A 50,001-nucleotide genomic window follows, 5' to 3' on the forward strand; every position below is an offset into this window, starting at 1 on the left:
GTCGTGTTCGGCTGCTGGACCTCGGTGTCGCGCAAGTCCGTGCTGCCGGTGTTCGAGGAACTCAACGGCCTGCTCTTCTACCCCGTGCAGTACGAAGGCGAAGAGATGTCCCGCAACGTGTTCTATACGGGCGCCGCGCCGAATCAGCAGGCGATTCCCGCCGTCGAATATCTGATGGGACCGGAAGGCGGCAGCGCCAAGCGCTTCTTCCTGCTCGGCACCGACTACGTGTACCCGCGCACGACCAACAAGATCCTGCGCGCGTTCCTTCACTCCAAGGGCGTGAAAGATGCAGACATTCAGGAGGTCTACACACCGTTCGGACATAGCGACTATCAAACCATCGTCGCGAACATCAAGACCTTTGCCCAAGGGGGAAAGACGACTGTCATCTCTACGATCAACGGCGATTCGAACGTACCGTTCTACAAGGAACTCGGCAACCAGGGCCTGAAAGCGACGGACGTGCCTGTCGTCGCGTTCTCGGTCGGCGAAGAGGAACTGCGCGGCATTGACACGAAACCGCTCGTCGGCCATCTTGCCGCATGGAACTACTTCATGTCGGTGAAGAACCCGAACAACTCGAAGTTCGAGAAGGAATTCTTCGCGTACGCAAAGGCGCAGAACCTTCCGGGCGGCGACAAGCGCGTCACCAACGATCCGATGGAAGCGACCTTCGTCGGCATCCACATGTGGAAGCAGGCCGTCGAAAAGGCGAAGAGCGCCGATGTCGACAAGGTCCGCACCGCGATGGTCGGTCAGACCTTCGCCGCGCCTTCCGGCTTCACACTGACGATGGACGGCAACCATCATCTGCATAAGCCCGTGATGATCGGCGAAATTCGCGGCGACGGTCAGTTCAACGTCGTCTGGAAGACGAAGACCGCCATACGCGCGCAGCCGTGGAGCCCGTATATCGCGGGCAACGAGGGCAAGCCGGATGTCGTCAGCTCGATTCCCGCGTTCCTGCGCCGTCAGCGCGTGCGTGTCGCGTAACGCGTGACGTCGATGCAGCGAGGCCGCGCGTTTCATGCGATGCGCGCGGCCTTTCGAGTTCTAACGGAAAGGCCCACATGACCGGCTCCCTCAAGCGCGCGCTCTTTGCGCTCATCCTCGCGATGACGTCGCTCGCGGCCCACGCGCTCACCAACGACGATCTCGCCCCGCTCGCCGGCGACGACTTCGAAGCCAAGACCGCCGCCATCGACAAGCTCATTGCCAATGCCGATGCGCCTTCCATCGCCGTGCTCGGCGCGCTGTCCGATGGCTCGCTCGTCGCGACCGATAACGGTCACGTCTACATTCAGACCGATGACGGCACGAAGGACGCGATCACCGGCAAGACCGCCGAAGCGCCCGATGCGCAGCCGATCACGCTGAACAATCTGCTGCGCACGAAGGTCGCGGGCGCGTTGTCGGGGCTGCAGCTCGCATCGCCCGATACGGCCAAACGCCGCGACGCCATCGCTGCGTTGCTGAAGAACCCGGACGCATCGATGAAGCCGATGATCGACCGAGCCCGCGCCATCGAAAAGGATTCCGAACTAAAGAAGCGCCTCGACACGCTCTGGGCGATGACCGCGCTGCACGATCCCGACGTGAACAGGCGTCTCGAAGCCGCGCAACTCGTCGCGGCGCGCCATGACCTCGACATGTACGAACTGCTGCGCCCGATCGTCGCGAAGAAGGCCGACGGCACGTTCAACGAACCCGACGAACGCGTACGCAACGCGGCTCAGGAAGGCATCTACGCACTCGATTCGATTCAGCGCCGCAGCGAAATCTTCGGCACGATCTTCGCGGGCCTCTCGCTCGGCAGCGTGCTGCTGCTCGCGGCGCTCGGGCTTGCGATCACATATGGGCTGATCGGCGTCATCAACATGGCGCACGGCGAGTTCCTGATGATCGGCGCCTATGCGACCTATGTCGTGCAGAACCTCGTGCAGCATTACGCGCCCGCCGCGTTCAACTGGTATCCGCTCTTCGCGGTGCCTGCGTCGTTCATCGCCGCGGGGCTCGTCGGCATCGTGCTCGAAAGGCTCGTGCTGAAGCATCTCTACGGACGTCCGCTCGAAACGCTGCTGACGACCTTCGGCATCAGCCTGATCCTGATTCAGGCGACGCGCACGCTCTTCGGCGCGCAGAACGTGCAGGTGACGAATCCCTCGTGGATGAGCGGCGGCGTCACCGTGATGCAGAACCTCATCCTCCCGTACAACCGTCTGACGATCCTCGCGTTCTCGCTCGCCGTCGTCGCGATCGCGTGGGGCGTGCTCACGAAGACGCGCCTCGGCCTCTTCGTGCGCGCGGTGACGCAGAACCGCCGCATGGCCGCGTGCGTCGGCGTCAAGACAGCGCGTGTCGATTCGTACGCGTTCGCGTTCGGTGCGGGCATCGCGGGACTCGGCGGCTGCGCGCTCTCGCAGATCGGCAACGTCGGGCCCGATCTCGGCCAGAGCTACATCATCGATTCGTTCATGGCGGTGGTGCTCGGCGGCGTCGGCCAGCTCGCGGGCACCGTGATCGGCGGCTTCGGGCTCGGGCTCGTCAGCAAGGCGGTCGAGCCGTTCTGGGGCGCGGTGCTGGCGAAGATCGCGGTGCTCGTGCTCATCGTGTTGTTCATCCAGAAGCGTCCGCAGGGCATGTTCGCCCTCAAGGGCCGCAGCGCGGAGGCTTGAGACATGACCGCCTCGACCAATGTCGGCACGAACCTCGACGTCACGCCGCAACCCGATCCGGGCGCGGCGCGCGCGGGTTTCGCGCTCGGCCTGCCGCCGCGCGCCGCGCTCTTGCCGAAGAATGGCTGGCTCGCGTTGATCGCGCTCGTCATCGCGATGAGCATCTTCGTGCCCGTCAGCGCGCTCGTGCTGCCGGAAACGAGCACGTTCCATCTCTCGGCTTATGCGATGACGCTCGTCGGCAAGCTCATGTGCTACGCAATCGGCGCGCTCGCGCTCGACCTCGTATGGGGCTATTGCGGCATTCTGAGCTTGGGCCATGCGCTTTTCTTCGCGCTCGGCGGCTACGCGATGGGCATGTACCTGATGCGCTCGATCGGCCGCGAGGGGACGTATCAAAGCGATCTTCCCGACTTCATGGTGTTTCTCGACTGGCACAAGCTGCCGTGGTACTGGGAGGGCACGGAACATCTCTGGTATGCGCTGTTGCTCGTCGTCCTCGTGCCTGGCGTGCTTGCGTGGGTGTTCGGCTTCTTCACGTTCCGCTCGCGCGTGAAGGGCGTGTATCTGTCGATCATCACGCAGGCGATGACCTTCGCCGCGATGCTGCTTTTCTATCGCAACGAAACGGGCTTCGGCGGCAACAACGGCTTCACCGACTTCAAGCGTATCGCGGGCTTTCCAATCACGCATCCGGGCACGCGCACTGCCCTCTTTCTCATCACGTTCGCGGTGCTCGTGCTCGCGTTTCTCGCGGCGAGATGGATCGTCACGTCGAAGCTCGGGCGAGTCGTCACCGGCGTGCGCGACGGCGAAGCGCGCCTGATGTTCCTCGGCTATAGCCCGCTCGCGTACAAGCTCTTCATCTGGACGGTGTCGGCGGTGTTGTGCGGCATCGCGGGCGCGTTGTATGTGCCGCAGGTCGGCATCATCAATCCAAGCGAGATGTCGCCCGCGAACTCGATCGAAATGGCGATCTGGGTCGCGGTCGGCGGACGCGGCACGCTGATCGGACCGATCGTCGGCGCGTTCGCCGTCAACGGCGCGAAGAGCTTTTTCACCGCCCATTTCGCGGAGTATTGGCTGTTTTTCCTCGGCCTCATCTTCACGCTCGTGCCCTTGCTTCTGCCGAACGGCATCATGGGACTGATCGATCTCGCGCGCCGCAAGAAGGCGCATGGAGACGCTGCCGAATGACTGCACATAACGCATTGATCGTGGATTTGCCGCCGATTCCGGAGACGAGCCACAAGAACATCAACGTGTCGTCGGGCCTGGGGCATGTGCTCGCGCCCGGCGAGATCGATGTATCGCACGGCACGATCCTCTATCTCGAGGACGTCACCGTGAGCTTCGACGGCTTTCGCGCGCTGAACAAGCTGACGTTGTCGATCGATGTGGGCGAGTTGCGCTGCGTGATCGGCCCGAACGGCGCGGGCAAGACGACGATGATGGATGTCATCACCGGCAAGACGCGTCCCGACGACGGCAAGGTTTTTCTCGGGCAGACGTTCGATCTCACGCGCATGTCGGAGCCGGTGATTGCGCGCACGGGCATCGGGCGCAAGTTTCAGAAGCCGACTGTGTTCGAGAATCATCCGGTGTGGGAGAACCTCGAACTCGCGATGAAGACGGACAAGCGCTGGTTCGCATCGTTGAGGGCGCGGCTGGATGGTGCCGCGCAGGCTCGCATCGAAGAGACGCTGGAGCTGATTCGCCTTCAGCATCAGGCGACGCGGCTTGCGGGCGAGTTGTCGCATGGGCAGAAGCAGCGGCTCGAAATCGGCATGTTGTTGATGCAGCAGCCTGCTCTCTTGCTGCTCGATGAGCCTGCGGCCGGCATGACCGATCATGAAACGATGGAACTCGCGGAGTTGCTCAACAAGCTGCGTGGGTCGTGTTCGATGATGGTCGTCGAGCATGATATGGAGTTTGTTGCTGCGCTTTCGGGGGATAGCGGGAAGGTAACTGTTATGGCTGAGGGGAGTGTTCTTGCCGAAGGCACGCTCGATGACGTCAAACGGGACGAGGCCGTTATTGAGTCTTATCTTGGGCGTTAGTGTTTTATGTCGGCGTGGGTCGTCGTGGAAGCCTGTTTTCTTAGTGGTCTATTAGCACTGCCCCTGTGCGGGGCAGTGCTAATAGACCGACGCGATCACAGGATTCCACGCAAGCGTAAGCAAACAAGCGCAGACCAAGAGACAAAGCAAATGCTAGAAGTCGAAAACCTGAACCAATACTATGGCGGCAGCCACATCCTCCGCGATGTGAAACTCACCGTCCCCGATGGAAAACTCACCGTCCTGCTAGGCCGCAACGGCGTGGGCAAAACGACGCTCCTTCGCTGCCTGATGGGTGTCGTCCCGACAAAAAGCGGCACCATCGCCTGGCGCGGCAACAAGCTCTCCTCGATGCCCACCCACGCGCGCGTCGCAAACGGCCTCGCCTACGTGCCGCAAGGCCGCGACATCTTCGGCCGTCTCACCGTCGAAGAAAACCTGCTCGTCGGCGCAGCGAGCCGCAAAGCGCCATCGAAGATTCCCGATCACATCTACGCGCTGTTCCCCGTCCTCAAAGACATGAAGAACCGCCGAGGCGGCGATCTCTCCGGCGGTCAACAACAGCAACTCGCAATCGGCCGCGCGCTGATGAGCGAGCCGCAACTGCTCATCCTCGACGAGCCGACCGAAGGCATTCAGCCATCGATCATCCGCGATATCGGCCGAACGCTTCGGCAACTCGTCGACGAAATGGGCATGACGGTCCTGCTCGTCGAGCAGTATTACGACTTCGCGCGCGAGCTCGCCGATCGATACTGGGTCATGAGCCGCGGCGAAATCGTCGCGGGCGGCGCGGGCTCGGAAATGGACGCGCATGGAGTGCGCGAGCTGATCGCCGTATGATCGAGGCTCCGCTCTAGAAGAACGCATCGCTCATGCACCACGAATCGCACGCAACACTCGCCGATCCGAACATCTGGCGCGGCTCGCTCGAACTCGGCTACGCGCGTCAGCACGGCCGCACTGTCTGCGTTCATCGCAAGCACGAAGGCCCATTGCGGCTGCAACGGCCGCTCTATCCCGAAGGCGATATCTGTCATTCGGTGATCGTGCACCCGCCCGGCGGCGTCGCGGGCGGCGATCGTCTTTCCATCGACGTTCGTCTGCACCAAGACACGCACGCCGTCATCACGACGCCCGGCGCGACCAAGTGGTACAAGGCCAACGGCAAGCTCGCGACGCAGCGCATCGATATCGATCTCGCCGCGCATACGAAGCTCGACTGGCTGCCGCAAAACAACATCGTGTTCGAATCGTCGAACGTCGAACTCGAATTCAACCTGACACTCGATGAAGGCGCGAGCGCGATCGGCTGGGACGCAATGCTGCTCGGGCGCGCCGCCGCCGGCGAAAAGTGGACGCAAGGGCAAATCAAGGCGACATCGCGTATCGCGCATCGCAATGGTTCGACGCTCTGGTTCGAACGCACGCTGCTCGATGCGCGCGATCCGCTGCGCGACTCCGCTCAAGGTCTCGCGGGCTTCCCCGCTTACGGCACGCTCTGGGCGATCGGCCCCGCATGCGACGATGCCCTCGCCGAGACCCTCGCCGCACATCTTCCCTTCGACGATGAGCTCCGCGCAGGCGCATCGTGCGTCGCGCCGGGCGTGCTGATCGTGCGCGCGATCAGCCGCTCCATGGAACCGCTGCAAAACGCACTCACCGATTGCTGGTCGCGTCTTCGTCCGCTCGTGCATGGCGTCGATGCGCGACCTCTGCGTTTGTGGACTACCTAGTACGCACCAACGAAGCGCACGCGTCTGCACATCCGTTGTGCGCGGCGATATATGCGTAACCGGCAAACGCTGACAGCATAAGAAATAAGCATCGATGGCACGACTCTCGCTTTAAGCCTTCGCTCGAGAGCCGCGCATTCCAACGCGGCCGTTTAAGACCGAAGGATCATCGATGCTCACGACTTTTTCCCGCACGCGGCGCACCGCACTCGTCGCGCTGCTGCTTTCCCTCGCGCCTCTCGCCGCGCATGCCGACGCGCTCGACACCATCGCGAAGAACGGCACGCTGCGCGTCGCCGTGCCCGAAGACTATCCGCCCTTCGGCTCGGTCGGCGCCGACATGAAACCGCAAGGCTACGACGTCGACATGGCCGCGCTGCTCGCCAAGTCGATGAACGTGAAGCTCGAACTCGTGCCCGTCAACAGCGCGAACCGCATCCCGTATCTGACGACCAACAAGGTCGATCTCGTGATCTCGTCGCTCGGCAAGACGCCGGAACGCGAGAAGGTGCTCGACTTCTCGACGGCTTACGCGCCCTACTTTCAAGGCGTGTTCGGCCCCGCCGACATCAAGGTGACGAGCCCCGCCGATCTCACCGGCAAGACCGTCGGCGCCACGCGCGGCGCGCTCGAAGAGATCGCGCTCTCGCAGATGGCGCCCAACGCGACCATCAAGCGCTTCGAGGACAACAACGCGACCATCTCGGCCTTTCTCTCGGGACAGGTGCAACTGATCGCGGCGGGCAACATCGTCGCGGCGGCGATCCTGTCGAAGAATCCGCCGCGCCGGCCGGAAGCGAAGTTCATCATCAAGGATTCGCCGTGCTTCGTCGGCATGAACAAGAACGAGCCGCGCCTGATGTCGAAAGTGGACGACACCATCGCGCAGGCGAAGAAGGACGGCACGCTCAACACGATGTCGAAGAAGTGGTTCAACCAGCCGCTGCCCGCGACCCTTTGATCGGGAGCGCGGCATCGTATGGCCTATGAACTTCAATTCGCCGATCTAGCGCAGTACGCGGGCATGTTCGCGAGCGGCGCGGCGACCACGCTCGCGCTGACCGCCGTCTCGACCGCGCTCGGCGTGTCGGTCGGCGTGCTCGGCGCCGCCGCGCGCAACAGCCGGCATGCGTGGCTCGCGGCGATCGTCGGCGCCTATGTCGAAGCGGTCCGCAACACGCCGTTCATCGTGCAACTGTTCTTCGTGTTCTTCGGCCTGCCCGCGCTCGGCATTCATCTCAGCGAATACGTCGCGGCCATTCTCGCGATGACGCTCAATCTCGGCGCGTACTCGATCGAGATCGTGCGCGCGGGCGTCGCCGCCGTGCCGAAGGGTCATCTCGAAGCGGCGGCATCGCTCGCGATGTCGCGTGGCGAGACGTTCCGTCATGTCGTGTTGCCGCAAGCGCTCGCCAAAGTGTTCCCCGCATTGACGAGCCAGATCGTCATCACGATGCTCGGCTCGGCGGTCGTCTCGCAGATATCGGTGCCCGATCTTACGTATGCCGCGAGCTATATCCAGTCGCGCAACTTCCGCGCGTTCGAGACGTGCTTCTTCATCACGGCCGCGTATCTCGTGATGGCGCTCGCTCTGCGCGCCGCATTGAACGCCATGGGCAAGCGCTTTCTGATGAATCACCGGAGCGCCGCGCGATGATCGAATTCACGCTCGCGCAGATCTTCGAGAACCTGCTGCTCGCGGCGCGCTGGACCGTCGTGCTGTCGATCGTGTCGTTCGTGTTGGGCGGCATCGTCGGCTTCGTGCTGCTCGTCATGCGCGTGTCGAAATCGCAAGTGCTGCGCATGCTCGTCAAAGGCTATATCCAGCTCTTTCAGGGCACGCCGCTTCTCATGCAGTTGTTCCTCGTGTTCTTCGGCCTGCCCTTGCTCGGCATCGACGTGTCGCCGTGGCTCGCGGCGAGCGTCGGTCTCACGCTCTTCACGAGCGCGTATCTCGCGGAGATCTGGCGCGGCGCGGTCGAAGCGGTGCCGAAGGGCCAGTGGGAAGCATCGTCGTCGCTCGCGATGAGTTACATGGAGCAGCTTCGTCACGTGATCCTGCCGCAAGCGACGCGCATCGCGGTCGGCCCGACGGTCGGCTTCGCGGTGCAGGCGGTGAAGGATACGGCGCTCGTATCGATCATCGGCTTCACGGAACTGACGAAGGCTGGCACGATGATTTCGAACGCAACTTTCCGGCCGTTTCTCGTGTATGGGCTCGTCGCCGTTATCTACTTCTTGCTTTGCTATCCGCTGACGCGCTATGCGCGCACGCTCGAAAGGAAATGGAATGCCGCTCGTTGAAACCCGCAATCTTCAGAAGCAGTTCGGCGCGAATCAGGTGCTGAAGGGCATCGACTTCGCCGTCGAGCGCGGACAAGTCGTGTCGATCATCGGGCGCAGCGGCTCGGGCAAGAGCACGTTGCTGCGCACGCTCAACGGTCTGGAGAGCATCGACGAAGGCTCGATCGAAATCGACGGCGAGCATATCGATGCGCGTCATGCCGACCTGCGCGCGCTGCGGCTGAAAGTCGGCATGGTGTTTCAGCAGTACAACCTCTTTCCGCATCTCACCGCGGGCGAAAACGTGATGCTCGCGCAGACCGTCGTCAGGAAGATCCACAGGGCGAAGGCGCGCGCGACGGCGCATACCGTGCTCGAACGCGTCGGTCTCGGCGACAAGTTCGATGCTTTTCCCGATCAGCTTTCGGGCGGTCAGCAGCAACGCGTCGCGATCGCGCGCGCACTTGCGATGAAGCCGACCGTGCTGCTCTGCGATGAGATCACATCGGCGCTCGATCCCGAACTCGTCGGCGAAGTGCTAGCGGTCGTCGAAGACCTCGCGCGCGACGGCATGACGCTCATCATGGTCACGCACGAAATGCGCTTCGCGCGCAAGGTGAGCGACAAGGTCGTGTTCATGCATCAGGGGCGCGTGTGGGAATCGGGCGCGCCGGACGCCATCTTCGAGCGGCCGTCGACCGTGGAGTTGCAGCGCTTCATCCAGTAAGCCGAAAGCCGACCGAAAGCCCCTTAAAAGCGCATGAGACGCGGCATTCCGGTGCTAGCATTGCAAAGCCCGAAACACTTTTCTCCATAGAAGAAGCCCATGAAACTCACGCCCAGAGAAAAGGACAAGCTGCTGATCTTCACAGCGGCCCTGCTCGCCGAGCGTCGCCGCGCGCGCGGCCTCAAGCTCAATCATCCGGAAGCGGTCGCGTTCATATCGGCGGCATTGATGGAAGCGGCGCGCGACGGCAAGACCGTCGCCGAAGTCATGCACTACGGCACCACGCTGCTCACGCGCGACGACGTGATGGAAGGCGTGCCCGAGATGATTCCCGACATCCAGATCGAAGCGACCTTCCCCGACGGCACCAAGCTCGTCACCGTTCATCATCCGATTCCCTGACACCATGATCCCCGGCGAATATTTCATCGACGATGGCGAGCACGAGCTCAATGCGGGCCGCGAGACGGTTACGGTCGTCGTCGCGAATCATGGCGACCGGCCGGTGCAGGTCGGCTCGCACTTCCACTTCTACGAAGTCAACGCGGCGCTCAAATTCGAGCGCGAGAAGGCGCGCGGCTTCCGATTGAACATCGCGGCGGGCACGGCAGTCCGCTTCGAACCCGGTCAGGAACGCACCGTCGAACTCGTCGCGCTGGCCGGCGATCGCCATGTGTACGGCTTCAACGCGCTCGTCATGGGCCCGCTCTAAAAAAGGACAGATATGACGCTACGCATCGGCCGCCGCGCTTATGCGGAAATGTTCGGCCCGACCACCGGCGACCGCGTGCGCCTCGCCGACACCGATCTCATCATCGAAGTGGAACGCGACTTCACGACCTACGGCGAAGAAGTGAAGTTCGGCGGCGGCAAGGTGATTCGCGACGGCATGGGCCAGTCGCAGCGCCCGGCCGCCGACGTCGTCGATACCGTCGTGACCAATGCGCTGATCCTCGATCACTGGGGCATCGTGAAGGCCGATATCGGCATCAAGGGTGGACGCATCTTCGCCATCGGCAAGGCGGGCAATCCGGACATTCAGCCGAACGTGAACATCGCGATCGGCGCGGCGACGGAAGTGATCGCGGGCGAAGGCATGATCGTGACGGCAGGCGGCGTCGATACGCACATTCACTTCATCAGCCCGCAACAGATCGACGAAGCGCTCGCGAGCGGCGTCACGACGATGCTCGGCGGCGGCACCGGCCCCGCGACCGGCACCAACGCGACAACCTGCACGCCGGGCCCGTGGCACATGGAGCGCATGCTGCAGGCCGCCGACGGCTGGCCCGTCAATCTCGGCTTTCTCGGCAAGGGGAACGCGAGCCTGCCGGAGCCGCTGATCGAGCAGGTGAAAGCGGGCGCGATCGGCCTGAAGCTGCACGAGGATTGGGGCACGACGCCCGCCGCGATCGACAATTGCTTGAGCGTCGCCGACGACACCGACACGCAAGTCGCCATCCACACCGACACGCTGAACGAAGCGGGCTTCGTCGAAACGACCATCGCCGCGTTCAAGGGCCGCACGATCCACACGTATCACACAGAAGGCGCGGGCGGCGGCCATGCGCCGGACATCATCAAGGTCGCGGGCGAATCGAACGTGCTGCCCTCTTCCACGAATCCGACGCGCCCCTACACCGTCAACACGCTCGATGAGCATCTCGACATGCTGATGGTGTGCCATCACCTCGATCCGTCCATCGCGGAAGACATCGCGTTCGCGGAATCGCGGATTCGTCGCGAGACCATCGCGGCCGAAGACATCCTTCACGATCTCGGCGCGCTGTCGATGCTTTCTTCGGATTCCCAAGCAATGGGCCGCGTCGGTGAAGTCATCATTCGCACATGGCAGACCGCGCACAAGATGAAGGTGCAGCGCGGCGCGTTGCCCGAAGACAGCACGCGTAACGATAATTTCCGCGCGAAGCGCTATGTCGCGAAGTACACGATCAATCCGGCAATCACGCACGGCATCGCGCATGAAGTCGGCTCGATCGAGCCGGGCAAGTGGGCCGATCTGGTGTTCTGGGAACCCGCGTTCTTCGGCGTGAAGCCCGCGATGATCGTCAAGGGCGGCATGATCGCGGTCGCGCAAATGGGCGACCCGAACGCGTCCATTCCGACGCCGCAGCCAGTGCATTATCGCGAGATGTTCGCGACACGCGGCGGCGCGCTCGGCAAGACGTCGCTGACATTCGTATCGCAGATGGCGATGGAGGCGCGCATCGCGGATCGTTATGGCTTGCAAAAGCAGATCGTCGCGGTCAGGAACTGCCGCAATGTGACGAAGGCCGACATGATTCACAATGCATGGCAGCCGTCCATCAGCGTCGATCCGCAGACCTATCAGGTGATCGCCGACGGACAATTGCTCACATGCGATCCCGCCACCGTTCTGCCGATGGCGCAGCGTTACTTCTTGTTCTGATATGCGTACCATCGACAAACGTCTGACCGCGAAGCTTGCCGACGTCCTCAAAAAACGCGCGCCCACGCTGACTCTTCCCTTCGATGCGCGCTGCAAGAGCCGCCTCGCCGCCACGCTCGACAACGGCGAGGAAGTCGCCCTCGTCATGCCGCGCGGCACCGTGCTCGCGGATGGCGACATGCTCGTCGCCGACGACGGCGGCTTCGTGCGCGTCGTCGCGGCGGCGGAGGACGTGCTCATCGTGCGCGCGCCGAGCGTGCGTCTCTTGACGCGTGCGGCTTATCACCTCGGCAACCGGCATACGCCAGTCGAAGTCGGCGCGGAGTATCTGAAGCTCGAAGCCGATCCCGTGCTCGAAGACATGCTGAAGCGCCTAGGCGTGCTCGTCGCGCACGAATCGCAGCCGTTCCAGCCCGAAACGGGCGCGTACGGCGGCGGACACAAGCACGGCCACGACGAGACGTTCAGCGAAGACTACGCGCTCGCGCAGAAGGTATTCGACGAGCATCACGGGCACGATCACGATCATTCGTCGTGCGGCCACGATCATAGTCAAGATCATGGTCACGGTCACGGTCATCATCACCACGGCCATGCGCATCGCTGAGCTCACCGCGCTGTTGCATCTCGCGTCGCCGGCATTGCCGATCGGCGCGTTCAGCTATTCGCAAGGGCTCGAAGCGGCGATCGAGCACGGCCTGATCCACGACGGCGACAGCGCGCGCGACTGGATCGCGAGCGGCCTTTCCAGCGTGCTCGCGCGCGGCGAATTGCCGATGCTCGCGCATCAGATCGAACACTGGCGTTCGCACGACGTAGCCGCGCTGAACGCCGCGAACGATGAATACATCGGGAGCCGCGAGTCGGCGGAACTGCGACGCGAAACGGAGCAGATGGGCTGGTCGCTCGCGCAGTTGTGCGTGTCGCTCGAATGGGGCGACAAAGCACGCCGCGCGACGCTCGCCGCGATCAAGCCGATCGCGCAGCCGACCGCCTTCGCCTTCGCTGCGTTCGCGCACGATGCGGCACCCGACGCCGCGCTCGCGGCCTACGCATTCAGCTGGGTCGAGAATCAGGCGGCCGCCGCGCTCAAGGCCGTGCCGCTCGGCCAGCTCGCGGGACAGCGCATCATCGTCGCGTTGCGCGAGCCGATCGATGCCGCCGTGCGCCGCGCGCTCGATACAGCGCCTGAACAGATCAACACCTTCGCGCCGCAGCTCGGCGTTTTGTCCGCGCGGCACGAATCGCAATATTCGCGGCTTTTCCGCTCCTGAACCGACACTCCATGAACGCTCCCGCTTACTCTTCCGCCGCTCGCCGAACCAAGAAACTGCCGCCGTTGCGTGTCGGTGTCGGCGGGCCGGTCGGCTCCGGCAAGACCACGCTGCTCGAAATGCTCTGCAAGGCGATGCGCGAGAGATACGATCTCGTCGCCATCACCAACGATATCTACACGAAGGAAGATCAGCGCCTGCTGACCGTCGCGGGCGCGCTGCCGGCCGAGCGCATCATGGGCGTCGAGACGGGCGGCTGCCCGCATACGGCAATCCGCGAAGATGCGTCGATCAATCTCGAAGCCGTCGATCGCATGGTGTCGAAGTTTCCGGATGCGGATATCGTGTTCATCGAATCGGGCGGCGATAACCTCGCGGCGACTTTCAGCCCCGAACTCTCCGATCTGACTATCTACGTGATCGATGTCGCGGGCGGCGAGAAGATTCCGCGCAAGGGCGGGCCTGGCATCACGAAGTCGGATCTGCTCGTCATCAACAAGACCGATCTAGCGCCTCACGTCGGCGCGAATCTCGACATCATGGCGAGCGACGCGAAGAAGATGCGCGGCGAGCGGCCCTTCGTGATGTGCAATCTGAAGGCGCTCGATGGGCTCGACGAAGTCATCCGCTTCATCGAGAAGAAGGGTTTGCTGCTGGCTTGACGCGGAAAATCGCGTGACGACAACGCGTTACGGCAGCGCGATCGAATTCGATATCGAGACCGCGTTCTCGCCGACCTGCACGAAGTCGCGCTTCATCGCGACTTGCCATTGCAGGAAGTTGCGGCTGTTCGATTCGCCGGGAAGCATCCAGTCGTGCAGCTCGATGATGATGACCGGAAACATGTTCAACGCATCGCAATGGCGCGAGAACAGGTCGGCCTCCGCGCCTTCGATATCGATCTTCAGGATGAACGGCGTCGTGCCGGACGGCATCACGTCTTCGAGCGTGAGCGCATCGACGGCATAGCCTTTCTCGGTGGGCTGCTCCGCGGTGCGAAACGCCCACTCGCCGCCGCCCGGATCGTTCAGATAAAGCGTGCCGCGCTTGGCCGCGATCGCGGCGTTGAGCGGTTTGATCGACGGAAACGCCTGTGCATTCTTGTTGAGCAGCGCGAAATTCGATATGTCCGGCTCGATGGCGACGATCTTCGCTTTCGGATAAGTGAGCGCGTGCCACACTGCGGCGGCGCCGATATTGGCGCCCGCATCGACGATCAGCGGATTTTCGCAAGTCTCATAGAACGCGGCGATTTCCTTCGCGCGCATGAGATGATCCGTCGCGTATTCGCGAAGAAAGAAGATCTGCCGACAAACCGAGCGGTCCGCCGGACAAGGCCGGTATTCGAAGCGCCGATTGCCGGGAAGAATCAGGCCATGCGCGCCGTAACGGACGGTGCCCCATGCATCGGTCGGTCCTGGGGATGGCCGCAGCAGGCGCAACAGTCTTGGCGGCAACATGTCCTTGACGACGGACTTGATGAGATCTTGCATGCGCGTCCTCGAAGAAAATTGGAAGCACGTTCGCAGGCACCCGGCCGCTTGTTATGCGTTCGAAAGGATCGGCTCGAGGAAGTTCATTATCCTCCGAACTTACTTCGCAAGATTCATCTGAGGAAAAGCGCAGTTGGCGGCAGGAAACAGCGAGATCGCGTGGGATCACTTCGCCGCTTCGCTGTCCTCTTCAAGCAGCGCGCTCAGCACGCTCACGGTACGCTCCGTCGCGCCGCGATGCCGCGCCGCGAACGCCGAAGCCGCCGCGCTCATCGCGAGACGCCGCGCCTTGTCGCCGAAGATTTCGCGCAGACCGCGCGCGAGTTCCTGCGGATCCTGCACGCGCAACGCCGCGCCCGCCGCGATCGCATCGTTGGTCGCCTGCGTGAAGTTGAACGTGTGCGGGCCGATCAGCACCGGCACACCTGCCGCGCACGCTTCGATCAGATTCTGCCCGCCGAGCGGCAACAGACTTCCGCCGATGAACGCCAGATCCGCGGCCGCATAATACGCGCCGAGCTCGCCCATCGAATCGCCGAGCAAGACCTGCGCGCTCGCCGGCAACGGCTCGGGCACGTCCGCGCCCGAGCCCGCCGCGACGGGCTTCGGCGCCCACACCGACCGGCGCGCGCTCGTCAGCCCGAGACTCGCGATCAGCGCGGACACTTCGTCGAAACGCTGCGGATGACGCGGCACGAGAATCAGCAACGCATCGGGCACGTTGAGGGCCGAGAATGCGCGCAGCACGAGCGTTTCCTCGCCCTCGCGCGTGCTCGCCGCGACCCACACGGGCCGCTCGCCGATCGCCGCGCGCCACGCGTGACCGCGCGCGATCAGTTCGGGCGGCGCGGTCATGTCGAACTTCAGATTGCCGAGCACGGCGACATTGCGCGCGCCGAGCGCGGTGAGCCGCTCGGCATCGGACGGCGTCTGCGCGAGCACACGCGAAAAGCCGCCGAACACCTCGCGCACCGCGCGCCCGAACTTCGCCGCGCGCCGGTACGAACGTTCCGACATGCGCGCGTTCGTCAAGACGAGCGGCACGTCGGCGCGTTTGCATTCGTCGATGAGCGTCGGCCAGACTTCCGTTTCCATCACGATGCCGAGCGACGGCCGCCACGCGCGCAGAAAGCGCCGCACGAGAATGGGCAGATCGTAGGGAAGATAGCTGCGCAACACGCGGTCGCCGAAAAGCTCGACGCCGGTCGCGCGGCCGCTCGGCGTCATGTGCGTGAGCAGCACGCGCGCTTCGGGATGCGCTTTCATCAGCGCGTCGATGAGCGGCTGCGCCGCGCGCGTCTCGCCCACGGACACCGCGTGCACCCAGATGAGCGGCGCGAGATCGTCGGCGCGGCGCGGCGCGATGTGGCCGAAACGCTCGCCGATATGCTCGCGATAACCGCGCTCCTTTCGCGAACGGATGTAGAGCCGCAGCACCGCGAGCGGCGCGACGATCCACCAGAGCGCACGATAGACGAGCCGGAGCACGGAAGCCGATGCGCCCGGCGTAGCGGCGGACGAGGCGGCGCCGCTCAAACGAGCGCCCGGCCCTTCAGGCGTTCGAGAATGCCGAGCGGCGCGTGATCGGGGCGCGCCATCGCCTTGACGGGCAGGAAGAAGGTCTGCTCCATCATGAACTGGCCGGACATCACCGCATGCGAGGTGTGATCGGAAAAGCAGACCCACACCGAGCCGGGCGGAAACGGCATCGTCTCCTGCGGCGAATTTTTCTGATAGTCGAGATCGGCTTTCATCGCATCATGCAGATGCAGCATCAGATGGTCGTACTCGCTGCGCGGCGACTTCGTGATGTGCAGCAGATTCATCAGCCACGCCGAGCCGGGCGTCTGCGCCTTGATGCCGGGCAGGAAACGCTTCGCCATGTCCTCGAACGGCTCGCCGACGCGCCACACGCGCGGCGCGCCTTTCGGATTGATGTTCGTGAACACGCGCAAGATGCGCTCGCCGTGCGTTGGCCGCGACGGGAAGGCATCGACGTGAAGACGGGCATCGTCCTTTCGCCAGGATGTTTCGCGCGTCTCGACCTGACGCAGCCTGAGGCTCGTGGGCGCGACGCGCAGCTTGCCGTCGTATTCGGGAAAGAGCCCGTCGACGAGCGAACGCGCATGATCCTGAAAGCGCTTGATGAGCGAGCGCACCGCCGACTGCATCACGCTGTCGCCGAGCACGCCGTTTAACGCGCCGCCGTTGGGCGCGAGGCTGATGTTCTTGCGCTTCGGATCCGCGATGCCCGGATCGAGCAGCGAAAGCTCGCCGCCTTCGATCGGAAAGCGCAGGTTGGGGAAATACAGCACTTTGCCGTTCTCGACGCCGGCGAGCAGCGTCTCGCGCGGCACGGACAGGTTCTTGCCTTGCCAATCGCCCGAGGCGACTTCGATGATTTGAGATTCCGTCATGTGTCTACGACCTTGAGTTGCCCGCACACAGCGCAGCGCGGTGAAAACTACAGCAGGCCGAAGCCCGCGAGCGCGGTCTTCACTTCGGAAAGCGTCGGATGCCGGCTCGCGTCGCCGAGATTGACGACGTTCGGCGACCAATAGCCGCCGGTGCGCCATGCGGTCGAGAAATTGTACAACTCGACGGTCGGGCGCTTCAGCGCCGCGGCAATATGCACCAAACCGGTATCGACGCCGACGGTCGCCGCGGCACCGTCGATCAGCCCGACGACCGCGGGCAGCGACATCTTCGGCGGCACGATCGCGGCCGCGCCGAATTCCTTCGCGAGCTTTTCGCTCGTTGCGCGTTCGGCCTCGCTGCCCCACGGCAGCACGATCGACGCGCCGCGCGTCACGAGCGCTTGGCCCAGTTCGATCCACGCGGCTTCGGGCCATTGCTTGTCGGCGCGCGAGGTGGCGTGCACGAACACGACGTAAGGCACGGGAAGATTCAGCCCGAGCGCGGAGACGGCGAGCGTCGCGCGTCGCGTGTCGAGGCCGAAGTCGATGTCGTCGGTCGTTTGCGGCTTCGGCAGGTCGAGCGCCGCCGCCACGAGTTGCCGCGTGCGCTCGACGACGTGCGTGCGCGGTTCGATCGGCACGCGCCGGTCGTAGAAAAAGCGCACCGGCCATTCGTAGCCCGCGCCGTCGGTGCGATTGCCGAGGCCGACGAGCGGCCCGCGCGCCCAGCTCGCGACCCACGCGGTCTTGATGAGACCCTGGCAGTCGATGACGAGATCGTATTTTTCGGCGGCGAGCTCGCGCTTGAACTTGCCGATCTCGCGCCAGTTCGCCGGCGACGTGAACGCCTTGCGCCAGCGCCTGAGCGAAAACGGAATCGCGCGGCGCACGCCGTGTACGAGTTCGACAAGACTCGCGAAACTTTCCTCGACGAGCCAGTCGATTTGCACATCGGGATAGCGGCGGCGGATGTCGGCGATGGCCGGCATGTTGTGGACGACGTCGCCAAGCGACGACACGCGGACGATCAGGATCTTTTGCACGCTGAGATGGAGAAGCGCGGACGGCGCGGCGCGGTGAGCAGGAAAACGGGGATTTTAGCGCGGCGCGTTCATCGGATAAGCAAAAAAAGCGGCGCAATCGATTCGATTGCGCCGCTTTTCACCGGGCATCGAGTGACGCCCGCAATACTTAAAACGGCAACTGCGCGTCCGGCTTCTCCGCCAGAATCACCCGACGAAAATCTTCCTGAATGCGCTTAAGCGCCGCGTCGTTGTCCGCTTCGAAGCGCATCACGACGACCGGCGTCGTATTCGACGAACGCGCCAGCCCGAACCCATCCGGGTACTCGACACGCAGACCGTCGATCGTCAGCACGTCGTCTGCGCCAGTGAACTTCGCCGATTTCTGCAGACGCGCGATCAGCTCGAAATTCTCGCCCTCCTGCAACTTCAATTGCAGTTCAGGCGTGGAAAGCGAATTCGGCAGATCGTTGAGCAGCTTGCTCGGATCGGCCACGCGCGACAGGATTTCGAGCATACGCGCGCCGGTGTACAAACCGTCGTCGAAGCCGTACCAGCGATCCTTGAAGAACACGTGGCCGCTCATTTCGCCCGCGAGCGGCGCGCCCGTTTCACGCAGCTTCGCCTTCACAAGCGAATGGCCGGTCTTCCACATGACCGGCTCGCCGCCCTGCTCGCGCACCCACTTCGCGAGATTGCGCGTGCACTTCACGTCGTAAATGATCTGGCCGCCCTTGTTGCGCGACAGCACTTCCTGCGCGAACAGCATCAACTGGCGATCCGGATAGATGACCTGCCCGTCCTTCGTGACGACGCCGAGACGGTCGCCATCGCCATCGAACGCAAAGCCGACTTCCGCGTCCGTTTCCTTGAGCGCCTTGATGACGTCCTGCAGATTCTCCGGATGCGCCGGATCCGGATGATGATTCGGGAAGTTGCCGTCGATCTCCGTGAAGAGTTCGATCAGCTCGCAGCCGAGCGCCTTGAAAAGACGCGGCGCGAGACCGCCCGCGACGCCGTTGCCCGTATCGACGACGATCTTCATCGCGCGCACCGGCTTCACGTCCGACACGATGCGGTCGAGATACATCTGCGACACGTCGAATTCTGTGTACGTGCCTTCGCCCGTCGTGAAGTCGTTATCGACGATGCGCTTGTACAAGCCTTGGATCTGATCGCCGTAGATGGCCGCGCCGCGCAGCACCATCTTGAAGCCGTTGTAGTCGGGCGGATTGTGGCTGCCCGTCACGACGATGCACGAATCGACGCGACGCTCGCCCGAAGGCAACGGCAGCGGCACGCTCGCCGCGAAGTAGCCGACCGGAGTCGGCACCATGCCGATATCGACGACATCAACGCCCGCCGCGCGCAGGCCATCCGAGAGTGCGCCGACGAGTTCGGGACCGGAGAGACGACCGTCGCGCGCGACCACGACCGAATCGCCGCCCTGCTTTTTGATCTCGCTGCCGAACGACTGGCCGATGCTCTTAGCGACGTCCTTGTCGACCGTCTTGCCGACGATCCCGCGAATGTCGTAGGCCTTGAAGATGGATTGGGAAACTTGGCTCATGAGATGGCTACCTCCTCTCTATTAATTGATGGTTTCTCGGCGATGCAGCCATGAGGGCATGCAGGTCGTGACGGTTGGCGCGCCGCTGCAATGCACAGCGCGCGCGAACGACTGCCAGATGACGTATCGAATTCTGCCTATGCGTCTGGTAAACCAATACGAAAGAAACAATTCGAAGCAAATGGATGCAAAACCGGCGCAGCGGGCGGCCCACGGATCGCACTTATAATCGCTGTCTTTCGGCGCTCTGGTGGTTGCGCTCGCTCTGACGAAGCCGGTTGGAGCGTGCGCGTTCATTCTAATCCAATGCTCAAACGCTCTTTCGCCTCGATGCCTTCGAATGAGGCGCGTCTGCGTGCAAACACACAAAACTTGACCGATCGCTCGTTTGCGCGAGGCGGTAAGGCTTGGGTAGCACGCGCCGTGCCCGATTACGCCGAGCGCTTCACCGCATGAAGGCGCTCACGCGCTCCGGCAATCCGGACGTCGCCCGCGCGCTCGCCAACATCGTCTGGCTCGGGCTGGAGCGGCTCACGCAGATCGCGGTCGCCATCGTCATCTCCGGTTTGCTCGCGCGCTACCTCGGCCCGGACGACTTCGGCAAATGGCAATACGCGAACACGCTGCTGCTCGTCATCGCGCCGATCACGTGGGTGTGCGGCGCGGAGATTCTCGTGCCGACGATCGTCAACCGCAAGCCCGCCGATACCGGCGCCGTACTCGGCAGCGCGTTCGTGCTGCGCATGGGCGTGTCGGTCGTCGCACTCTGCGTAACGTGGATCTGGATCGCCGCCGGCGGCACCGACCCGATGGTCGGGCTGATGCTCGCCGGACTCGCCGTCACGATGCTCTTTCGCGAGCCGTTCATCGGCGTCGTCAATTCGTGGCTGCAAAGCCTCACCTACAGCAAGCCGCAGCTCATCGCGAGCATGGCGGCGGCCATCGTCAAGGCGGCGCTCGTCTTCGCGCTCGTGCGCTTCGCGGCCGCGCCGTCGAGCTTCGGCTGGCTCTGGGCGCTCGAAGCCGCGGCGATCAGCGCCGCGCTCGTCGCGTACTACGTGCGCCGTCACGGCGGCACGCTCGGCTGGCGTTTCGACCGCGCACTGTTCAGACATTTCGCGAGCGCGGGCACGGTGTTCTGGCTCGGCCTCATCTGCATGTATCTGTTCCTGAAGCTCGACCGGCTGATGCTCGCGCATCGCGTGTCGTTCGCGGAACTCGGGCTTTACTCCGCCGCGCAGCAGTTGAACGAGAACTGGATCGCGCTCGCGCTGATGCTCTCGCAGACCATCGCGCCGGCGTTCGTGTATCGCGTGCAGGAAACCGCGCGCCTGAAGCGCAATCTCGTGCGCCTCTTCGCGATGACCGCCGCGCTGATGATCGCAGGCGCGGCCGTCCTCGATGCGCTCGCGGGCTTCATCATCGCGCGCGTGTTCGGACCGAATTACGCGGGCGCGGCGGACATCTTCCGCTGGGCCGTGTGGCTTTCGGTGCCCGCGGGCATCGAAGCGATCGGCAATCTCGTCGTGCTGAAATATCAGGCGAAGTATGTGCTGCTGTCGAAATGGCTTTTCGCGCTCGCGGTCGCGTTCGCGGTGAACTGGTTCGCGATACCGCGCATGGAAGGCTACGGCGCGCTGATCGGACTCGCGGCGGGTTATGTCGCGGCGGCATCGGTGAATTTCTACTACATCCGTTTTCGGCTGCGCGCATGAACGAACTCCACGATGTCGCCGTGCTGATGCCCGCGTTCAACGGCCAGGCCGATGTCGAACGCACGCTCGCGTCGTTTCGCGAAACGTCGATGGTGAACGTGCTCATCGTCGACGATGGCAGCACGCCGCCTATCGTCGCGCCCGTCATCGACGGCATGAACATCGACATTCTGCGCATGCCGAAAAACGGCGGCATCGAGCGCGCGCTCGAAGAGGGCATCGCGGCGCTGCACGCGCGAGGCGTCCGTTACGCGGCGCGCATCGACGCAGGCGATCTCGCGACGCCCGCTCGCCTCGCGAAGCAGCGCGCGTATATGGAGGCGCATCCGCGCGTCGCGGTGCTCGGCATGTGGACGCACGTCGTATCGACCGATGGCGCGCCGCTCTTCGATCTCACGCCGCCCGCCGATCCCGCCGCGATCCGCCGCATGATGCTCGCGCGCACATGCTTCACGCATCCGTCGCTGATGCTGCGCATCGACGCCGTGATCGAAGCGGGCAACTATCGCGCGCAGTATCGCGCCGCCGAGGATCTCGATCTGATCCTGCGTCTGCTACAACGGCACGACGGCGCGAATCTGCCCGAGTTCGGTCTCTTCTACGAACTGAACGAAAGCGGCATCAGCGCGACCAAACGGCGTGCGCAAATCATGTCGACGCTGCGTCTGCAACTGCGCCATTTGCGCGTGACCAATCCGCTCGACTGGGCGGGCGTCGCGAAGAGCATCGCGCATCTCGTTTTGCCGTATCGCGCGTTGCGTGGATTGAAGGCGCGCTTGCTGAAGCGCGCATCCGCCGCGTGAACCTATTCCTGACTTCCGGATGACCAAAGAAAAGTCGAAGCTTCGTATCGCCCTCGTGTGCAACACGGCGTGGGCGATCTATACCTACCGGCAAGGCGTGCTGCGCATGCTGACCGCGCGCGGCGCGCAAGTCACGATCATCGCGCCGCGCGACCGCACCTTCGAGCCGCTCACCGAAATGGGCTGCCGCTGCGTCGAGTTGCCGGTCGCATCGAAAAGCACCGATCCGCGCGATGACCTCAGGACGCTCGCCGCGCTCTTTCGCGAATATCGTGCGACGCGTCCGCATATCGTCTTTCACTATACGATCAAGCCGAACATCTACGGCTCGCTTGCCGCGATGCTCGCGCGCGTGCCGTCGATCGCGGTGACGACGGGTCTCGGCTACGTCTTCATCCAGAAGAGCCGCACGGCGCAGGTCGCGAAGCGGCTGTACCGTTTCGCGTTCCGCTTTCCGCGCGAAGTGTGGTTCCTCAATCGCGACGATCACGAAGCCTTCCTGCACGAGAATCTGCTCGCGCATCCGGATCGCGCGCGGCGTCTGCATGGCGAAGGCGTCGATCTCGACGAATTCGCGTTCGAGCCGCTGCCCGCGCGCGAGGATTTCGTGTTCATCCTGATCGGCCGTCTGTTGTGGGATAAAGGCGTGGCGGAATATGTCGAAGCCGCACGCAGGATTCGCGCGAAGTTTCCGCACGCGCGTTTTCAGTTGCTCGGGCCGGTCGGCGTCGACAATCCGAGCGCGATCAGCCGCACCGACGTAGAAAAGTGGGAAGCGGAGCATATCGTCGAATATCTCGGCGAAGCGAACGACGTGCGGCCGCTCGTCGCCGCGGCGGATTGCGTCGTGCTGCCTTCGTATCGCGAAGGCGTGCCGCGCACGCTGATGGAAGCATCGGCGATGGGCCGCCCGATCGTCGCCACCGACGTTCCCGGCTGCCGCGAAGTGGTCGAGGACGGCGTGAACGGCCTGCTCTGCGAGGTCAAAAGCGCCGACAGCCTGACCGAAGCGCTCGAGCGCATGCTGACGCTCTCCGCCGACGAGCGCGCCGCCATGGCGCGGCGCGGCCGCGAAAAGGTCGCGAGCGAATTCGACGAAAAAAATGTCGTCGAACGCTACAAGGGCACAATACATGCCATTACCGGCATTTCACTTTGATTTCATGCAATCGGGAGAGCACAAGATGAATGGTAATCAGCCGACGAAGGGCACGATTCTCGTCACCGGCGGCGCGGGCTTCATCGGTTCGCATACGTGCGTCGAACTACTCGACGCGGACTATGGCGTCGTGGTCATCGACAATCTCGTCAACAGCCGCGCGGAGTCGTTGAAGCGCGTCGAGCGCATCACGGGCAAGAGCGTCACGTTTTATGAAGCCGATGCCCGCGAGGAAGCCGCGCTCAACCGCATCTTCGACGCGCACGCGATCACCGGCGCGATCCACTTCGCGGCGTTGAAGGCCGTGGGCGAATCGGTCGCGAAGCCCATCGAGTACTACGAGAACAACATCGGCAGCCTGCTCGCGGTGCTCAAGGTCATGAAAGCGCGCGGCGTGCGCAACTTCGTGTTCAGCTCGTCCGCGACGGTGTATGGCGTGCCGAAGAGCGTGCCGATCAACGAATCGTTTCCGCTTTCCGCGACGAACCCCTACGGCCAGAGCAAGCTCATCGCCGAGCAGATCCTGCGGGATCTCGAAGTGTCCGATCCGTCGTGGCGCATCGCGACGCTGCGCTATTTCAATCCGGTCGGCGCGCACGAGAGCGGTTTGATCGGCGAAGATCCGGCGGGCATTCCGAACAACCTGATGCCGTATGTGGCGCAAGTGGCCGTCGGCAAGCTCGCGCAACTGCGCGTGTTCGGCAGCGATTACGATACGCACGACGGCACCGGCGTGCGCGATTACATCCACGTCGTGGATCTGGCGCGCGGGCATATCGCGGCGATCGATGCGCTCAAGAAGCTCGACCGCAGCTTCGTCGTGAATCTCGGCACCGGGCAAGGCTATAGCGTGCTCGATGTCGTGAAGGCGTTCGAGGCGGCGTCGGGCAAGCCGGTTCCGTATGAGCTCGTGCCGCGCCGTCCGGGCGATATCGCCGCCTGCTACGCCGATCCGGCCGCCGCGGCGGAACTGATCGGCTGGCGCGCGGAGCATGGCATCGAACGCATGTGCGCGGATCACTGGCGCTGGCAGTCGCAGAATCCGCAAGGGTTCGCTTAAAAGCGTCGAGGCGCTGCGCTTTGCGCGCGGCGCCGCTTTTTTCCATCGGTTCTATTTCATGCTTAGTTTCGCGCTTGCTTTTCTGGTCTCGCTCTTCGTGACCTTGTTGATCGTGCGCTTCGCACACCTGCAGGAAGGCGTGCTCGGCGACACCGATCTCGCCGGCGTGCAGAAGTTTCACGCGCGGCCCGTTCCGCGCATCGGCGGCGTGGGCATCATCTGCGGGCTCACGGCATCGGCCGTGCAGTTGCGATGGGGCTATCCGGCCGTATCGGGCGGCATTCTCGGCATCGTCGCGTGCGGCTTGCCGGCGTTTCTCTCCGGGCTGATCGAAGACCTGACCAAGCGCGTCTCGCCGCTCGCGCGCCTCGTCTGCACGATGGCCGCCGCGGGCCTCGCCTATGCGTTCCTGAACATCGCGGTCACGCGCATCAGCGTGCCGCCGCTCGATTTCCTGTTGTCCTACGCGGTCATTTCATGCGCGGTGACGGTGCTCGCCGTCGCGGCGCTCGCCAACGCGGTGAACATCATCGACGGCTTCAACGGCCTCGCATCGATGGTCAGCTTCATGATGTTCGCCTCGCTCGCCTATGTGGCGTTCCAGGTGCACGATCCGATCGTGCTCTCCGGCTCGCTCATCATGATGGGCGCGGTGATGGGCTTCTTCATCTGGAACTTCCCCGCCGGGCTGATCTTTCTCGGCGACGGCGGCGCGTACTTCGTCGGCTTCATGCTGGGCGAACTCTCGATCATGCTCGTGATGCGCAACCGCGATGTCTCCGCGTGGTATCCGGTGCTGCTCTTCATGTATCCGATCTTCGAGACGTGCTTCTCGATCTATCGCAAGAAGTTCATTCGCGGCATTTCGCCGGGCATTCCGGACGGCGTGCATCTGCATATGCTCGTCTACAAGCGTCTGATGCGCTGGGCCGTCGGCGTGAAGAACGCGCATGAGCTGACGCGGCGCAATTCGCTGACGTCGCCGTATCTGTGGCTGCTGTGTCTCGTCGCCGTGATTCCCGCGACGCTCTTCTGGCGGCATACGGTGCATCTGTTCTGCTTCGTCGTCGTGTTCGCGGCAACTTACGTGTGGCTGTACATGAGCATCGTGCGCTTCAAATCACCGCGCTGGCTCGTGTTTCGCCGGCCGCACACGGTAAAGAAATGAAGCGACGCCGCCTGAGTTCCAGGCGGCGTTTTTCATTCGAAGCCTTATTTCAGGTGCTTTGCGAAGAAATCCGCAGTGCGGCCGTTGGCGAGTTGCGCGGCCGCCGCGTCGTAATGCGCGCCCTGATTGCGCGCGAACGCGTGATGACAGCCGGGATACGTGTACACCTCGACATTCGGCTGCCCCTTCACCGCCGCCAGCACGCGGTTGCGCGCATCGGCGGGAATGAACTCGTCCTCTTCCGCGAGATGCAGCATGAGCGGCACCTTGATCTTCGGCAGTTCGGCGAGGTATTGATCCGTGCCGCCGCCGTAGTACGAAACCGATGCGTCGACATCCGTGCGCGCCGCCGTCAGGAACGAGAGCAAGCCGCCGAGACAAAAGCCGACCGAGCCGATCTTGCCCTGCACTTGTGAGAGTCCGCGCGCGAAACCGATCGTCGCCGCGATGTCCTCGACGCCCGTGTTCACGTCGAATGCGTTGTAGTACTTGAGCGCCTGCTGCCATTCGGCTTCGGTGCGATCGGTGAGCTCGACGTTCGGCTCCAGCCGCCAGAAGAGATCGGGGCATAGCGCGACGTATCCCTGGCGCGCGTATTCGTCACAGGTTTCGCGCATGTCGGCGTTGATGCCGAAAATTTCCTGAATCACGATCACGGCCGGCGCGGTCGTTTGCGCGGGATATGCGACGTAAGCGTCGAAATTGCCATCGGGGATGGAGATGCTGAGCGTCTCGGACATGGGAAGTCTCCTGGATGATGAAGCGAGCCCATCATATCCAAACTTTCCCGCGCCGCGCTCGAAGCGGACCACTCATCTCGGCGATGATCGCGAGTCCCCGGATGAATCGAGCGTATCGATCGATCGGGGCCTTGCATGCGTGTCGCGCCGAACCGCCCATGCCATTTCCCTTCTGCGAGGGTCGATTGTTATCGAGTGGCTCGCGCGGCCGGAACCGCGCGTCCTCGTGGGCCTGCTTCCCCGGCATCGCGGGGCACCTCGTTCCGGCGTGTAGCACGCACATCGCGCATATTGAGTGGTCTCAAGCCGGATCGGACCGCTTCCGGCCATTGCATCTTCGGTCCATCGAACGGCGGCGATCCGCCAGAATGCCGTGCTTTGCGGACATCGATTCGAAGCGTCCGATGAAGCGTGGTCCGGCGCACACGCGCATCCGTCGTTTCGCGCCGAAGACTAGTCGCAAGACGCCGCCGCAACCGCGCACGACAAGAGCCGCTGCTATATTCGACGCAAAAAATAGGGGTGCCGGGGCTGTCATGCGCAACAAGTTCGCCGTCGTCTGGATCTGGCTTTGCCTGCTTCCGCTCGCGTTCGACTTACGAAGCGTCGAGACGGCCAGCAAGGCCATCGATGTTCTCCTCACCGTGACATCGATGGGCGCCGCCTGCGCGATGCTGCTCATCGCGCCGCGCTTCGCGCGCCGCTCGCGCATGCGCGGGTTCGTCAGCGCGCTCTTTCTGCTCACGATCTTCGGCAGCGTCGCAACCCAATGGCTGCAAGGCAACGACGCCGGCAACTACGCGCGCGTCGTGCTGCCGTTCCTCTTGATGCTGCTCGGCTATTTCGTAGGCTGCCGTCCGTGGGATGCGCAGCGTCTTGCGCAGATCGAACGCGCGATGGTCTGGTCGATGATCGCATCGCTCGTGTTCGGCGGCGGTTTCGGCATGGCGATGCCTGGCGGCATCGACACCTTGAGCATTCGCGTCGTCCCGGTCACGTTCCTTTGCCTGCAAGGGCTGTTGCTGCACGAAATCGTCTTCGCGCAGCGCATCGGGAAGCTGGCCGGGCTGTTTTTTCTCGCGACGATCGTCATCGAGATTCTGTTCGGCACGCCGGGCCTCCTGGTCGGCACCGTGCTGCTGATCGCTTATGCGACTTGGCTCGCCGCGCCTTCGCTGCGCGCGTTCTTCGCCGCCGGTCTGCGCGCGGCCACGATCCTGACGCTGCTGATCGCGATGGCCACCGCGACGGCCACGTTCTTTCCGACGATCGGAGCCCCGTGGATGAAGCGTCTGTCGCTCGTGCAGGATGCGCCGCCCGCACGCGATCCGGTGATGATCGCGCGTCTCGCGGAAATGAAGGATCAGGTCGATCAGACTACGTCGTCGGCGATGTCGACGATCGTCGGCATGGGCTACGGACACGACTATCGCTACGCGCCGTCGTATCTGCCGGATCTTGCCGGCGACATCAGCGAGCAGGACTTCTACACCTTCAAAAAATGGGCGGCCGGCCGCGACTTCTGGGTTTATCAGTTCTTCGCGGGCGGCGTGCTGTTCGGGCTCGCGCTGCCGATCGCCATTCTGTGGGCGCTCTGGCGCGGTTCGCGGGCGTATCGCGCATGGCGGCACAGCACGCCCGATGCGCCCTGGCTGCCGGTGCTCGGCCGTGCGCTCTTCGTGCTCGCTGCGCTGCCCGCGGCGTCGATCGGCGGTAATCCGCTCGGCGAGCGTTTTCCGGGGCTGATGTTCGGTGTCGCGCTGGGTCTCGTCGTCGCGTCGTATGCGCGCATCGCGCATGGCATCCACGCGCGCGCCGCCGAAGCGGCCGGTCGCACGCCGCAGCAAAGCGCGCCTTTTTACGGCGCGCCGCCCGACATGCATCCGCAAGACGGGCCGCTCACGGAGATACGTCCGGCGAATCCGCCGCGCGCGTCAGGTTCGCTGCCCGCGCAGTAAGGTCCGTCCGCTCACTGCGCGCGCAGATGTGCCCGCAGATAAGGCGCGAAGCCGTTTTGAACGGAGATGATCTTCGTCGCGCAGTCGTCGAAATCCGAGCCTCGCGCGCGCTCGTCCTCGAACATGCCCTTGCATTGCGCGAAGAGCGAGATCGTCGCGCCGTCGCCGTTCGGGACGCGCGTCGCCGAGAACACCGGCTTGCCGGTGTCCGAAGGCACGTCGGTTTCGATCGCGGCATTGTCGGCGCGTGTCAGGCGTTCCTTCGAATTCTGCTCGACGTAAGTCTTCGTGAGCTTCCAGGCCGCATCGCACTGCGCCGCGTCGCGGCATGCGACGGTCGCATTGCGTTGCGCCGTATCGAGCGATTGCTGCGAGAGCAGGAACGTGCGTTCCTTCGTCTGCTCCTTCTCGACGGACGAGCACGCGGCGGTGAGGACGATCGAAGCGACTGCGAGAGCGATGAGCTTTTTCACGGACGGAAAGCCAAAGAATCAGGTCGGACGGCGATTATAACGACGCCCGCTTTCGGCAACCATTTGCGTGCGGTATCGCGCGATCAGGAGGAGACACATGAAACACGCGCTTTTGTGGCTGGCCATCGCGGCCTTCGCGCCGTCGTTCGCGTATGCGGGCGATTCGGCCGATACTCCGTCGATGGACGCGCTGCTCGCGCAACAGAACGGCTATGTGGGCAATCCGGCGGGGGGCGCGCGGCTGCGTCCGGGCACGCGCAAGGCCGACGCAAAAGCGATGATGATGCCGCGAAGCGCGGCGGCGACGCTTTATCCGGCGCCTTCGGGTCTGAAGGCGCCGGCGTCGAATGCCGCGCGTGCGCGCGACATCTACAAGTCGCCGTATTGAACTGAGAAGACCTACTCCGCGATGCTCTCGTAGCTGTAATAGCCCGCGTAGGTGCTGCCCATCAGCACCTTCGATTGCGGCACATCGGTGAGGAGCACGCCCTTCATGTGCACGCCGCCGTGATAGAGGCGCTTCATCGTTTCGCCGATTTCCTGCACCTGATTCTTGCCGTGCCGCACGACGAGCAGGCTCGTGCCCGCGTGCCGGCCTATCACGGTCGCGTCGGTGACGGCGAGCACGGGCGGCGTATCGATGACGACGAGATCGTAGAGCTGCTTCAGTTCGCCGAGGATTTCGCCGAATCGATCGCTCGCGAGCAGCTCCGCCGGATGCGATGGCAGCGAGCCCTTCGGAATCAGATCGACGCCGGGCAACACGTCGTGAACGATGACGTCCATCGCGTTGGCGCCCATCAGCACGTCAGATAGGCCCGGCGTGTGACGCACGCCGAAGTGCGAGTGGATGTCGCCGCGGCGCATGTCGCCGTCGATCAGCAACACGCGCTTTCTCGTCGATGCGACGAGCGTCGCGAGATTCGCCGACAGAAACGACTTGCCCGCTTCGGGCCGCGAGCCGGTCAGCATCACGACGTTGTTGCGCGCTTCGCCGAGCTGCAGTTGCAGCGACGTGCGCAAGCTGCGAATGCCTTCGACGGCCGCATCCTCCGGCGCCTGCGCCGCGAGCACGTGCATGCCTTCGCGGCGCATGCCGACCTGACGTTGCAGACGAAGCTGCTGCGTGCTGCGCGGCACGATGGCGAAGACGCGCGTGCCCAGTTGCCGTTCGATGTCTTCGGGACGCTCGACGCCGCCCCACAGCGACTTGCGCACGAACGCCGCGATGATGCCGAGCACGAGGCCGATGCCCGCCGAAATCAGGATCACGAGCGCGCGCTTCGGACGCACGGGATCGTCGGCGGGTTGCGCGAGATCGACGATCCGCACGTTGCCGACCTGCCCCGCCTTCGCGATGCGCAATTGCTGCGCGCTGTTCTGCAGGTTCGCGTAAAGCTCGCTGCTCGAGCGCACGTCGCGCGTATAGCGCAGCGCGGTCTGCTCGGTATCGGGCAGCGTCGACACGTTCTTGCCGAGGCGGGTCTGCGCGGCGGTGAGCGATGCAATCTGCGCATCGAGCGCCTGCACCGACGGATGATTCGCCGTGAAGCGCAGCGACAGTTCCGCGCGCTGTTGCTGAAGATCGGAGAGCTTCGTCTTGTTGTCGACGATCTGCTGCAGGAGCAAGCGGCTCTCTTCGGAGAGATCGACGGAACCTTGCTTGTTGCGAAACGCGCTCAGGCGCTGCTCGGCTTCATCGAGCTGCTTCTTCACGAGCGGCAGTTGCTGCTCCAGAAACGCGAGCGTGTGCTCCGCTTCGGCCGAACGCTTCTGCGTGTCCTGCTCCACATAACGATTCGCGATGTTGTTGACGATCGCCGCGATTTGCTTCGGATTACTACCTTCCAGAGATACGCCGATGATGCCCGATTGCAGTGCGGTCTCCGCCACGGTCAGGCGCTGCTGAAGACGGTCGATGGTCGTGATCGTCGAGAAGCGTTGCAGTTCGAACTGCACGCCGGGCTTGCCGTCGAGCTTGTCGACCTTGAGCGTCACCGGGCCTTGCGGCGTCGCGCCCGACACTTCCTTGCCGACCTGCCCCGTCAGCACGACCAATCCGTTCGGATCGCGCAGTTCGTAAGCGCCGCGCTCGAGCGCGACGAGTGTGAACTTCCTGTCGTAGAGCTCCTTCGGCGTGTCGAAGAGCGGCACGTCGATGGCTTCGCCGCCCCACGCGAAGCGCGACAGATAACCCTGCGGAATCGGCCGGTTCAGCATCGCGAACACGTTGCCGACGAGCTTGCCCACGACCGGCAACACGCGCGGCGAGGCATCGATATCCAGATGCAGACGCCGCACCGTATCGTCGATGACGAGTCGTGAGCGCAGCAGTTCGATCTGCGCGGCAGTCGAAGTCTTCGTTTCGGTGAGTTGCGGAACGGCGGCTTGCAGCGCCTTGGCGCCGGCGTTCGCCTTGTTCGTGTTGGCCGGCTCATCGACCTGGATCATCGCGTCGGCCTTGTAGGTCGGCGTCGCGAGATACGCGTAAGAGGTGCCGAGCGCAATCACGGCGAGCATGACGAGCGTCACGAGCTTCCAGTTGAGCATCGCCGCGGCCAGGTAATCGGACAGGCGCAGTTCGTCACCCGTCGATACGTCCACGTATCGCGTATCAAAGTTCATCGACATGATCTCGCTCGCTTATATTTTTTAAGTCGAACCATGATGCTCCGGCGCGCCCCGCGCGCGCCGGTCAGACACTTGATGCCAGATGCTTACTTCGTCAACACGGCCGCCGTCAAACCAGCGTTGATCGCCGGCAGCAGCAGGTTGAGCACGCGCGAGAAGCGCACGAGCCCGTTGTTGTCGACATAGACGACGTCATGCGGCTGCAGCTCGAAGTTGTTCGCGAGCAGCATCGACACCGGCGACAGCGCGTCGAGCTTGTAGACCTCCGGCTGGTCCGTCGCGCCGTTGCGGATCACGTACAGCTCGCGCGGGTTCGACGTTTCCGGGTTGAAGCTGCCCGCCTGCGAGATCGCGTCCGACAGCGTGAGCTTGCCGTTGCGCATCGGGATGACGGTGGCCGGCTTGGTCACTTCGCCCATCACGTAGACGCCGTTTTCGTCGCGCGAATCGACACGCAGCGCATCGCCCGGCTTGAGCATGATGTCCGACGGGCTGCGGCCCTTCGACGTCATGCCGGCCATGTTGATGTGATACGTGACGCCATCGCGGATCAGCGTGACGCGGCTCTGATCCGCCGTCGTCGCGAAACCGCCCGCGCGGCCGATCGCCTCGGTGAGCGTCATCGGAATGTCGTTGATCTGCTGCGCGCCCGGCGTGCGGACATCGCCGTCGATATACACCTGCGACGCGCGGAACGACGCGACGCGCACCGTCACCTGCGGCTTCACGAACACCTTCGACAGCTCGGCATACAGCTCGCGCTGAACCTGCGTCTCGGTCTTGCCCGCGACGTGCAGCGGCTTGTTCACGTACGGGAATTGCAGATTGCCGTCGGCATCGACGACGAAGCCGGGCGCGGCATCCGACGTGCGCGTCTGGTTCGCCGGCTGGCCGAGCGCCGCGACGAGTTCCGGGTGATCCCAGACCGTGATCTGCAGCACGTCGCCGACGCCCAGCTTGTAAGGCGCGGGCTTGCCGTAGAGCGAGGCGTTCGGATCGCCCGTCACGGACGGCTGCGCGGCGCGCATCTTCTTCACGAGCGCGGCGTCGATCGTCGTGATCGGAATGTTGGTGGTCGTGGCCGGATCGCCCTGATCGTTCGACGTTTCGACGAGCTGGGCGGGCTTTTCCATGTGCATGCCCGGCGAGAGCCCGCAACCCGTCAGGATCACGGCGACGGAAGCTGCCGCAGCCAGGCTCGTGAGGCGGAAGATACGCGACACGTTGGTGTTGGCGGCCATGGAGGTGGTGCCCGGTTGTTGTTGGTTGTGCATGATGGTCGTCCCCTGCATCAGTAAGCGTTGGTGTGGCGTAGTCCCTTGAAGATCGTTGCGGCGATGATTCTCATATCGAGTCCGAACGACCAGTTACCCAGATAGTACAAATCGTGAGCGACGCGTCCTTCCATCTTTTCGATCCGATCCGTTTCCCCACGAAAACCGTTGACCTGGGCCCAGCCGGTGATGCCTGGCTTGATCCGGTAACGATGGATGTACCCCGATACGACCTTCTGATACAGGTCGTCATGTTCGAGCGCGTGTGGACGCGGGCCCACGACCGACATGTCGCCGCGCAGAACGTTGAAGAACTGCGGCAGCTCATCGAGGCTGGTGCGGCGCAGGAACGCTCCGACACGGGTCACGCGCGGATCGTTGCGCGTGGCCTGGCGAAGCACTCCGGCCTGTTCCGTGTGCAGGCGCATCGAACGGAACTTGTAGATGGTGAAGACGCGGCCATCCGCGCCTTTGCGGTTCTGCCGGAACAACACCGGCCCGCGCGAAGTGAGCTTGATTGCGAGCGCGATGCAGATGAGCGCCGGCGAGACCGCGATGATCGCGCCGAGCGCGAACAGGCGGTCGAAGATTTCCTTTTGCAGCTGCGCCGACGCCGACAACGGCGTCGCGACGAGATTGATCGCGGGCTGGCCGAGCAGATCGGTGACGCCGCTTTCGAACAGCGCGAGGCTGCGCACGTCGGGGATGAAGCGCACGTTGATGAGATCGTCGCGGAATTCGTTCACGAAGCGCAGGATCGTGGGCTCCTCCGACAGCGGCAGCGCGAGCCACACTTCATGGACGTTCTGCGCGCGCACGAAGGCGACGAACGCGTCGAAATCGTCATACACGGGCAGGCGCGTGTTCAGACGCGACTTGCCCGCCGCCGCGTTGAACGCCGCGCACATGCGAAAACCGGTGTCCTGCGAACGCTCGATCTTGCGCAGCATCGAATCGCAATGTCTGCCGCAGCCGACGATCGCCACTTGCTGCAGGTTCAGGCCCGCGTTGCGCATGTGCGCGAGAATCGCGTGCGTGATGAGACGGCCGGCGATCATGAGGCCGCCGGACATCGCGGTCCAGTAGGCGAACCAGAGGCGCGACACGTAGTCGAGCCGATGCAGCGAGAACATCAGCGCGAGCGCGCAGCCCTGCACGACGAGCCAGCCGAGCGAGACCTGACACGCAAGCTGAAGCTTGCTGCGGCCGCGCCACGACTGGTAGACGCCGAAGCCAGGAAAGAGCGCAAGCGAGAACGCCGCCGCGAACGCGACGAACGCCACCGAATAGGTGTGTGCCTCGATGTACTCGAACCTGATTTGCGACGCCACTGCCGCACCGCCGACGATCATCAAGACGTCGAACAGGCGCGCGAGCAATCCCTGTAAATCGCGCATGTTTTTTTCCCCGGAACGCAATCAGCCCTTTACCGCCCTTCAGTCTCCTCCTCGCGTTAGCCCCGTCTTCTTCTTGTGAACGGTTGCAAGAAAGTCTTCTGCCTTCGAACGCTCAACTGCGCCCGTAGGTGTCGTCGAAACGCACGATGTCGTCTTCGCCGAGATAGCTCCCCGACTGCACTTCAATGATTTCGAGCGGCACCTTGCCCGGGTTCTCCAGACGATGCCGCACGCCGAGCGGAATGAACGTCGATTCGTTCTCGGAGAGCAGAAACTGCTCTTCGCCGCGCGTGACGAGCGCCGTGCCGCACACGACGATCCAGTGTTCCGCGCGATGGTGATGCATCTGCAGCGACAGCTTCGAGCCCGGCGACACCACGATGCGCTTGACCTGGAAGCGCTCCCCGTGCTCGATCGAATCGTAGAAACCCCACGGGCGGCGCACCTTGCGATGCGTATCCGCTTCGGGCGCGTGCTGCTCGCGGATGCGCGCAACCAGCCCCTTGATGTCCTGCACGCGCGAACGGTCCGCGACGAGCACGGCGTCGTCCGTCTCGACGACGATCACGTTGGTCGTGCCGACACACGCGACGAGCCGTCCGCCTTCGGAGCGCGCATAGCTCGATGTCGCGCCTTCGAACACGACGCGGCCGCTCGCGACGTTGCCCGATTCGTCCTTGTCCATCGCGTCCCACACGGCGTCCCACGAACCGAGATCCGACCAGCCCGCGACGAGCGGCACGACCACGCCGTCGCACGGCTTCGTCGGCGTGCCGATGTGCTCCATCACCGCATAGTCGATCGAGTCGGACGGCGCGCGCCCGAACTGCGCCGCCTGCGGGCGGAAGAACTTGCCGTCGGCCTCGCCCTCCTGCGCGGCGGCCGAGCACGCCGCGTGCATGTCGGCATTGAGCTTTTGCAGCGCCGCGAGCCACACGCTCGCGCGCACGACGAAGATGCCGCTGTTCCACCAGTACGTGCCCGCCGCGACGTATTGCGCCGCGAGTTCCGCCGCCGGCTTTTCGACGAAGCGGTCGATCTCGTGCGCGCCGTCATCGAGCGCCGCGCCCAGACGGATGTAGCCGAAGCCGGTGTCGGGGCGCGTCGGCGGAATGCCGAGCGTCGCGATCACGCCGCGCTCCGCATGTTCCGCAGCGATCGCGATCGCGCGATGCAGCGCCGGAATATCGGCGATGGAGTGATCCGCCGGCATCGCGACCATGATCGCGTCCTCGCCGTCCCTCACGGCGGCAAGTGCCGCGAGCGTGAGCGCGGGCGCGGTGTCGCGGCGCGCCGGCTCGACGATGATGCGTGCATCGACGCCGGCTTCGCGCGTCTGTTCTTCCGTCGTGAACCGATGCTCTTCGCCGCACACGATGATCGGCTCGCCATCGACCTTGAAGTTGCCGGCAAAGCCTTTGAGCCGCGACACCGTCGCCTGGAGCAGCGAGTCACGTCCGACGACGCCGATCAGCTGCTTCGGGAATTGCTCACGCGACATCGGCCACAGGCGCGTGCCCGAGCCGCCGGCGAGGATCACAGGGACGAGGCGGCGGCACGGCCCGGCCGCCATGGCCGGGCCCGCCTCCACACCTGCTGCTCCCTGCTTCACCCCACCTTCCGTGCGTGCTTCATTCGTCATAAAGAACTCCTGCCTGCCTGTTCGTCCGAACGGCGAACCGTTCGGGAAATGATTAAGTGCCGGACCGATCGGGTCCGGCCAAAGGTCCGACGTTTTACGCCATGGTCGGGCTCAGAGCGGCCCACGTCACATAAGCGCGCGGGTCAGCCGTTCGCCTCGCGTCTGCTCTGCATTCGGTACTCCGTCGGCGAGATCAGAAGGCGCTTGCGGAAAATCTTCGCGAGCCTGTCGCCGTTGCCCATGCCGCTTCTGCGCGCGATCTTGTCGACCGGCAGTTCCGAATCCGTCAGAAGCGCACAGGTCACGGCGAGGCGCGCCTGCAGCAAATAATCGGACGGCGTGATTCCCATCTCGATCTTGAAGCGGCGCAAGAAGTTGCGCTCGCTCATCGCGGCCACCTGCGCCGCATCGACGACCGAAATCGGCCGTTCGCAGTTGTCCTGCAGCCAGCGCGCCGCCGCGCGGATCTTGTCGCCCGCCGACGCCACGCCGCTGTCGCCGAGGATCGACACGAGCTTCGCGGCCGAACCGGGCATCAGACGTTCGGCGACGCTGCGCGACACGTCGATGCCGAGATCGCGCTTCACGATCAGAAGCGCGCCCTTCATCGACTCGTAGCGGTCGCCGGCGTCGCCCTGCTGCTCGTCGCGCACGAGTTGCATCGCGTTGCCGTAGCGCGCCTGCGCGTCCTGCGCCTGACCGATGCCCGCGGCGTCGAGCACCTTGCGGCCCTCGGAAATCGCGCGCACGACCGTGGTCTTGGTCTGCACGCGACGCAGCCATTCGATGATGCGATCGTCCTTCGCCGCTTCTTCCGCGCCACGGCCGCCGGCGACGAAAAGCGCGTCGAAGCCGCCGTAGTGGCGCGCATCGAGACCGTCCGTCCAGACGCGCACCGACGACGAGCACGCCACGTTGCCGCCTTCGACCGACAGGAACCGCACGTCGTACGTGCAATCCGGCCGCGACTTCGCCGACGACAGCTCGTTCGCCATGTGGAAGACCTCCGCGACGATTCCCGCGCCGAGCAGCGAAAAGCCGTCGAACAGCAGGATCGCGACCTGGCGCACCTCGGTCTGCGAGGCGTTCGACGCGGGAGGCGTCCAACCCATGACTGCGGGTTCAAGAGTGGCGTAAGGCATGGTCATCCTCTGCAGCTTGTTTCCTGGAAGGCGCGGAAGAGTTGTTCGGTCATTGCGGCGCATCAATGGACTTCCCGAACTTCGCCGGGTTGCCGTGACCGATTGGAACGAAGTGTTGGCGGAATCGATCCGCTGGCTTGAATAATAAGCAGACAATGTTTTTTGTGCTCTGGATTTTCGCGCTTAAACCACAGAATCTGTTCCGCTATGAGGGTGAGCGCACATTGAAATCCTTCCCCAAATTCCGGAAAGCCTGCATTCAATGCATGGAAAACAAATACGGATTTGTCATACAACGGTTGATTCGGCGGTTTAGCTCAATCTGATTCCCGTGCCGCCAGATCGGACACAGCGTTGCTCACTAAGCTCCACAGGACGGTCCTGCGCGGTCCACCGGATGCGATGGCCGCCAAGTCCGATCATTCGAATTGATTCATTTTTGAAACATCGATGTGTGCGAAAGCGGACGTTCGTACCGCTGCAATCGGAAAATTTTGGTTTCGCCGTTACATTTAGGAACGATATGTAATGCGCATTTCAGACGCCGATTAAAATCCGCGAACGGCTTCGACATTAATACTCAATGATTTTCTAATATCGCAAACGAGGCCCCCAACGTGATTTTTGATTAACCGGTTTTATTTTTATTCAAAGGCATAATGCGGTATTTTCATATGAACTTAGATGCTGCATTGCAGCGAAGGCGAGATCGTGTCGAACCTGCATGCACGCGGGACTCCGGCGCTGTCACCGTCCGCCATCGGCTAGTATTTTTGCGGCGGCGCACGCTTTGACACTATTTGCCGAATCGCCCAATTCTTGTTTTGCAATGATCGGCTGAATGCGGCTCGAATCGCGCGTACGTTCGCAATCGTCTTCACGCAAATTTTCGTACAGCGCGCGGACCCGCAAATCGGTCAGGTTTGCCGCCCGCGCTGACAATGTGCTGACCGTTGCTCGTCAGCCTTGCTTGTTTCAGTCGTGAAATTCCCTCGCGCGTGCGCGCACGCACGGTCATGCGGCGTCGCAGCGGGCATCGTGTGCGCGACGCACGACTCACCGAAGCCAACCCGGAGCAACGATGCTGAGCAACGCTGATTTCCTGACGGTCGTGCGGCTCGCGCCGCTCGTGGCGATCGATCTGATCGTCACCGATGGCAACCGGCGCATCCTCGTGGGACATCGGCGCAACCGGCCCGCGCAGGGCACATGGTTCGTGCCGGGCGGCCGCATCAGAAAAGACGAATCGCTCGATGCCGCCTACAGGCGCATCGTCAGCAACGAGTTGGGCGTCGCGAGCGCGCAGCGTTCGGCCGCACGCTTCTTCGGCGTCTACGAGCATCTCTACGACGACAACTTCGCGGGCGCCGATGGCATCGGTACGCATTACATTGTGCTCGCCTACGCGCTGACGCTCTCGAGCAAGGTTCCGATCGGCCGCTTCGATCAGCACAGCGGCTATCGATGGCTTATGCCCGACGAACTGCTCGCGCGCGACGACGTGCACGAAAACACCAAGGCCTACTTCCGCTGATCCGCGCGAAAAGGCGCGTACCGAGATCATCTGCCAACACTTCGTCAATTTCGGACTCGGCGCGCGGCGGCTGCCGGGCGCCGCGTATAGTGCGCCCATGTAAGCTCACTTTCCCGCTACTTACGTTCCTGCATCGATCGAACCCCGGCCGGGCACGACGCCTGCCGCGGTTCGCACAGGGAGAAGTCGATGGTGTACGCCAATGGTACGGGCCGGCTTCAGGTCGTGCGCGCGGTCGCGCCCGACGTGCCGTCCGCCGATATGACCAGCGCGGCGAAGCGAATCGGCATTCTGATCTTCGAGGACTTTTCGCTCGTCGAAGTCAGCTCGATCTCCGAGGTCTTCTCGGTCGCGAATCAGGTGCATCTGCCCGCCGACGCCAACGCACGCGCGCAGGCGCCGAATTATTCGCTGATGTTTCTGTCGAGCGATGGCGGCAGCGTGGCGAGCAGTTGCTCGATGCGGATCTGGACCGAGAGTCTCGAAACGCGCTGGATGAACGAATGCGACGCGCTGTTCATCGCGGGCGGCGTGGGCGCGCGTCATGCGCGTAACGATGCCGCGCTGCGCAAGCGCCTCGCGCGCGTGGCGCCGAAGATTCCGTTCATCAAGGCGATCGGCGAAGGCGCGCAGATTCTCGCCGCGGCCAATCTCGACGTGCAGAACCGCACGCTCGATTTCGCCGGTGAGCCGCAAGGCCGCGCGCTTGCGCCGGCGTTGTCGAATCCGCTTTTCATCGCGGAACAAACGCTCACGCTCGACGATCCCAAAGGGCCGATCGCGGCGGCGCTGTCGATCATCAAGCGCGATCACGGCGCGGCGCTCGCGCGTGAAGTATCGGAGCGCTCCATTCCGGGCGCGTGGCAGAAGCTCGCCACCGTGCTCGACGATACCGAAGCCGGCAGCGTGCGCCAGAAGATCGACGCCGCCGCGCGCTGGATCCGCGAGAACTACGTGCGGCCGATCTCGATCACCGATGCGGCGCGCGTCGCCGCGATGAGCGAGCGCAATTTCCTGCGCCGGTTCAAGGCGCAGATCGGGCTGACGCCGTCGGAATATCTGTTGCGCGCGCGGCTCGATGCGAGCTGCATGTTGCTGGCCGCGACCGATCTGCCGGTCGACAAGATCGCGCGGCGTTGCGGCGCGGGCAGCGGCGACGGCCTCGCGAAAATCTTCCGCAAGCGGCTCTCGATCTCGCCGACCGAATACCGGATGGCAGGCCGCCGAAAACAGGGCGACGGTTCGTAAACGTCCGGAGCCGGCCTAGAACAAATACGCATGGAATCAAAGGTACTCTGGACGCTTTCGAATCTCGGCGACGCGGCCTTTCTGCTGCCGCTCGCGCTCGTCTGCGCGCTGTGGCTGCGCACGGTCGACGTGCGCCTCGCGGTGCGCTGGGCCGTGCTGCTCGCCATCGGCATGGGGCTCGTCGGTCTGTCGAAGATTCTCTATGCCGGCTGCGGCGTCGAGATCGCCGCGATCCAGTTGCGCATGATCAGCGGACACACGATGCTCGCCGCGTCGATCTACACCGTCGCGGGCGGCTTGCTGTTCGGCGCATTCGGCGGAAGCTGGCATCGGCTGGGCGCGGCGGGCGGACTCGCGCTCGCGGCGGCCATCGGCGCGAGCCGCATCATGCAGGACGCGCACACGCCCGCCGAAGTCGTCGCGGGCTGGGTGCTCGGCGCGGTCATCGCCGCCCTCTTCCTCATGCGCGTCTTCGAAACGCCGCGCAAGATGCCGCGCGCGCTCGTCGCGGGTTGCGCGCTGCTGGCGGTTTCGTCGATCGCCTACGGCCATCACGCGCCGTTCCAGCGGATGATCGAGCACTATTCGTGGCGGCTCTGTCAGGGACTCGGGCTCTGAGCTTCGCGTCAGTTCACTCGCAGCGCATGGGCTGACGAACTTCAGTATGATCGCAGGCTCTTTTCTCTCGCGCGCCCATAGAGGCGCGCGATCACGTTTCCGGGATCGAGCATGGACCGCTTCCTTGCAATGAAAGTCTTCGCGCGAGTCGTCGAGGCGGGCAGTTTCTCCAAGGCAGCCGATGCCCTGCGCCTGCCGCCCGCGAGCGTCTCGCGCACGCTTCAGGCGCTCGAAGCGCATCTCGGTGCGCGCCTCATCAATCGCACGACGCGCAGCATCAGCATCACCGAAGACGGCGAAGCCTATTACGAGCGCTGCGTGCGCGTGCTCGGCGAAGTGGACGACATGGAAGCGTCGCTGTCGCATTCCAAGCTGAGTCCCAAGGGCAATGTCAAAGTCAGCCTGCCGCAAGTGATGGCGAAGAACACGATCATTCCCGCGCTGCCGGAATTCTTCGCCGCGTATCCGGATATCGGCGTCGAACTGGTGCTGACGGACCGGCAAGTCGATCTCGTCGAGGAAGCGGTCGATTGTGTCGTGCGCGTGGGCGCGGTCGGCGATGTCGGGCTGGTCGCGAAACGCATCGGCGCGTATACGCAGATCACTTGCGCGTCGCCGGGATACATCGAAAAGCACGGCGAGCCGACGTCGCTCGATGACCTCGAGCAGCATCTCGCCGTCGGCTATGTGCTGAACAATTCGGGACGCGTGCGCAACTGGGAATTCGTCGTCGATGGCGAAACCCGCACCATCGCGATGAAGCACAAGATCGCCGTGAACGACGGCGATTCGTATATCGCGGCGGGCGCCAACGGGCTCGGGCTGATTCAAAGCTCGAGCTATACGCTCGATCCGCTCGTCAGAAGCGGCGCGTTGAAGGAAGTGCTACGGGAATATCCGTCGTATCCGCGCGTGGTGTCGGTGCTGTATGCGGCCAACCGGCATCAGCCGAGGCGCGTGCGCGTGTTCATCGACTGGGTTGCGGAGTTGTATGCGCGCCTGCCGTCGTTTCAGGTGAGCAAGGGAAACTGAACGCGGGCGTCGTTTGCGGCGATGCATCCGCGAACGGCATCGCGCGCCAGTCGTAATCGCGATAAGCGCGCTCGAGCGCGCGCAGATCGGCGGGCCGCGCGCTCGCGTGCACGCCCTCCAGATGCGGCAAGCTGAATTCCACCTTGACGCAGTTCGCATAATCGCGCGCGCGCATGTTGGCGGGGATCGTCGTGAAGAACGCGGTCGTCGGCACGTCGAATCCCGCGCCGGCGTGTAGCGCCGCCGTATCCGCCGTGACGAGATAGCGCGCGCGCCCGATCCACGCGAGGAAATCGTCCGTGTCGATGCAAAACGGCGCGATATCGCGATAACGCGGATCGTCGACGGGCCCGAAACCCATCACCGGCAGGCCGGTTTCATCCGCGAGACGCGCGACGATACGCGCGCGCATCGACGCCGGAATGCTGCGCACCGGCGTGCTCGCGTTCGGGCAGAACAGCGCGTAAGGCTCGTTTGCGATCGGCTTGAGCGGCACATCGGCGAGCCAGCGATTGCGCTTGTCGGCGGCGGCGATGGTCGAAGGCGCGATGCCCATCGCCCAAAGGAAGAAGTCGATCATCGGCATCGAGGCGAAGCGCGGCCAGAAAAGCTGATTGCCGATGTCGATCTTCGGTTCATCGGCGGGCAGGCTCGCGAGCGGCACGGGCAGACCGACGATATCGGCGAGACGCGGCGCGGCAAGCTCGTAAAGACGCTGCACGTAGCGCGGCGCGCGCGCCGGCCGATAGATCGTGAACCGAAGATGCGGATAGAGGCGCTTGACGGCGGAGAGCGCCGTAAGCCCGATGATCGAATCGCCGAGCGTGACGCCGAACGCGTTGACGAGATGCACGCGGCGCTCGCGCGCATAGTCGGCGTCGAAGTGTTCGCGGCCCGCGTTCAGGATGGTGGCGGGCAGCGCGGAGAACGCGGATGCATCGGCGTGCGCGACTTCGAGATCGTAAGGCGCGACGATCTCGCCGCTTAGCGATAACAGCGATCCCGCGTGGGTCAGCGCATGAACTTCGTCGAGCGTCGTCATGCGTGACCCCGTTGCGGTCAGCCGGCCGCGCCGCGTTCGTTCGCCGCCTTCGCGACGGGCACGCTTTGCAGCACGGGCATCGTCGCCGTCTGATACTCGGGCACCCAGCGGCGCAGATCGCGGCGCACTTCTTCGTCGGAGAGCACGCGATGCTGCATCAGCCAGGGCAGCAATTCGTCGATGAAATCGTCCGGCACGCCGCGCGCCTGCGCGATGCGCAGCTTCGGATGCGGCGTGCGCGTGGTGGTTTCGTCGTCGGCGAGCAGTTCTTCGTAGAGCTTTTCGCCCGGACGCAGCCCCGTAAACGTGATGCGGATCTGCTCTTCCGTGAAGCCATAGAGACGGATGAGGTCGCGCGCGAGATCGACGATTCTCACGGGCTGGCCCATGTCGAGAATGAAGATCTCGCCGCCGCGCCCCATGCTCGACGCCTGCAGCACGAGTTGCGCGGCTTCCGGAATCGTCATGAAAAAGCGCGTGATTTCCGGATGCGTGACCGTGACCGGACCGCCCTTCGCAATCTGCTGCTGAAATTTCGGGATCACGCTGCCCGCGCTGCCGAGCACGTTGCCGAAGCGCACCGTCTCGAACTGCGTGCGCGGCGCGGATTGCTGCAGCGCCTGACAGGCCATCTCGGCGAGACGCTTGGAGGCGCCCATCACGTTGGTCGGGTTGACGGCCTTGTCGGTGGAGATCAGCACGAAATGGCGCACGTTGTGGCGAATCGCCGCGCGCGCGACGCGCAGCGTGCCGAGCACGTTGTTGCGCACGGCCTGCCACGCGTTCTGCTCTTCCATCAGCGGGACGTGCTTGTAGGCCGCCGCATGGAAAACGATGTGCGGCGTGAAGCGCGCCATCGTCTGATCGAGCAGCAGCGAATCCTTCGCGTCGCCGACGACCGGAATCACCGAGCACTCCGGAAACTTCTCGTGCAGTTCCTCGATGAGGCGATACATCGCATATTCGGAGAGGTCGTAGGCGATGAGCTGCGCGGGCGAGAAACGCAGAATCTGACGGCACAGTTCCGAGCCGATGGAGCCGCCGCCGCCCGTCACCATCACGACGCGCCCGTGGAGCAGTTGCTCGACGTGCGGCATGTCGATCTTCACCGGCTCGCGGCCGAGCAAGTCTTCGAGGTCGATCTGCCGCACGCGCGACAGGAAGTTGCCGCCTTCGGTGAGCGGCGTGAGCGCGGGCAGCACCATCACCTTGACGCCGGCGCGCACGCACAACGTGGCGACGCGCCGCTGCTCCTCGACCGACGCCGAAGGAATCGCGATGATCACGTAGTCGGTCTTGTACTGCTCCGCGAATCGGGAGAGGTCGCTGAACCCGCCGAGGACCTTGTGGCCGAGCACTTCGCGGCCCTGCTTGGCGGGATCGTCGTCGAGCAGGCCGACGAGACGCCATTCGCTGGAGCGCGCAAGCTCGCGGGCGAGCATCGCGCCCGCCGTGCCCGCGCCGAGCACGATCACGGGCTTGCCCTGGCCGACCAGACCGCCGTACAGATAGAACTCCTTGCCCGCGCGATAAAGCGCGCGCGCGCCGCCCATCGCGAGAAACAGCAGAAGCGGCGAGACGATGAGCACCGAGCGCGGGATGATCGGCGTCGGCTGCGACATCACCGCGCCCACCATCACGACGAGCGCGCCCACGACGATCGATTTGGAGATACGCATCAGGTCCGGCAGGCTCGCGAACACCCACATGCCGCGATACAGCCCGAAGACGCGAAAGACGATGGCATAGACCGGCACGACCCACAAGAGCGCGTGCAGCGCGCCATCGCGGAAATCATGCGGCACGCTGCCGTTGAAGCGCAGCAGGTAAGCGACGACCCAGGCTCCGACGACGGCCACGAGATCGAAGCCGAACGCCCCCGCCGATAGCCATGTAGCTTTTATTCGATTCATCAGCATGGACCCTCAAGATTGTCCGGTATGGCGCGTTTCATGACGACGCCACTGCGCGTCGACGACCGCGCCCGCTGCCACAACCACGACTGCCCAGCCCGCAACCGCCGCCCACTGCCCCGTGACGGAAAACCACAGCGCCCAGTTCGCGAGGATCATGCCCGCCAGCATGAGCAGATACCACGTGAGCGCGGTGCGCGCGTGCCCCATTCCGAGGCGCACCATGCGCTGATAGTAATGCTCTCGATGCGCCTGCCAAAATTTTTCACCGCGCGCGAGGCGTCGCAGCAACGTGACCGTGGCATCCGCGATGAAAGGCGAAAACACGAGCGCCGGAAACCAGACGGGCCACGCGCCCCGTTGCCAGCCCCAGAACCCGAGCGCGCCTGCCAGAAATCCCAACGGAATAGACCCGGCATCGCCGAGAAAAATCCGAGCCGGATGGAAATTGAGGGTCAGGAAACCGGCCGCCGCTCCGGCGATCGCCGCGCTCGCCAGGCCGAGATCGGCTTGCGGCGCGGGTCCGGCGAGCGCCGCGAGCGCGTAGCCGCCGAATCCGAACAGCGCCATGCCGCCGGCGAGCCCGTCGGAGCCGTCCATGAAGTTGTAGAGATTGACGAGCCACAGCATCAGAAAGCCGACGAATGCGAGCGCCCACCACGGCGCGTTCGCCGGATGCGCGACGATCACGAGCGCCACCGCGACGATATGCGCCGCGAAGCGCACGCGCGCGGGCAAGCCGCGGCGGTCGTCGATCTGCGAGACGGCTGCGAGGAAGACCGCGCATGTCGCGACGAGCCACATCGACGGGGCCGCGACGAGAAGCGCGACGACGGCGACCGGCACGATGCCCCAGCCGCCGACGCGCGGCGTGGGCCGTTCGTGCAGCGAACGCTCGTTGGGGATATCGGTGGCGAGGCGCCACGCGAGGCCCGTGCGGATGAGCGTCCGCAGAATCAGCGCGCAGGCGGCGAACGCCAATACCGCGACCGACATCGCGGCCAGCGGCGGCGAAGCTTGGAAATACGAATGCAGCATGCGTTGTTATGAGTTGTCGAAAACGAAGCCCCGATCGTCCCGGCGACTTTTATCCCGGGCAAACCCGCAAGGATACGCGAACGGTCGCCGGAATGAGTCGTAAATAACTGACGGATAACGAAAATCGCGCCGATATCGAAGCCGCGCATATTTTAACGTTCGCGACGGACGTTTCCGATCGCGAGAACCGTTTATTGCGCGCGTGTCGAGCGAAACCACGCGGCCGTGGCGGCGAGGCCTTCGTCGAGCGATTGCGGCGCTTGCCAGCCGAGCGTCTCGCGGATGCGGCTCGAATCGAGGCGCAGGCTGCCGGTCAGCCGATCGATCTGCGCGGTCTTGCCCGTCAGACGCCCGACGCCGCGCAAGAGTCCCACCGGCACCGGCACGAGCCGCGCCGGTTTGCCGAGATGTTGGCCGAGCTTGCGCGCGAGTTCGGCGACGCTCGGGTCGTCGCCGTCCGTGACATGGAACAGGCGGCCCGCCGCGGCCGGATGGAGCGCGCATTCGATCGTCGCGCTCGCGAGATTGTCGACGGAGACGAGGCTGCGGCGCGCATCGATCGCGCCGAGCGGCAACGGGATGCCGCGCGCGATCGCGTTCATCATCGCCAGGAAATTGGCGCGCACGCCGGGGCCGTAGACGAGCGGCGGCCGCACGATGGCGATTTCCAGCCCGGTGCGGCTGCCGAATTCGAGCAGTTTCACTTCGGCTTCGGCTTTCGACACGCCGTAGGCATCGGGCGGATTGCGCGCGTCGTCTTCGGTGAACGGGCGGCCCGGATCGCTTTCGCCGAGCGCCTTGACGCTGCTCATCATGACAAAGCGCGTGACACCCGCTCGCCGCGCGGATTCGGCGGCGGCGAGCGTGCCGTCGACGTTGACCGCCCGATACGCCTTCAACACGGCCTGCGATTGGGCGGCGGCGTCGGCCATTACGTGGACGCGCGCCGCAAGATGGATCACTGCGTCGCAACCGGCAAAGGCTTCGGGCGCGATCGAATCGAGGCCGTCGATATGGCGCACGTCGACGCCCGGTTCGCACTGCGCGTCGCGCCGCACGAGCCCTGTCGCGCCGATCCCGCGCGCCGCGAGCGCACGGCTCACCGCGCGGCCGACGAAGCCGTTGGCGCCGGTTATCGCGATGCGTCGGCCGGATTCGCTCATAGCCATTTCCAGCCGAAACGGTTGAAGAACCGGTACGCCGACGTGACGAACAGCTTGATGTGCACCGAGCCTTTCTTCGCCGCGCCGCCGCCGTGATGCAGGATTCGCACCGACGGCACATAGGCGATGCGCGCGACGCGGCGCGTGCGCAGGCTCAGGTCGTAGTCCTCGAAATAGAGGAAATAGCGCGGATCGAAGCCGCCGAGCGACTTGAGCACATCGGTTCTGAAGAGCATGAAGCAGCCGCTCACGATCGGCGGATCCCACACGATATTGCTGTCGCCGATGACATCGCGCATTTCGTAGCGCGCGAGGCGCCCCGCGAACGGCTTGCGCAGCGCCGACGGCAGAAAGCCGCGCACGAAAAGGTCGAGCACGGTCGGATAGCGGCGGCAAAGAAACTGCTGACGGCCATCGTCGCCGCCGATCCACGGCGCGAGCAGACCGGTTTCCGGCGAGCCGTGCAGAAAGGCGAGCGCGCGGCGCAGGCCATCGGCATTGAGTTCGACGTCGGGATTGAGAATCAGATGGAAGCGGCTGTTCGCGCGCTCGATGGCGAGATTGTGGCCGCGTCCATAACCGACATTGCCGTGCCCTTTGAGCACCACGGTGTCGAATTCGGCATCCGAGGGCGCCGGCAGGTCGGCGAGCTCGCCCGGATTGCCGTTGTCGATCAGATACAGGCACGGGCGCCCGGCGACATCGTGCAGTTGGGCGAGCGCGGATTCCAGCGTTTCGACGGTGCGCGCGAGCAACGCGGCATCGGGCCGGTAGACGACGATGGAAATGCTGAGAGTGATCGGCGGGGCGTTCGCGTTCATCGGACAAATGGGGCGTCCGCGCCACGAAAGGAAAACGGACCGCATCGACGGGTGGAAGACGCCAAGATTGTCCTTAATGTCGGAGGTTTCGGCAACCGCGGGCGGCGGGGCGTCGCGTCAGGCGAACGTGCGAAACACGTAGCGCTTGTCGAGGCGGTACTTGATCACATAACCGATCGCGAGACCGATGCAGCCGCCGACGTAGCGCATTTCGGCCGTTCCGAAGACGTGATTGAAGCCGAATTCGACGCCCCAGAAAATCGCTGTGGTGACGAGGCCCATCGTGACGTAGAGCGTGAACATGGTCGCGTCGTGACGCGCATTCTCCGCCTTGAAGCGGAAGATCCATTTCTTGTCGAGCAGATATTTCACGACGAGACCAACGCCCGTGCCGACGAACACCGACAGCAAAACATGCCAGGGGCCGCTATAGACACGCGTAGTCAGATCCTGCGCGCCGATGTTGGCAAGCGTCGCGATGGCGGCGAAAAAGGTGTAGAGCAGCGCGAGTTGCATGTGTTCAGAACATGGTTCGGTGGTTCGGCGTTTTTCCGGCGCTACGTCACACGTTGCTTGGCGGAAAAATCGACACCATATACGATGTGCCTGGAAAACTCGACAAAGCCGGTGCCGAAGCCGTCGCTGAGCAGACGGCCAGGCCCGGTTCCGCCCGGTCGTGGGCTTAAGCAATCATCTCAACGTGAATTGAATGAGCAAGCCCATCGTCGTCGATCTCGATGGCACGTTGATTCACTCCGACATTCTCGTCGAGAGCGGATTCGCCTTCCTGAGATCCTCACCGCAGAAATTCTTCAAGCCGCTGCTGTGGCTTTCCAGCGGCGGCAAGTCCGTGCTCAAGTCGCGGCTCGCCGAGCACGTAAGCATCGATGTCGCGACGCTGCCCTACAACACGCAGGTCGTGAACTGGCTGAAGGACATGCGCGCCGGGGGCCGCACGATCGCGCTCGCCACCGCGAGCCATGAATCGTTCGCGCATCGCATCGCGGAGCATCTCGGCATCTTCGATCGCGTGTTCGCCACCGACGAGCGCGTCAACCTTTCCGCGCATCGCAAGCGCGACCGGCTCGTCGCCGAGTACGGCGAGAAGGGCTTCGATTACGTCGGCAATTCGCACGATGACATGTCCGTCTGGGCCGCCGCCGATCGCGCGTACGTGGTCAATCCGCACGCGGGCGTCGTGCGCGCCGCCTCGAAGCACGACAACGTCGAACAGGTCTTCGAGAATCGCCCGCCGACGCTCAAGGTCTGGGCCAAGTCGCTGCGGCTGCATCAATGGCTGAAAAACGTGCTGATCTTCGTGCCGCTGCTCGCAGGGCATCAGCTGAAGTCGCCGGCGGCCATCGAGTCCGCCGTGATTGCGTTCTTCGCGTTCGGGCTGTGTGCATCGAGCGTGTATCTGCTGAACGATCTGCTCGACTTGCAGGACGACCGGCAGCATCCGGTGAAGCGCCGGCGCCCGCTCGCCGCCGGCACGATGCCGCTCGCATGGGGCATGGCGCTCTGCCCTGTCCTGCTCGCCGCCGCGTTCTCGATCGCGCTCACGTTCTTGTCGTGGAAATTCAACGCGGTCCTGCTCGGCTACTACGTGCTGACGCTCGCCTATTCGCTCGCGCTCAAGCGTCAGGTGATGATCGACGTCGTCGTGCTTGCCGCGCTGTACACCACGCGCATCGTCGCGGGCGCCGCGGCGATCCATGTCCCGCTCACTTTCTGGCTGCTAGCTTTCTCGATGTTCGCGTTCCTGAGCCTCGCGCTCGTCAAGCGCTACACCGAGCTTCACGCGATGATGAAGTCCGGGCGCGAAGGCGCGCGCGGGCGAGGTTATCTGGCGAGCGATCTGGCCATCGTGTCGTCGCTGGGAACGTCGTCGGGTTATATCTCGGTGCTCGTGCTCGCGCTCTATATCCAGGACGAACGCACCACCGTGCTTTACCGGCATCCGCAATACATCTGGATGGTGTGTCCGCTGATGCTCTACTGGTTCAGCCGAACATGGGTCATCACGCATCGCGGACGCATGAACGACGATCCCATCGTGTTCGCGGCGCGCGATCGCATGAGCCTCGTCGTCGTCGCGCTGTGCGGCTTCGCATTCTGGCTCGCGATCTGACCGATGAGCGAACTGCTCTCCTGGGGCCGCTACCCGCGCCTGCCGCAGACCGCGCACGCCGCGCACTGGCGCGACGAAGCGCAGGCGCGATGGCGCGACGTGCAGCGCGAACATGGCACGACGCTCGCGTTCGGCAATGGCCGAAGCTACGGCGACGTCTGCCTCGCGAGTTCGAATCACGTCTTTCAGACGCTCGCGCTCGACCGGATCATCGCCGCCGACTGGACGCGCGGCATCGTGCGCGCCGAGCCCGGCATCACGTTCGAGCAGATTCTCGCGCTCGCGGTGCCGCGCGGCTGGATGCTGCCGGTCACGCCGGGCACGAAGTACGTGACGCTGGGCGGCGCGATCGCCAACGACGTGCACGGCAAGAACCATCACGTGCGCGGCACGTTCGGGCGGCATGTGCGCGCGTTCGGCCTCGCGCGCAGCGACGGCACGTTCATCGAATGCTCGCCGGAATCGAACACGGAGATGTTCAATGCGACGATCGGCGGGCTCGGGCTGACGGGACTCATCCTGTGGGCCGAGTTCTCGCTGATGCCGATCCGCACGAGTCTCATCGACGTGACGAGCATCCGCTTCGGCAAGCTCGACGAGTTCTTCGA

General features: G+C 64.0%; 47 protein-coding genes (1 of these 47 cut by a window edge). 29 read left to right on the forward strand and 18 right to left on the reverse strand.

Features of this window, described 5'->3' with window-relative positions; genetic code table 11:
• The 16 genes from urtA to ureG form a co-directional block, all read left to right on the forward strand.
• Positions 1-996 carry the 3' portion of an urea ABC transporter substrate-binding protein gene (gene urtA, locus NCS02_RS10725; RefSeq protein WP_008342462.1) on the forward strand. It extends 312 nt beyond the left edge of the window, so the window shows 996 of its 1,308 coding nt (coding positions 313-1,308); its start codon lies off the left edge, out of view; its stop codon occupies positions 994-996.
• A 77-nt stretch (positions 997-1,073) separates the two neighbouring features.
• Positions 1,074-2,678 (forward strand): urea ABC transporter permease subunit UrtB, encoded by a 1,605-nt coding sequence (urtB, locus tag NCS02_RS10730; RefSeq protein WP_008342464.1) that lies wholly within the window; start codon positions 1,074-1,076, stop codon positions 2,676-2,678.
• Positions 2,679-2,681: 3 nt separating this feature from the next.
• On the forward strand, positions 2,682-3,875 hold the full coding sequence (gene urtC / locus NCS02_RS10735) for an urea ABC transporter permease subunit UrtC (RefSeq protein WP_008342466.1): 1,194 nt from the start codon (positions 2,682-2,684) through the stop codon (positions 3,873-3,875).
• Positions 3,872-4,738, forward strand: coding sequence for an urea ABC transporter ATP-binding protein UrtD (gene urtD / locus NCS02_RS10740; RefSeq protein WP_008342468.1), 867 nt, complete (start codon positions 3,872-3,874; stop codon positions 4,736-4,738). Before urtC ends, urtD begins: the two co-directional genes overlap by 4 nt.
• Before the next feature lie 150 nt (positions 4,739-4,888).
• The gene (gene urtE / locus NCS02_RS10745; RefSeq protein WP_008342470.1) at positions 4,889-5,581 is read left to right on the forward strand and encodes an urea ABC transporter ATP-binding subunit UrtE; all 693 of its coding nucleotides are present in this window, start codon (positions 4,889-4,891) and stop codon (positions 5,579-5,581) included.
• A 32-nt stretch (positions 5,582-5,613) separates the two neighbouring features.
• Positions 5,614-6,474 (forward strand): urease accessory protein UreD, encoded by an 861-nt coding sequence (locus NCS02_RS10750; protein ID WP_250523068.1) that lies wholly within the window; start codon positions 5,614-5,616, stop codon positions 6,472-6,474.
• A 172-nt stretch (positions 6,475-6,646) separates the two neighbouring features.
• Complete coding sequence (locus NCS02_RS10755; RefSeq protein WP_008342474.1) at positions 6,647-7,435, forward strand: transporter substrate-binding domain-containing protein; 789 nt, start codon at positions 6,647-6,649, stop codon at positions 7,433-7,435.
• Positions 7,436-7,453: 18 nt separating this feature from the next.
• A complete protein-coding gene (locus NCS02_RS10760) occupies positions 7,454-8,131 on the forward strand; it encodes an amino acid ABC transporter permease (protein WP_034472752.1) in 678 nt (225 codons plus the stop codon).
• The gene (locus NCS02_RS10765) at positions 8,128-8,778 is read left to right on the forward strand and encodes an amino acid ABC transporter permease (RefSeq protein ID WP_008342479.1); all 651 of its coding nucleotides are present in this window, start codon (positions 8,128-8,130) and stop codon (positions 8,776-8,778) included. The genes NCS02_RS10760 and NCS02_RS10765 overlap by 4 nt, the downstream gene beginning before the upstream one ends.
• Positions 8,765-9,484, forward strand: a complete 720-nt coding sequence (locus NCS02_RS10770) for an amino acid ABC transporter ATP-binding protein (RefSeq protein ID WP_008342480.1) — start codon at positions 8,765-8,767, stop codon at positions 9,482-9,484. Before NCS02_RS10765 ends, NCS02_RS10770 begins: the two co-directional genes overlap by 14 nt.
• A 99-nt stretch (positions 9,485-9,583) precedes the next feature.
• Positions 9,584-9,886, forward strand: coding sequence for an urease subunit gamma (locus tag NCS02_RS10775; protein ID WP_008342482.1), 303 nt, complete (start codon positions 9,584-9,586; stop codon positions 9,884-9,886).
• Positions 9,887-9,890: 4 nt separating this feature from the next.
• Entirely contained in the window at positions 9,891-10,196 is a 306-nt protein-coding gene (locus NCS02_RS10780; RefSeq protein ID WP_008342484.1) for an urease subunit beta, read from the forward strand.
• 12 nt (positions 10,197-10,208) lie between these two features.
• Positions 10,209-11,915, forward strand: coding sequence for an urease subunit alpha (ureC, locus tag NCS02_RS10785; RefSeq protein WP_250457493.1), 1,707 nt, complete (start codon positions 10,209-10,211; stop codon positions 11,913-11,915).
• A 1-nt stretch (position 11,916) separates the two neighbouring features.
• Positions 11,917-12,522 (forward strand): urease accessory protein UreE, encoded by a 606-nt coding sequence (ureE, locus tag NCS02_RS10790; RefSeq protein WP_250479391.1) that lies wholly within the window; start codon positions 11,917-11,919, stop codon positions 12,520-12,522.
• Positions 12,509-13,189, forward strand: coding sequence for an urease accessory protein UreF (locus NCS02_RS10795; RefSeq protein ID WP_250479452.1), 681 nt, complete (start codon positions 12,509-12,511; stop codon positions 13,187-13,189). The genes ureE and NCS02_RS10795 overlap by 14 nt, the downstream gene beginning before the upstream one ends.
• Before the next feature lie 11 nt (positions 13,190-13,200).
• Positions 13,201-13,851 carry an urease accessory protein UreG gene (gene ureG, locus NCS02_RS10800; protein ID WP_250523069.1) on the forward strand — a complete coding sequence of 217 codons (651 nt, stop codon included), beginning with the start codon at positions 13,201-13,203 and terminating at the stop codon, positions 13,849-13,851.
• Between the two features lie 27 nt (positions 13,852-13,878).
• On the opposite strand, the gene NCS02_RS10805 is transcribed toward ureG, so the two are convergent.
• The 5 genes from NCS02_RS10805 to NCS02_RS10825 all read right to left on the reverse strand — a co-directional run bounded on the left by NCS02_RS10805 (position 13,879) and on the right by NCS02_RS10825 (position 19,691).
• Positions 13,879-14,682, reverse strand: coding sequence for an FkbM family methyltransferase (locus tag NCS02_RS10805; RefSeq protein ID WP_250523070.1), 804 nt, complete (start codon positions 14,680-14,682; stop codon positions 13,879-13,881).
• A gap of 165 nt (positions 14,683-14,847) precedes the next feature.
• The gene (waaA, locus tag NCS02_RS10810) at positions 14,848-16,170 is read right to left on the reverse strand and encodes a lipid IV(A) 3-deoxy-D-manno-octulosonic acid transferase (protein WP_033537199.1); all 1,323 of its coding nucleotides are present in this window, start codon (positions 16,168-16,170) and stop codon (positions 14,848-14,850) included.
• Between the two features lie 44 nt (positions 16,171-16,214).
• On the reverse strand, positions 16,215-17,099 hold the full coding sequence (gene kdoO / locus NCS02_RS10815; RefSeq protein WP_250523071.1) for a Kdo hydroxylase KdoO: 885 nt from the start codon (positions 17,097-17,099) through the stop codon (positions 16,215-16,217).
• Between the two features lie 47 nt (positions 17,100-17,146).
• Positions 17,147-18,142, reverse strand: a complete 996-nt coding sequence (waaC, locus tag NCS02_RS10820) for a lipopolysaccharide heptosyltransferase I (RefSeq protein ID WP_244807491.1) — start codon at positions 18,140-18,142, stop codon at positions 17,147-17,149.
• 148 nt (positions 18,143-18,290) lie between these two features.
• Positions 18,291-19,691 (reverse strand): phosphomannomutase/phosphoglucomutase, encoded by a 1,401-nt coding sequence (locus tag NCS02_RS10825; RefSeq protein ID WP_250523072.1) that lies wholly within the window; start codon positions 19,689-19,691, stop codon positions 18,291-18,293.
• 452 nt (positions 19,692-20,143) lie between these two features.
• Between NCS02_RS10825 and NCS02_RS10830 the strand changes: the two genes are divergently transcribed.
• Genes NCS02_RS10830 through NCS02_RS10850 form a run of 5 tightly spaced genes read left to right on the forward strand, consistent with a single transcriptional unit; the run spans position 20,144 to position 25,596 of the window.
• Positions 20,144-21,406, forward strand: coding sequence for an oligosaccharide flippase family protein (locus NCS02_RS10830; RefSeq protein ID WP_008342504.1), 1,263 nt, complete (start codon positions 20,144-20,146; stop codon positions 21,404-21,406).
• Positions 21,403-22,209, forward strand: coding sequence for a glycosyltransferase (locus NCS02_RS10835; RefSeq protein ID WP_008342506.1), 807 nt, complete (start codon positions 21,403-21,405; stop codon positions 22,207-22,209). The genes NCS02_RS10830 and NCS02_RS10835 overlap by 4 nt, the downstream gene beginning before the upstream one ends.
• A 19-nt stretch (positions 22,210-22,228) precedes the next feature.
• Positions 22,229-23,368 (forward strand): glycosyltransferase family 4 protein, encoded by a 1,140-nt coding sequence (locus tag NCS02_RS10840; protein WP_034472774.1) that lies wholly within the window; start codon positions 22,229-22,231, stop codon positions 23,366-23,368.
• 25 nt (positions 23,369-23,393) lie between these two features.
• Positions 23,394-24,428, forward strand: a complete 1,035-nt coding sequence (galE, locus tag NCS02_RS10845; protein ID WP_008342510.1) for a UDP-glucose 4-epimerase GalE — start codon at positions 23,394-23,396, stop codon at positions 24,426-24,428.
• Between the two features lie 58 nt (positions 24,429-24,486).
• A complete protein-coding gene (locus tag NCS02_RS10850) occupies positions 24,487-25,596 on the forward strand; it encodes an MraY family glycosyltransferase (RefSeq protein WP_033537192.1) in 1,110 nt (369 codons plus the stop codon).
• Between the two features lie 44 nt (positions 25,597-25,640).
• On the opposite strand, the gene NCS02_RS10855 is transcribed toward NCS02_RS10850, so the two are convergent.
• The gene (locus NCS02_RS10855) at positions 25,641-26,336 is read right to left on the reverse strand and encodes a dienelactone hydrolase family protein (protein WP_008342514.1); all 696 of its coding nucleotides are present in this window, start codon (positions 26,334-26,336) and stop codon (positions 25,641-25,643) included.
• A 536-nt stretch (positions 26,337-26,872) separates the two neighbouring features.
• On the opposite strand from NCS02_RS10855, the gene NCS02_RS10860 reads away from it, so the two are divergent.
• Entirely contained in the window at positions 26,873-28,294 is a 1,422-nt protein-coding gene (locus NCS02_RS10860; protein ID WP_144403845.1) for a hypothetical protein, read from the forward strand.
• A gap of 11 nt (positions 28,295-28,305) precedes the next feature.
• On the opposite strand, the gene NCS02_RS10865 is transcribed toward NCS02_RS10860, so the two are convergent.
• Positions 28,306-28,767, reverse strand: coding sequence for a hypothetical protein (locus NCS02_RS10865; protein ID WP_008342519.1), 462 nt, complete (start codon positions 28,765-28,767; stop codon positions 28,306-28,308).
• Positions 28,768-28,864: 97 nt separating this feature from the next.
• Here NCS02_RS10865 and NCS02_RS10870 point away from each other — a divergent pair, with 97 nt between their 5' ends.
• Positions 28,865-29,155: a hypothetical protein gene (locus NCS02_RS10870; RefSeq protein ID WP_008342521.1), complete on the forward strand. Its 291-nt coding sequence runs from the start codon at positions 28,865-28,867 to the stop codon at positions 29,153-29,155.
• A gap of 11 nt (positions 29,156-29,166) precedes the next feature.
• On the opposite strand, the gene NCS02_RS10875 is transcribed toward NCS02_RS10870, so the two are convergent.
• From NCS02_RS10875 to NCS02_RS10895, 5 genes are all read right to left on the reverse strand, one after another.
• On the reverse strand, positions 29,167-31,398 hold the full coding sequence (locus NCS02_RS10875; RefSeq protein WP_008342523.1) for a polysaccharide biosynthesis tyrosine autokinase: 2,232 nt from the start codon (positions 31,396-31,398) through the stop codon (positions 29,167-29,169).
• Between the two features lie 86 nt (positions 31,399-31,484).
• Positions 31,485-32,639 carry a polysaccharide biosynthesis/export family protein gene (locus tag NCS02_RS10880; protein WP_008342525.1) on the reverse strand — a complete coding sequence of 385 codons (1,155 nt, stop codon included), beginning with the start codon at positions 32,637-32,639 and terminating at the stop codon, positions 31,485-31,487.
• Between the two features lie 50 nt (positions 32,640-32,689).
• A complete protein-coding gene (locus NCS02_RS10885; protein ID WP_008342527.1) occupies positions 32,690-34,069 on the reverse strand; it encodes an undecaprenyl-phosphate glucose phosphotransferase in 1,380 nt (459 codons plus the stop codon).
• Positions 34,070-34,181: 112 nt separating this feature from the next.
• Positions 34,182-35,711, reverse strand: a complete 1,530-nt coding sequence (locus NCS02_RS10890) for a mannose-1-phosphate guanylyltransferase/mannose-6-phosphate isomerase (RefSeq protein WP_033537193.1) — start codon at positions 35,709-35,711, stop codon at positions 34,182-34,184.
• A 143-nt stretch (positions 35,712-35,854) separates the two neighbouring features.
• Positions 35,855-36,853 (reverse strand): GlxA family transcriptional regulator, encoded by a 999-nt coding sequence (locus NCS02_RS10895; RefSeq protein ID WP_033537200.1) that lies wholly within the window; start codon positions 36,851-36,853, stop codon positions 35,855-35,857.
• A gap of 1,081 nt (positions 36,854-37,934) precedes the next feature.
• On the opposite strand from NCS02_RS10895, the gene NCS02_RS10900 reads away from it, so the two are divergent.
• The 4 genes from NCS02_RS10900 (at position 37,935) to NCS02_RS10915 (ending at position 41,285) form a co-directional block, all read left to right on the forward strand.
• Entirely contained in the window at positions 37,935-38,387 is a 453-nt protein-coding gene (locus NCS02_RS10900) for a GDP-mannose mannosyl hydrolase (protein WP_008342533.1), read from the forward strand.
• Positions 38,388-38,576: 189 nt separating this feature from the next.
• Positions 38,577-39,635, forward strand: a complete 1,059-nt coding sequence (locus NCS02_RS10905; RefSeq protein WP_034472789.1) for a GlxA family transcriptional regulator — start codon at positions 38,577-38,579, stop codon at positions 39,633-39,635.
• 30 nt (positions 39,636-39,665) lie between these two features.
• Entirely contained in the window at positions 39,666-40,253 is a 588-nt protein-coding gene (locus tag NCS02_RS10910; RefSeq protein WP_250435025.1) for a phosphatase PAP2 family protein, read from the forward strand.
• A gap of 111 nt (positions 40,254-40,364) precedes the next feature.
• The gene (locus tag NCS02_RS10915) at positions 40,365-41,285 is read left to right on the forward strand and encodes a LysR family transcriptional regulator (RefSeq protein WP_033537194.1); all 921 of its coding nucleotides are present in this window, start codon (positions 40,365-40,367) and stop codon (positions 41,283-41,285) included.
• Here the strand turns inward: NCS02_RS10915 and NCS02_RS10920 are convergent.
• From NCS02_RS10920 to NCS02_RS10945, 6 genes are all read right to left on the reverse strand, one after another.
• Positions 41,221-42,327 (reverse strand): glycosyltransferase family protein, encoded by a 1,107-nt coding sequence (locus tag NCS02_RS10920; RefSeq protein ID WP_250523073.1) that lies wholly within the window; start codon positions 42,325-42,327, stop codon positions 41,221-41,223. The two genes, NCS02_RS10915 and NCS02_RS10920, sit on opposite strands and share 65 nt — an antisense overlap.
• A 17-nt stretch (positions 42,328-42,344) precedes the next feature.
• Positions 42,345-44,240, reverse strand: a complete 1,896-nt coding sequence (locus NCS02_RS10925) for a polysaccharide biosynthesis protein (protein ID WP_175980403.1) — start codon at positions 44,238-44,240, stop codon at positions 42,345-42,347.
• A gap of 12 nt (positions 44,241-44,252) precedes the next feature.
• Positions 44,253-45,278: an MraY family glycosyltransferase gene (locus tag NCS02_RS10930; RefSeq protein WP_250523074.1), complete on the reverse strand. Its 1,026-nt coding sequence runs from the start codon at positions 45,276-45,278 to the stop codon at positions 44,253-44,255.
• 191 nt (positions 45,279-45,469) lie between these two features.
• Positions 45,470-46,441, reverse strand: coding sequence for a UDP-glucose 4-epimerase family protein (locus NCS02_RS10935; RefSeq protein ID WP_250457481.1), 972 nt, complete (start codon positions 46,439-46,441; stop codon positions 45,470-45,472).
• Positions 46,438-47,262 carry a glycosyltransferase family 2 protein gene (locus NCS02_RS10940; RefSeq protein WP_034474349.1) on the reverse strand — a complete coding sequence of 275 codons (825 nt, stop codon included), beginning with the start codon at positions 47,260-47,262 and terminating at the stop codon, positions 46,438-46,440. The genes NCS02_RS10935 and NCS02_RS10940 overlap by 4 nt, the downstream gene beginning before the upstream one ends.
• A 117-nt stretch (positions 47,263-47,379) precedes the next feature.
• Positions 47,380-47,778: a GtrA family protein gene (locus NCS02_RS10945; RefSeq protein WP_008342550.1), complete on the reverse strand. Its 399-nt coding sequence runs from the start codon at positions 47,776-47,778 to the stop codon at positions 47,380-47,382.
• 193 nt (positions 47,779-47,971) lie between these two features.
• Between NCS02_RS10945 and NCS02_RS10950 the strand changes: the two genes are divergently transcribed.
• Together NCS02_RS10950 and NCS02_RS10955 are read left to right on the forward strand one after the other, a co-directional pair.
• Positions 47,972-49,393: a UbiA family prenyltransferase gene (locus NCS02_RS10950; RefSeq protein ID WP_250481568.1), complete on the forward strand. Its 1,422-nt coding sequence runs from the start codon at positions 47,972-47,974 to the stop codon at positions 49,391-49,393.
• Positions 49,394-49,396: 3 nt separating this feature from the next.
• Positions 49,397-50,001: FAD-binding oxidoreductase (locus tag NCS02_RS10955; RefSeq protein WP_250523075.1), on the forward strand; the 605-nt coding region annotated here is incomplete at its 3' end.

Source organism: Caballeronia sp. NCF2 (assembly GCF_023631205.1).
Lineage (GTDB): Bacteria > Pseudomonadota > Gammaproteobacteria > Burkholderiales > Burkholderiaceae > Caballeronia > Caballeronia zhejiangensis.

Excerpts from the sequence above, each read along its gene's own strand:
- urtC (WP_008342466.1), top strand. The coding sequence starts at position 2,682 with ATGACCGCCTCGACCAATGTCGGCACGAACCTCGACGTCACGCCGCAA.
- NCS02_RS10850 (WP_033537192.1), top strand. The coding sequence starts at position 24,487 with ATGCTTAGTTTCGCGCTTGCTTTTCTGGTCTCGCTCTTCGTGACCTTG.
- NCS02_RS10795 (WP_250479452.1), top strand. The coding sequence starts at position 12,509 with ATGCGCATCGCTGAGCTCACCGCGCTGTTGCATCTCGCGTCGCCGGCA.
- ureC (WP_250457493.1), top strand. The coding sequence starts at position 10,209 with ATGACGCTACGCATCGGCCGCCGCGCTTATGCGGAAATGTTCGGCCCG.
- NCS02_RS10770 (WP_008342480.1), top strand. The coding sequence starts at position 8,765 with ATGCCGCTCGTTGAAACCCGCAATCTTCAGAAGCAGTTCGGCGCGAAT.
- NCS02_RS10840 (WP_034472774.1), top strand. The coding sequence starts at position 22,229 with ATGACCAAAGAAAAGTCGAAGCTTCGTATCGCCCTCGTGTGCAACACG.
- NCS02_RS10855 (WP_008342514.1), bottom strand. The coding sequence starts at position 26,336 with ATGTCCGAGACGCTCAGCATCTCCATCCCCGATGGCAATTTCGACGCT.
- NCS02_RS10905 (WP_034472789.1), top strand. The coding sequence starts at position 38,577 with ATGGTGTACGCCAATGGTACGGGCCGGCTTCAGGTCGTGCGCGCGGTC.
- NCS02_RS10875 (WP_008342523.1), bottom strand. The coding sequence starts at position 31,398 with ATGTCGATGAACTTTGATACGCGATACGTGGACGTATCGACGGGTGAC.
- NCS02_RS10930 (WP_250523074.1), bottom strand. The coding sequence starts at position 45,278 with ATGCTGCATTCGTATTTCCAAGCTTCGCCGCCGCTGGCCGCGATGTCG.
- NCS02_RS10940 (WP_034474349.1), bottom strand. The coding sequence starts at position 47,262 with ATGAACGCGAACGCCCCGCCGATCACTCTCAGCATTTCCATCGTCGTC.
- NCS02_RS10860 (WP_144403845.1), top strand. The coding sequence starts at position 26,873 with ATGCGCAACAAGTTCGCCGTCGTCTGGATCTGGCTTTGCCTGCTTCCG.
- NCS02_RS10775 (WP_008342482.1), top strand. The coding sequence starts at position 9,584 with ATGAAACTCACGCCCAGAGAAAAGGACAAGCTGCTGATCTTCACAGCG.
- NCS02_RS10880 (WP_008342525.1), bottom strand. The coding sequence starts at position 32,639 with ATGGCCGCCAACACCAACGTGTCGCGTATCTTCCGCCTCACGAGCCTG.
- NCS02_RS10870 (WP_008342521.1), top strand. The coding sequence starts at position 28,865 with ATGAAACACGCGCTTTTGTGGCTGGCCATCGCGGCCTTCGCGCCGTCG.
- NCS02_RS10910 (WP_250435025.1), top strand. The coding sequence starts at position 39,666 with ATGGAATCAAAGGTACTCTGGACGCTTTCGAATCTCGGCGACGCGGCC.
- NCS02_RS10760 (WP_034472752.1), top strand. The coding sequence starts at position 7,454 with ATGGCCTATGAACTTCAATTCGCCGATCTAGCGCAGTACGCGGGCATG.
- NCS02_RS10835 (WP_008342506.1), top strand. The coding sequence starts at position 21,403 with ATGAACGAACTCCACGATGTCGCCGTGCTGATGCCCGCGTTCAACGGC.
- urtD (WP_008342468.1), top strand. The coding sequence starts at position 3,872 with ATGACTGCACATAACGCATTGATCGTGGATTTGCCGCCGATTCCGGAG.
- NCS02_RS10755 (WP_008342474.1), top strand. The coding sequence starts at position 6,647 with ATGCTCACGACTTTTTCCCGCACGCGGCGCACCGCACTCGTCGCGCTG.
- ureE (WP_250479391.1), top strand. The coding sequence starts at position 11,917 with ATGCGTACCATCGACAAACGTCTGACCGCGAAGCTTGCCGACGTCCTC.
- urtB (WP_008342464.1), top strand. The coding sequence starts at position 1,074 with ATGACCGGCTCCCTCAAGCGCGCGCTCTTTGCGCTCATCCTCGCGATG.
- NCS02_RS10805 (WP_250523070.1), bottom strand. The coding sequence starts at position 14,682 with ATGCAAGATCTCATCAAGTCCGTCGTCAAGGACATGTTGCCGCCAAGA.
- NCS02_RS10935 (WP_250457481.1), bottom strand. The coding sequence starts at position 46,441 with ATGAGCGAATCCGGCCGACGCATCGCGATAACCGGCGCCAACGGCTTC.
- ureG (WP_250523069.1), top strand. The coding sequence starts at position 13,201 with ATGAACGCTCCCGCTTACTCTTCCGCCGCTCGCCGAACCAAGAAACTG.
- NCS02_RS10890 (WP_033537193.1), bottom strand. The coding sequence starts at position 35,711 with ATGACGAATGAAGCACGCACGGAAGGTGGGGTGAAGCAGGGAGCAGCA.
- NCS02_RS10945 (WP_008342550.1), bottom strand. The coding sequence starts at position 47,778 with ATGCAACTCGCGCTGCTCTACACCTTTTTCGCCGCCATCGCGACGCTT.
- NCS02_RS10895 (WP_033537200.1), bottom strand. The coding sequence starts at position 36,853 with ATGCCTTACGCCACTCTTGAACCCGCAGTCATGGGTTGGACGCCTCCC.
- NCS02_RS10750 (WP_250523068.1), top strand. The coding sequence starts at position 5,614 with ATGCACCACGAATCGCACGCAACACTCGCCGATCCGAACATCTGGCGC.
- NCS02_RS10925 (WP_175980403.1), bottom strand. The coding sequence starts at position 44,240 with ATGAATCGAATAAAAGCTACATGGCTATCGGCGGGGGCGTTCGGCTTC.
- NCS02_RS10900 (WP_008342533.1), top strand. The coding sequence starts at position 37,935 with ATGCTGAGCAACGCTGATTTCCTGACGGTCGTGCGGCTCGCGCCGCTC.
- NCS02_RS10950 (WP_250481568.1), top strand. The coding sequence starts at position 47,972 with ATGAGCAAGCCCATCGTCGTCGATCTCGATGGCACGTTGATTCACTCC.
- NCS02_RS10885 (WP_008342527.1), bottom strand. The coding sequence starts at position 34,069 with ATGCGCGATTTACAGGGATTGCTCGCGCGCCTGTTCGACGTCTTGATG.
- NCS02_RS10765 (WP_008342479.1), top strand. The coding sequence starts at position 8,128 with ATGATCGAATTCACGCTCGCGCAGATCTTCGAGAACCTGCTGCTCGCG.
- NCS02_RS10780 (WP_008342484.1), top strand. The coding sequence starts at position 9,891 with ATGATCCCCGGCGAATATTTCATCGACGATGGCGAGCACGAGCTCAAT.
- urtE (WP_008342470.1), top strand. The coding sequence starts at position 4,889 with ATGCTAGAAGTCGAAAACCTGAACCAATACTATGGCGGCAGCCACATC.
- galE (WP_008342510.1), top strand. The coding sequence starts at position 23,394 with ATGAATGGTAATCAGCCGACGAAGGGCACGATTCTCGTCACCGGCGGC.
- kdoO (WP_250523071.1), bottom strand. The coding sequence starts at position 17,099 with ATGACGGAATCTCAAATCATCGAAGTCGCCTCGGGCGATTGGCAAGGC.
- NCS02_RS10830 (WP_008342504.1), top strand. The coding sequence starts at position 20,144 with ATGAAGGCGCTCACGCGCTCCGGCAATCCGGACGTCGCCCGCGCGCTC.
- NCS02_RS10915 (WP_033537194.1), top strand. The coding sequence starts at position 40,365 with ATGGACCGCTTCCTTGCAATGAAAGTCTTCGCGCGAGTCGTCGAGGCG.
- NCS02_RS10920 (WP_250523073.1), bottom strand. The coding sequence starts at position 42,327 with ATGACGACGCTCGACGAAGTTCATGCGCTGACCCACGCGGGATCGCTG.
- NCS02_RS10825 (WP_250523072.1), bottom strand. The coding sequence starts at position 19,691 with ATGAGCCAAGTTTCCCAATCCATCTTCAAGGCCTACGACATTCGCGGG.